Annotated in this window: 49 protein-coding genes, 2 tRNA genes and 1 pseudogene (1 of these 52 only partly in view); 33 read left to right on the top strand and 19 right to left on the bottom strand. The window is 64.6% G+C overall.

What is annotated here, in order from left to right; genetic code table 11:
• The 5 genes from VLI63_RS14005 to VLI63_RS13985 all read right to left on the bottom strand — a co-directional run.
• A partial coding sequence (locus tag VLI63_RS14005; protein ID WP_409157475.1) for a hypothetical protein occupies positions 1-225 on the bottom strand: 225 nt, incomplete at its 3' end.
• Positions 222-1,736: a sugar ABC transporter ATP-binding protein gene (locus VLI63_RS14000; protein WP_409157474.1), complete on the bottom strand. Its 1,515-nt coding sequence runs from the start codon at positions 1,734-1,736 to the stop codon at positions 222-224. The genes VLI63_RS14000 and VLI63_RS14005, both read right to left, overlap by 4 nt.
• A gap of 69 nt (positions 1,737-1,805) precedes the next feature.
• Positions 1,806-2,777 (bottom strand): sugar-binding protein, encoded by a 972-nt coding sequence (locus tag VLI63_RS13995; protein WP_409157473.1) that lies wholly within the window; start codon positions 2,775-2,777, stop codon positions 1,806-1,808.
• A gap of 83 nt (positions 2,778-2,860) precedes the next feature.
• Positions 2,861-4,339, bottom strand: coding sequence for a four-carbon acid sugar kinase family protein (locus tag VLI63_RS13990; protein WP_409157472.1), 1,479 nt, complete (start codon positions 4,337-4,339; stop codon positions 2,861-2,863).
• The gene (locus VLI63_RS13985) at positions 4,336-5,013 is read right to left on the bottom strand and encodes an aspartate/glutamate racemase family protein (RefSeq protein ID WP_409157471.1); all 678 of its coding nucleotides are present in this window, start codon (positions 5,011-5,013) and stop codon (positions 4,336-4,338) included. Before VLI63_RS13985 ends, VLI63_RS13990 begins: the two co-directional genes overlap by 4 nt.
• A 114-nt stretch (positions 5,014-5,127) precedes the next feature.
• Here VLI63_RS13985 and VLI63_RS13980 point away from each other — a divergent pair, with 114 nt between their 5' ends.
• Entirely contained in the window at positions 5,128-5,964 is an 837-nt protein-coding gene (locus VLI63_RS13980) for an aldo/keto reductase (RefSeq protein ID WP_409157470.1), read from the top strand.
• A gap of 34 nt (positions 5,965-5,998) precedes the next feature.
• Here VLI63_RS13980 and VLI63_RS13975 read toward each other — a convergent pair whose 3' ends face one another.
• Both VLI63_RS13975 and VLI63_RS13970 read right to left on the bottom strand, forming a co-directional pair.
• Positions 5,999-6,847 carry a class II fructose-bisphosphate aldolase gene (locus VLI63_RS13975; protein WP_409157469.1) on the bottom strand — a complete coding sequence of 283 codons (849 nt, stop codon included), beginning with the start codon at positions 6,845-6,847 and terminating at the stop codon, positions 5,999-6,001.
• A 7-nt stretch (positions 6,848-6,854) separates the two neighbouring features.
• A complete protein-coding gene (locus tag VLI63_RS13970) occupies positions 6,855-7,775 on the bottom strand; it encodes an NAD(P)-dependent oxidoreductase (RefSeq protein WP_409157468.1) in 921 nt (306 codons plus the stop codon).
• A 155-nt stretch (positions 7,776-7,930) separates the two neighbouring features.
• Between VLI63_RS13970 and VLI63_RS13965 the strand changes: the two genes are divergently transcribed.
• Entirely contained in the window at positions 7,931-8,632 is a 702-nt protein-coding gene (locus VLI63_RS13965; RefSeq protein ID WP_409157667.1) for a FadR/GntR family transcriptional regulator, read from the top strand.
• Here VLI63_RS13965 and VLI63_RS13960 read toward each other — a convergent pair.
• A complete protein-coding gene (locus VLI63_RS13960; RefSeq protein ID WP_409157467.1) occupies positions 8,629-9,345 on the bottom strand; it encodes an HAD family hydrolase in 717 nt (238 codons plus the stop codon). The two genes, VLI63_RS13965 and VLI63_RS13960, sit on opposite strands and share 4 nt — an antisense overlap.
• A gap of 182 nt (positions 9,346-9,527) precedes the next feature.
• Here VLI63_RS13960 and VLI63_RS13955 point away from each other — a divergent pair, with 182 nt between their 5' ends.
• From VLI63_RS13955 to VLI63_RS13930, 6 genes are all read left to right on the top strand, one after another.
• Positions 9,528-10,703: a zinc-dependent alcohol dehydrogenase gene (locus VLI63_RS13955; protein WP_409157466.1), complete on the top strand. Its 1,176-nt coding sequence runs from the start codon at positions 9,528-9,530 to the stop codon at positions 10,701-10,703.
• Complete coding sequence (locus tag VLI63_RS13950; RefSeq protein ID WP_409157465.1) at positions 10,700-11,740, top strand: acyl-CoA dehydrogenase; 1,041 nt, start codon at positions 10,700-10,702, stop codon at positions 11,738-11,740. Before VLI63_RS13955 ends, VLI63_RS13950 begins: the two co-directional genes overlap by 4 nt.
• On the top strand, positions 11,737-13,083 hold the full coding sequence (locus VLI63_RS13945) for a PIG-L family deacetylase (RefSeq protein ID WP_409157464.1): 1,347 nt from the start codon (positions 11,737-11,739) through the stop codon (positions 13,081-13,083). The genes VLI63_RS13950 and VLI63_RS13945 overlap by 4 nt, the downstream gene beginning before the upstream one ends.
• On the top strand, positions 13,080-13,811 hold the full coding sequence (locus tag VLI63_RS13940; RefSeq protein WP_409157463.1) for a glycosyltransferase: 732 nt from the start codon (positions 13,080-13,082) through the stop codon (positions 13,809-13,811). The genes VLI63_RS13945 and VLI63_RS13940 overlap by 4 nt, the downstream gene beginning before the upstream one ends.
• Positions 13,812-13,930: 119 nt before the next feature.
• Positions 13,931-14,359 (top strand): Hsp20/alpha crystallin family protein, encoded by a 429-nt coding sequence (locus VLI63_RS13935; RefSeq protein WP_409157462.1) that lies wholly within the window; start codon positions 13,931-13,933, stop codon positions 14,357-14,359.
• 55 nt (positions 14,360-14,414) lie between these two features.
• The gene (locus VLI63_RS13930) at positions 14,415-14,669 is read left to right on the top strand and encodes a hypothetical protein (RefSeq protein WP_409157461.1); all 255 of its coding nucleotides are present in this window, start codon (positions 14,415-14,417) and stop codon (positions 14,667-14,669) included.
• A gap of 38 nt (positions 14,670-14,707) precedes the next feature.
• On the opposite strand, the gene VLI63_RS13925 is transcribed toward VLI63_RS13930, so the two are convergent.
• Positions 14,708-15,556: a Ku protein gene (locus tag VLI63_RS13925; protein WP_409157460.1), complete on the bottom strand. Its 849-nt coding sequence runs from the start codon at positions 15,554-15,556 to the stop codon at positions 14,708-14,710.
• Positions 15,557-15,673: 117 nt separating this feature from the next.
• On the opposite strand from VLI63_RS13925, the gene VLI63_RS13920 reads away from it, so the two are divergent.
• The 4 genes from VLI63_RS13920 (at position 15,674) to VLI63_RS13905 (ending at position 21,271) form a co-directional block, all read left to right on the top strand.
• Positions 15,674-18,109, top strand: coding sequence for an ATP-dependent DNA ligase (locus tag VLI63_RS13920; RefSeq protein WP_409157459.1), 2,436 nt, complete (start codon positions 15,674-15,676; stop codon positions 18,107-18,109).
• Positions 18,110-18,216: 107 nt separating this feature from the next.
• Positions 18,217-19,200, top strand: a complete 984-nt coding sequence (locus VLI63_RS13915; RefSeq protein WP_409157458.1) for a cytochrome c oxidase assembly protein — start codon at positions 18,217-18,219, stop codon at positions 19,198-19,200.
• Positions 19,197-20,060 (top strand): cytochrome c biogenesis CcdA family protein, encoded by an 864-nt coding sequence (locus VLI63_RS13910; protein WP_409157457.1) that lies wholly within the window; start codon positions 19,197-19,199, stop codon positions 20,058-20,060. The genes VLI63_RS13915 and VLI63_RS13910 overlap by 4 nt, the downstream gene beginning before the upstream one ends.
• Positions 20,057-21,271 carry a redoxin domain-containing protein gene (locus VLI63_RS13905; RefSeq protein WP_409157456.1) on the top strand — a complete coding sequence of 405 codons (1,215 nt, stop codon included), beginning with the start codon at positions 20,057-20,059 and terminating at the stop codon, positions 21,269-21,271. Before VLI63_RS13910 ends, VLI63_RS13905 begins: the two co-directional genes overlap by 4 nt.
• 10 nt (positions 21,272-21,281) lie before the next feature.
• Here VLI63_RS13905 and VLI63_RS13900 read toward each other — a convergent pair whose 3' ends face one another.
• Entirely contained in the window at positions 21,282-23,078 is a 1,797-nt protein-coding gene (locus VLI63_RS13900; RefSeq protein ID WP_409157455.1) for a chloride channel protein, read from the bottom strand.
• 502 nt (positions 23,079-23,580) lie between these two features.
• Here VLI63_RS13900 and VLI63_RS13895 point away from each other — a divergent pair.
• The 5 genes from VLI63_RS13895 to VLI63_RS13875 all read left to right on the top strand — a co-directional run bounded on the left by VLI63_RS13895 (position 23,581) and on the right by VLI63_RS13875 (position 30,073).
• Positions 23,581-24,891, top strand: a complete 1,311-nt coding sequence (locus VLI63_RS13895; RefSeq protein WP_409157454.1) for a glycine betaine/L-proline ABC transporter ATP-binding protein — start codon at positions 23,581-23,583, stop codon at positions 24,889-24,891.
• Positions 24,888-25,832 (top strand): ABC transporter permease, encoded by a 945-nt coding sequence (locus VLI63_RS13890; RefSeq protein ID WP_409157453.1) that lies wholly within the window; start codon positions 24,888-24,890, stop codon positions 25,830-25,832. The genes VLI63_RS13895 and VLI63_RS13890 overlap by 4 nt, the downstream gene beginning before the upstream one ends.
• A gap of 43 nt (positions 25,833-25,875) precedes the next feature.
• A complete protein-coding gene (locus tag VLI63_RS13885) occupies positions 25,876-26,778 on the top strand; it encodes a glycine betaine ABC transporter substrate-binding protein (protein ID WP_409157452.1) in 903 nt (300 codons plus the stop codon).
• A gap of 187 nt (positions 26,779-26,965) precedes the next feature.
• Positions 26,966-29,521 carry a transglycosylase domain-containing protein gene (locus VLI63_RS13880; RefSeq protein WP_409157451.1) on the top strand — a complete coding sequence of 852 codons (2,556 nt, stop codon included), beginning with the start codon at positions 26,966-26,968 and terminating at the stop codon, positions 29,519-29,521.
• Positions 29,522-29,599: 78 nt separating this feature from the next.
• The gene (locus VLI63_RS13875) at positions 29,600-30,073 is read left to right on the top strand and encodes a MarR family winged helix-turn-helix transcriptional regulator (RefSeq protein ID WP_409157450.1); all 474 of its coding nucleotides are present in this window, start codon (positions 29,600-29,602) and stop codon (positions 30,071-30,073) included.
• A 72-nt stretch (positions 30,074-30,145) separates the two neighbouring features.
• Here VLI63_RS13875 and nhaA read toward each other — a convergent pair whose 3' ends face one another.
• On the bottom strand, positions 30,146-31,324 hold the full coding sequence (gene nhaA, locus VLI63_RS13870; protein WP_409157449.1) for a Na+/H+ antiporter NhaA: 1,179 nt from the start codon (positions 31,322-31,324) through the stop codon (positions 30,146-30,148).
• 129 nt (positions 31,325-31,453) lie between these two features.
• On the bottom strand, positions 31,454-31,861 hold the full coding sequence (locus tag VLI63_RS13865; protein WP_409157448.1) for a hypothetical protein: 408 nt from the start codon (positions 31,859-31,861) through the stop codon (positions 31,454-31,456).
• Positions 31,862-31,944: 83 nt separating this feature from the next.
• On the opposite strand from VLI63_RS13865, the pseudogene VLI63_RS13860 reads away from it, so the two are divergent.
• The 3 genes and pseudogenes from VLI63_RS13860 (at position 31,945) to VLI63_RS13850 (ending at position 33,556) form a co-directional block, all read left to right on the top strand.
• Positions 31,945-32,493, top strand: a pseudogene (locus VLI63_RS13860) (NADPH-dependent FMN reductase).
• 445 nt (positions 32,494-32,938) lie between these two features.
• Positions 32,939-33,424: a hypothetical protein gene (locus VLI63_RS13855; protein WP_409157447.1), complete on the top strand. Its 486-nt coding sequence runs from the start codon at positions 32,939-32,941 to the stop codon at positions 33,422-33,424.
• 59 nt (positions 33,425-33,483) lie between these two features.
• Positions 33,484-33,556 (top strand) — tRNA-Ala (locus tag VLI63_RS13850).
• 148 nt (positions 33,557-33,704) lie between these two features.
• On the opposite strand, the gene VLI63_RS13845 is transcribed toward VLI63_RS13850, so the two are convergent.
• The 3 genes from VLI63_RS13845 to VLI63_RS13835 are packed head-to-tail and all read right to left on the bottom strand — an operon-like array spanning position 33,705 to position 34,844.
• Positions 33,705-34,136 carry an NUDIX domain-containing protein gene (locus tag VLI63_RS13845; RefSeq protein ID WP_409157446.1) on the bottom strand — a complete coding sequence of 144 codons (432 nt, stop codon included), beginning with the start codon at positions 34,134-34,136 and terminating at the stop codon, positions 33,705-33,707.
• The gene (locus VLI63_RS13840) at positions 34,133-34,618 is read right to left on the bottom strand and encodes a low molecular weight protein-tyrosine-phosphatase (protein ID WP_409157445.1); all 486 of its coding nucleotides are present in this window, start codon (positions 34,616-34,618) and stop codon (positions 34,133-34,135) included. Before VLI63_RS13840 ends, VLI63_RS13845 begins: the two co-directional genes overlap by 4 nt.
• A gap of 4 nt (positions 34,619-34,622) precedes the next feature.
• Positions 34,623-34,844: a hypothetical protein gene (locus VLI63_RS13835; protein ID WP_409157444.1), complete on the bottom strand. Its 222-nt coding sequence runs from the start codon at positions 34,842-34,844 to the stop codon at positions 34,623-34,625.
• Between the two features lie 174 nt (positions 34,845-35,018).
• Between VLI63_RS13835 and VLI63_RS13830 the strand changes: the two genes are divergently transcribed.
• From VLI63_RS13830 to VLI63_RS13770, 13 genes are all read left to right on the top strand, one after another.
• Complete coding sequence (locus VLI63_RS13830) at positions 35,019-35,276, top strand: hypothetical protein (RefSeq protein ID WP_409157443.1); 258 nt, start codon at positions 35,019-35,021, stop codon at positions 35,274-35,276.
• 19 nt (positions 35,277-35,295) lie between these two features.
• Positions 35,296-35,526 carry a hypothetical protein gene (locus VLI63_RS13825; protein WP_409157442.1) on the top strand — a complete coding sequence of 77 codons (231 nt, stop codon included), beginning with the start codon at positions 35,296-35,298 and terminating at the stop codon, positions 35,524-35,526.
• A complete protein-coding gene (locus VLI63_RS13820) occupies positions 35,523-35,948 on the top strand; it encodes a hypothetical protein (protein ID WP_409157441.1) in 426 nt (141 codons plus the stop codon). The genes VLI63_RS13825 and VLI63_RS13820 overlap by 4 nt, the downstream gene beginning before the upstream one ends.
• A gap of 61 nt (positions 35,949-36,009) precedes the next feature.
• Positions 36,010-36,471 carry a hypothetical protein gene (locus tag VLI63_RS13815; RefSeq protein ID WP_409157440.1) on the top strand — a complete coding sequence of 154 codons (462 nt, stop codon included), beginning with the start codon at positions 36,010-36,012 and terminating at the stop codon, positions 36,469-36,471.
• Positions 36,468-37,097 carry a hypothetical protein gene (locus VLI63_RS13810; protein ID WP_409157439.1) on the top strand — a complete coding sequence of 210 codons (630 nt, stop codon included), beginning with the start codon at positions 36,468-36,470 and terminating at the stop codon, positions 37,095-37,097. The genes VLI63_RS13815 and VLI63_RS13810 overlap by 4 nt, the downstream gene beginning before the upstream one ends.
• Positions 37,094-37,708 (top strand): hypothetical protein, encoded by a 615-nt coding sequence (locus VLI63_RS13805; protein ID WP_409157438.1) that lies wholly within the window; start codon positions 37,094-37,096, stop codon positions 37,706-37,708. Before VLI63_RS13810 ends, VLI63_RS13805 begins: the two co-directional genes overlap by 4 nt.
• A gap of 373 nt (positions 37,709-38,081) precedes the next feature.
• A complete protein-coding gene (locus tag VLI63_RS13800) occupies positions 38,082-38,291 on the top strand; it encodes an excisionase family DNA-binding protein (protein ID WP_409157437.1) in 210 nt (69 codons plus the stop codon).
• 198 nt (positions 38,292-38,489) lie between these two features.
• Positions 38,490-40,448, top strand: a complete 1,959-nt coding sequence (locus VLI63_RS13795) for an AAA family ATPase (protein ID WP_409157436.1) — start codon at positions 38,490-38,492, stop codon at positions 40,446-40,448.
• A complete protein-coding gene (locus tag VLI63_RS13790; protein WP_409157435.1) occupies positions 40,445-41,119 on the top strand; it encodes a hypothetical protein in 675 nt (224 codons plus the stop codon). The genes VLI63_RS13795 and VLI63_RS13790 overlap by 4 nt, the downstream gene beginning before the upstream one ends.
• A gap of 201 nt (positions 41,120-41,320) precedes the next feature.
• Positions 41,321-41,611 carry a hypothetical protein gene (locus VLI63_RS13785; RefSeq protein WP_409157434.1) on the top strand — a complete coding sequence of 97 codons (291 nt, stop codon included), beginning with the start codon at positions 41,321-41,323 and terminating at the stop codon, positions 41,609-41,611.
• The gene (locus VLI63_RS13780; protein WP_409157433.1) at positions 41,608-42,471 is read left to right on the top strand and encodes a recombinase family protein; all 864 of its coding nucleotides are present in this window, start codon (positions 41,608-41,610) and stop codon (positions 42,469-42,471) included. Before VLI63_RS13785 ends, VLI63_RS13780 begins: the two co-directional genes overlap by 4 nt.
• A 234-nt stretch (positions 42,472-42,705) precedes the next feature.
• The gene (locus VLI63_RS13775) at positions 42,706-42,963 is read left to right on the top strand and encodes a hypothetical protein (protein ID WP_409157432.1); all 258 of its coding nucleotides are present in this window, start codon (positions 42,706-42,708) and stop codon (positions 42,961-42,963) included.
• Positions 42,960-44,225, top strand: coding sequence for a tyrosine-type recombinase/integrase (locus VLI63_RS13770; protein WP_409157431.1), 1,266 nt, complete (start codon positions 42,960-42,962; stop codon positions 44,223-44,225). Before VLI63_RS13775 ends, VLI63_RS13770 begins: the two co-directional genes overlap by 4 nt.
• On the opposite strand, the gene VLI63_RS13765 is transcribed toward VLI63_RS13770, so the two are convergent.
• The 4 genes from VLI63_RS13765 to VLI63_RS13750 all read right to left on the bottom strand — a co-directional run.
• Positions 44,108-44,800, bottom strand: a complete 693-nt coding sequence (locus VLI63_RS13765) for a DUF4145 domain-containing protein (RefSeq protein ID WP_409157430.1) — start codon at positions 44,798-44,800, stop codon at positions 44,108-44,110. The genes VLI63_RS13770 and VLI63_RS13765 overlap by 118 nt on opposite strands.
• Before the next feature lie 114 nt (positions 44,801-44,914).
• Positions 44,915-44,987, bottom strand: a tRNA-Thr gene (locus VLI63_RS13760).
• Between the two features lie 43 nt (positions 44,988-45,030).
• Positions 45,031-45,672, bottom strand: coding sequence for a TetR/AcrR family transcriptional regulator (locus VLI63_RS13755; protein ID WP_409157429.1), 642 nt, complete (start codon positions 45,670-45,672; stop codon positions 45,031-45,033).
• A 49-nt stretch (positions 45,673-45,721) separates the two neighbouring features.
• Positions 45,722-46,972 carry the 3' portion of an alpha/beta hydrolase gene (locus VLI63_RS13750; RefSeq protein ID WP_409157428.1) on the bottom strand. The gene runs 279 nt beyond the window's last position, so 1,251 of the gene's 1,530 nt are visible here — the last part of the coding sequence; its start codon lies beyond the right edge, outside the window; the stop codon is at positions 45,722-45,724.

Genomic DNA, 46,972 nt, shown 5'->3' with positions numbered 1-46,972 from the left:
CACAACGGTGAGGTTGCCCGCCGTGAGGAAGTAGGGCGACGCAAACGAGAGGTAGACGACGAGGAGCACGACCACGCCGGCGAGGGTAGCCTCGCGTGCCCCGACGATCTTCCGAACTCCGAGGCGGAATCTCTGGCCGGGCGTCATGCGTTCCGGCACCGGCAGTCCCGCACCAGGGCCAGCCGAGGCCCGGTCTTTCTTGGCGGTCACTTCGTTGATAGTCATGAAACGTCTCCTTCGACTCCTGTTGCCATCGCCATCACGCGCTTCTCTGTCGCGTCCGCGGCGTTCAATTCCCCGACCCCGTATCCCTCACGCATCACGACGATGCGGTCGGCGATGCCGAGCACCTCGGTGAGTTCAGAGGAGATCACGAGCACCGCGACTCCCTCTGCTGCGATCGTGCGGATCAGTTGGTAGATCTCTGCCTTCGCTCCGACATCGACGCCACGCGTCGGTTCGTCGAGGATCAGGATGCGCGGCTTGCGCGCGAGCCAGCGGGCCAGCACGACCTTCTGCTGGTTTCCGCCACTCAGCGTGCCGGCGGCGACGTCGATGGCCGACAGCCGAAGCCCGAGCTGGCTCGAGTGATGAGCCGCGAGATCCCGGTCGCGCCGACGCGACACGATCGACAGGCGGCTGATCGCGGGAAGGGATGCCGAAGAGATGTTCTCCCGAACGGGAAGCCCCAGAAAGAGTCCCTGGTGTTTGCGGTCCTCCGGAACGAATCCGATCCCCGCATCCATGGCCTCGGTCGGAGTGCGAAGGGCCAGGGCCTTCTGGGATACCAGGATCTCGCCGCCGCTCCGTTTCGCAGCTCCGAAGATGGCGAGGGCGGCATCGCTGCGACCCGCCCCGATGAGCCCGGCGAGCACCAGGATCTCGCCCGGACGCACGGCGAAGCTCACGTCGTGCAACAGATCTCCGGAACTGAGGCTCTTCACCTCGAGCGCGGGGGCGGCAGTCTCGTCCAGCGGCACGGACCGAACGCCGTAGAGATCGACGAGCTCTCGCCCGACCATCATCTGCACGACGTCGTTGGGAGTGGTGGTGCTGGCTTCGCACACTCCGACGACGGCCCCGTCACGCATGACGGTGATCCGGTCGGCGATCTCGTAGATCTCTCGCATGCGATGCGAGACGTAGATGACGCTGACCCCGTTGGACCGCAGTTTGCGAACCAGTTCCAGGAGCGTCTCGACCTCTTCCTCGGTGAGGGAGGAGGTGGGCTCATCCATGACGACGATGCGGGCATCGACCAGGAGCGCCTTGGCGATCTCGACCATCTGGCGCAGAGCGATGTTCAGATCGCCGACGAGTTGCCGCGGTGAGATCGTGACACCGAGGCTGTCCAACAGGGCGGCAGCGCCACGCTCCATCGCGCGGAAGTCCACGAGGCCGAAGCGGTTCTTGATCTCTCGACCGACATAGATGTTCTCGGCAACGCTGAGGTCGTTGGCGAGGTTGAGCTCCTGGTAGATGACGGCGATGCCGCACGCCTGGGAGTCGCGCGGCGCCTGGATGTCGCGCACCACTCCGGAGACCTCGATGGTGCCCTCATCGGCGCGGGCCGCACCGGCGAGGATCTTGAGCAGCGTGCTCTTGCCGGCACCGTTCTCGCCGACCAGGGCCATCACTTCGCCGGGTTGCACAGAAAGATCGACGTCGCGGAGGGCGGTCACGCCCGGATATCGCTTGACGATACCGCGCATCGAGATGAGCGCTGGCTCGGTCATGGCCACTCCTAAAACTTCGTTGTTGAAAGGGGGTGCGGGGCCGACCGTAATCGGCCCCGCCAGTCTGCGCTAGTGCGCGGTCTTCAGGAACTCGTCCAGCGTGTCCGGTGTGACGGTGACGACTCCGGTGTCCACGGTGAAGTTGTCCTTCAGCTTGGAGGTCTTGCCGTGGAAGTCGGCAAGGATCTGCAGGGCCTGGGCGGTCATGCCGAACGGCTTCTGCGAGATGAGCGCGTCGACACACTTACCCTTCATGCCGTCGATGCCCTGGGGCACCACGTCGAATCCGACAGCCTTGACCGTGCCGCACTTGTTGCCCGACTTGAGGGCGCCGGCGATTCCGGGAAGGTCGGATCCACCGATGCCCACCATGCCGGCGAGATCGGGGTTGGCCTGGAGGATCGTCTCGGATGCCGACTGGGCGGTGGCGATGGATTCGCCGGAGACCTCGGTAGCGACGAGCTTGATGTCCGGGTACTTGGCCAGAGCCTTCTTGACGCCGGTGAGGCGCTGGTTGAGGTTGACCGCGCTCAGGCTGCCGATGACCACGGCGACCTTGCCCTTCTTGTTGATGCTCTTGGCGAGGGCTTCTCCCGCCTGCTCTCCCGCCGCCACATTGTCGGTGCCGATGTAGCCCATCACCTGGCTGTTCGGCACGGGGCCGTCCCAGGCGATGACCGGGATGCCGGCCGCGCGAGCCTTCGCGATGTCGTCGATCACGCTGGCGGGGTCGTTCGGCGAGATCGCAATGCCGGCGGGCTTGGTGGCGAGGATGGAATCGAAGATGGCCACCTGTGCGGCGGCATCGTCGGTGTCCGGGCCGAGGAACTTCGCGGTGACGCCGAGCTTCTTCGCCTGATCTTCCATTCCCTTGCGCGCATCGACCCAGTACGGGTTGTTGAGCGACTTCGGGAGGAAGACGTAGACGGGCTTGGAATCGGACTTCGCCGTGGTTCCCCCGGTGGTCGCCGCGGTGCTGCATCCGGCGAGGGCGAGGGTCGAAACTGCCAGAAGGGCCGTAGCCAACAGGACTTTTCGCATTACTACTCCTTTGTAATCAGTGCAAACGATGGTGGAACTGTGTGTGTGGATGGGACTGTGATGGATTCTCGGATGCGGGGGGGCTATTCGCGTATAGGCGAGCTCCCCCGCAGGATCGACACGGCATCGGCGAGCGTGCCTTCATCGCCCACATTCCCGGCGAAGACGACGTAGGGCAGTCCTTCCAGACCGCGCTCGCCTTCCCCGTCGTTGAGCCAGACCGAGACGATTCCGTCGAAAAGTTGTCCGGCCACGAGCGCCCGCCGGATGCCGAGACCCTCGGTGGCGATATCGCTCGAGGTGATTCCGCCCTTGGCGAGCACCCACTTGAGCGGCACGTCCTTGACGACCCGACGGGTCAGGTCCACCAGTGCCCGGGACACGGTCTGGGCGATCACGAGGCTGGAATGTCCGCTGTCACCGGTGATCTGGCGACGACTCGACACCAGCAGCGCATCAGTTCTGCGCAGAGCGGCCGTGAGCGCGACCGAGCAGCGCTCCACCTCGGCTTCGGCCTGGAGCGGGTCGAGCAATCGGGGCACGTCGAGCTCGACGGTCTCGATCTCCGGGAGCCGGTCGGTGAGGCAGGCGACCTGTCTCGACGTGAGCTCCACGTGCGAGCCGACGACGACGAGGCCGTTGCCCGACCTTTCCCCGACCGCGAAGATCTCCGCGTGCGAGAGCGGCTCGCGTCCGGCCATTCCGAGCCGGGAGGCCACGAAAGAGGGGCCGGTGCGGCACAGCACCCGGGCTCCGGACTGCTCGGCCAGCAGCAGACCAAGGGTCACGACGTCGAGGTCGCTGTCGTCGAGGGCGTTGATGATCACCGGTACGGCTCCCGAGCAGGAGAGGATGATGTCCCGAACCCGCTCCGGTCCGCCGACGCGGATGTCCTCGAGACTCAGGCTCCTGACATCACCCGCTGCAATGCGTCCGTCGGTCTTCTCCTCCACATAGTCGCGGATGTCCGAGCTGTGAAAACCGAAAGTCGCGTCGCGGGCGTAGCTGGTCTGGCCGACGGGAACGAAGGCGTGACCCTCCTGCACGTAGTGCACGTCGGAGGCGGTCACCCGACCGGCGGCGATGTAGGCCGGCGCGATCAGCAGGGCGTCGTAGGGCCGACCTTCCTGCGCTCCCATGTCGAGGAGAACATCGGTTTCGAGGGGGTAGTGGCCCCGCAGGGTCGAGTCGCTGCGAGTGACGAGAGAGTACTGCAGGTCGAGATCAGCCGCGACGCGGTCGATCACCGCCGCGACCTCGCGCATTGTCGAGGTCGCCTCTGAGTCGTTCAGCCCTCGCGTGTTGGTGAGGATGAAGAATCCACTCGACGGCTGCGCGAATGCCCAGCGCAGGTCATCCGGGGTCCAACGGGTGAGCACCGGCACTCCCTGAACCGACTGGCTGCCCGTGGGATCGTCGTCGAGGAAGATCACCCGGGTACCCGACGCGACATTCGCCTCGCGGATCTTGAGCCGGGCATCGTCGATCACCAGCGGAGCGGGTGCGAGAGTGCGCAACGCCGACATCTCGGTGGGCGCGCCCGTCTCGGCAGGCAGGGTCATTTGGCGAGTTCCGCAACTCGCTCGGCGAGGTACTCGACGCCCATGCGCGGGCTGGACAGGACGGGCAGACCGGTCTTCTCCCGAAGCGTCTCGGCGAGTCGACCCATCGATGCCTGTGCGAGCACGATCGTGTCGACGTTCTTCGCCAGGTCGACGGCTTGCTCGATGACCATCGCGTCGTGCTGCGGACGATCGCCGGACATCAGCACGTCGAACGCCCCGGCGCAGAGGCGCTGCTCGATCTGCACCTCTCGGCCGAGCTCGTCCGCCTTGAGCTGGATGAGGTCGGAGGTGGGGCCAAGCGTGGTGGGAACAGTCGCGAGCACGCCGATGCGAGTGCCTCGGCTCGCTGCGAGAATCGCCATCGCCTCGTCGATCTTGACGACCGGCGTGTGCACATTGCGAGCGGCAACGTCGAGCGCCGGGCCGAGGGACGAACACGCGGAGAAGATGATGTCTGCTCCGGCCGCTTCGGCGGCCTGGGCGAGGTGCACCATCCGCTGCTCGCTGCTGGCTGAGATGCCCTGCTCTCGCACGACCGTGGCCAACACGTCGGAATCGACGAAATGCATCACTTCCGCTCCGGGAAGGAGTTCGGCGATCAGCTCGTTGATGACGGGCTCCACCGAGACGAAGACAAAGCTGGTGTGCAGAACCGCGATCTTCTGAGGCACGTTGATCTCTCCTTTGAGGTATGACGCTAGACGTCAGATGACTTATCATTCAATACAGATCGTTGATTGTCAACTCCAATCCCCAACACAGTCCCTCGAATGAAATGAGAACTCGTGCCCACCAGTCCCACCGTCGCACTGAACAACGGAATCGAGATCCCCCAGCTCGGCTACGGGGTCTACCAGATCGCTCCGGAAGACGTTCGCGGGGCGACCCTCGCGGCGTTCGAGGCCGGATACCGCCACATCGACACCGCTGCCGCCTACGGCAATGAGGCGGGCGTCGGTGCGGCCATTCGAAGCAGCGGCCTGCCCCGCGACGAGATCTTCATCACGACCAAGCTCCGCAATGCCGACCAGGGATACGAGAGCGGGCTCGCCGCGTTCGAAACGAGCCGTCGCGCTCTGGGAGTCGACGTGGTCGACCTCTACCTGATCCACTGGCCTTACGGGCTGCACGATCGCTACGTGGACACCTGGCGCGCGCTCGAGAAGCTCTACGCCGAGGGCGCCGTGCGCGCGATCGGGGTGTCCAATTTCCTCGAGCCGCACCTCGACCGCGTCCGGGACGAGGGCACAATCGTGCCGGCGGTCAACCAGTTCGAGATCCACCCGAGCTTCCAGCAGTCGGCACTCACCGCGACCTCGCTCGAGCGCGGCATCGCCGTCGAGGCCTACAGCCCCCTCGGCCAGGCGAAGGACGTGGATGACCCGACGGTGCGTGCCATCGCCACCTCACACGGGAAGACCCCGGCTCAGGCCATCCTCCGCTGGCATGTGCAGCAGGGATTCATCGTGATTCCGAAGACAGTGACGCCGCACCGCGTCCGCGAGAACATCGATATCTTCGACTTCGAACTCAGCGCGGGCGAGATGCAGCAGATATCCGGTCTCGAGGCCGGGTTGCGCACGAGTGGCGATCCGGCGACCTTCGACTTCTCGCAGTCGTAACGGGCAGGGCAAGGCGGGCGGGCTGGCGAACGGGCTAGGCCTCCCGCCCGGCGAGTGTCCCCAGCGTGGCCCGCGCGAACTCCTCTGTTGTCCGCGACCAACTCTCGATCAGTCCGGCAAGGTTCTCCCCGTCGGCGCGGAGCGGGGTGATGCTGTCCTCCAGAGTCCGCAGTATGCCGGTGCGCAGTTCCGTGTTGATGTTGATCTTGCCGATGCCGAGTCCGACCGCCCGGGTGAGGTCCTCCGCGCCCAGCCCGGATGCACCGTGCAATACGAGCGGGACCGTCGAGACGGCGGCGATGTCGCGAAGCACGTCCCAACGGATTCGCGGCTCCCCCGAATAGCGTCCGTGCACGTTTCCGACCGCGACGGCCAGCAGTTCTGCTCCACTCCGGGAGACAAACTCCGCCACGGCACCCGGTGACGTGGTGTCGCCGGCCTCCACCGCGAAGGCCCGGTCTTCATCCCCCGCGAGGCCACCGAGCTCCGCCTCGATCACCACGCCCGGGTCTGCGATGGCCGCGCGAACGGTCGCGACAAAGCGCACATTTGCGTCGAAATCTCTCGATGAGCCATCAGCGAGCACACAGTCAGCGCCAGCCTCGACGCCCGCGACGATGGCGTCCAGGTCGTGGGCGTGGTCGAGTTGCACGCACACCGGAACGGCCGCGCGATCGGCCAGCTGGCGGAGGGCGGACAAGAGTCGCGCCCCGAATGGCGCAGAGGCCGTTTTCGGGGCGACGAGCAGGATGATGCCCTCGCCGCAGTCCTCCGCCGCGGAGACGAGCGCCAACGCCGTCGTGAAGTCGTAGCAAGTGAAGGCGGGAACTGCGCCACCGCGGGCGTGGACGGCAGTGACGAGTGAATCGAGCCTGGTGCGCACGGTCGGCTCAGCTCGAGTGGCGCGTGGGCGCCATGACACGGATCACGGCTGAATCATCCGCCGTGCCGAGTCCCTGTGCCTGGGCGATGAGGTAGAGCTGCTCGGCCGCCGCCGCCAGCGGGGAGGGCAGTCCGGCCGCTCGCACCGCGTTGCCGACGATCCCCATGTCCTTGACGAAGATGTCGAGGCGGCTCAGCACCTCCGCACCCCCCTCGTCATAGGCCTCGAGCATCCGCGGACCACGGTTGGAGAGCATGAAGGATCCCGCCGCGCCCGCTTCGAGGGCGCGCAGAGCCTTGTCCGGATCCAGGCCGAGCCTGTCGGCGAGCGCGAGAGCCTCGGCGGCGGCGGCAATGTGCACGCCGCAGAGGAGCTGGTTCACGGTCTTCATCGCCTGACCGTCACCGGGCGCGTCGCCGACGATCGTGAGGGTCGATGACAGGGCTTCCAGCACCGGTCGCACACGAGCGAGCACGGCGGGTTCGGCACCCACCAGGATCAGCAGGTCGCCCTCTCGCGCCCGAACCGGACCGCCCGAGAGAGGTGCATCCACAAAACCGATGCCCATTTCGGCGAGCCGCTCCGCAGTGACGGGGATGGCACCCGTGCCGACCGTGCTCGTGAGGATCACCACCGAACCCGGAGCCATCACCGCGGCGACGCCCTCGGCGCCGAAGAGCACCTCTACGAGCTGTTCCTCGTTGCGCACAGCCAGCAGCACGATGCCGCTGCCGGTGCAGGCCGACCGCGCCGAATCGAAGCGCTCGACCCCCGCCGATGCTGCGAGATCACGGCGTCCCTCGTTGATGTCGAAGCCGCGAACCGCGAATTCGGATGACAGTCGGGCAGCCATCGGCAACCCCATCGCCCCCAGCCCGAGCACGGTGACGATGGAGTCCGCGGATGCGGCGGGAGGAGTTTGCGACATGGTTGGCAACTTTCGCATCGGGAGTTCTGACGACTCCGGAACACTTCGACTAAGATTCGAAGCTCGTCAGACATCTTATATTTCCCCATGCCGGCGTGCGATGAACCCCGTAGAATTCCGTTCAGGTATTCTCACATCGACCTCTGGAGGACACGCTGGCTCGTCAGTCACTGGTTGCCATGATCTCCGACGACCTGCTCGCCCGTATCGTGTCCGGCGAATTCGCCCCGGGATCCACCCTCCCCGGGGAGCAGGACCTCGTCGTGAGGCACGAGGTCAGCCGGATGACCGTGCGCGAAGCAGTCAAGACGCTCGAGGCGATGGGAGTCGCTCGCATCGAACGCGGCCGGGGCACTTTCGTCAACCCATTCAACCGGTGGACCTCGATGGAGGCCGTGCTCCGTGCCACGTCCACGGGCGAGAACGATGCATCCGCCTCCATCCAACTCATCGAGCTGAGGCGGATGCTCGAGACCGGCGCCGCCGAACTGGCGGCCGAACGCATCTCGGATGAAGAGCTCGACTCGCTGCGCGAACACCTCGCGGCGATGCGCGCCGCTCACGAGGCTCGGGACGTCGGCAGTTTCGTCGAAGCCGACCTGGCCTTCCACGATGTGATCCTGCACGCCTCGGGAAACGTCTTCCTCGCCGTGCTGTTCGAACCGCTGTCGCGAATTCTGGCGGCGCGCCGCACCCAGACTTCGCGGGTGCCGCAGATCCAGGTGAACGCGATCGCGGAGCACGGGCATATCGTCGAGGCGCTCGCATCGCATGACCCCGAACGGTCACGGCAGGCGATGGACAGCCACATGGCCCAGACGCTGAGGGACCTCACCACCTACGTGCTCAACGCTTAAGCGGGGCCCGTGCCCCGTTGCGCAGCCCGCTCGCTGTACGCGTGCTCCTCGTGCTCCCGCCACTCGAATGTCTCGCTGTAGTGCGCGTGGAGTTCGGCCGGGTCATCCCACACGAAGAACGCCCCCGCGTTGAAGAGCTCTAGCGCGCCCGTTCCGCCGGATCGCAAGGCGACGCACTGCACCCCCGCTCGCGCCGCGGCCTCGACATCCCAGAGGGAGTCGCCGACGAAGACGGCCTCGCACGCATCGACACCGGCGCGTTCGAGAGCGATCTGCACGATATCCGGCGCCGGCTTGGCCACGTCGACGTCTTCGGATGATGTCGTCACCGAGATGAAATCGTCGACCTTCAAGGCCTCGCGAAGGATCTCCAACTCGTCTTCCGGCGCGGATGTCGCGAGCACTGCCGTGTGCCCCCGGCGAGCCACCTCCGCGATGAGTTCGCGCGCACCGGAGAGCGGCCGCAGTTCCCGGCTCAGCTCGGAATAGAAGCGGCCGTGGAGCTCTGAGGCACGGTCTCCCCACTCCGCTGCCCGATCGGCCAGCAGTGTGCGCAGCAGCAGGGACGAATCCATTCCGATTCCCGCGTGGATCCGCCAGGAATCGACCGGCTGGCCGAGTTGCGCGAATGCGTGCGACCACGCCCGGACATGCAGGTAGTTCGAGTCAACGAGGGTGCCGTCGACATCGAACAGCACAGCGCGAGTCGTCATGCCTTCACCTCTCTCTTTTCCCTCCACACGGTAGGGGTAATCGCCTGCCCCGCACCAGCCATAGACAGCGCCCCCGAGCGGTGTACGCCCCCGGACGGCGTCGAGGTCAACCCCCCTCCTCCCGAGGAGATCGACGCGTACCTTTCAGATCAACACAGTCCGTCGACTCGGGAGAACTACTCATGAAGGCACTCACCTACCAGGGCAAGCGATCGGTGTCGGTGGAGGTAGTCCCCGACCCCACAATCCAGCAGCCCACAGACGCGATCGTGCGGATCACCTCGACGGCGATCTGCGGATCGGACCTGCACCTCTACGAACTGTTCGGACCCTACCTCGACACGGGAGACATCCTGGGCCACGAGTCGATGGGGATCGTCGAGGAGGTGGGGAGCGCGGTCACCTCGCTCAGGGTCGGCGATCGCGTGGTGGTCACCTTCAACATCGCCTGCGGTCAGTGCTTCATGTGCCAACGCGGACTCCAGTCGCAGTGCGAGACCACCCAGGTGAAGGACAAGGGCTCGGGCGCAGCGCTGTTCGGCTACACGAAGCTCTATGGACAGGTGCCCGGCGGACAGGCCGAGCTGCTGCGGGTGCCGCTGGCAGATTACAACGCGGTGAAGGTGGGCACCGAGCTTCCCGACGAACGATATCTCTTCCTCAGCGACATCCTGCCGACCGCCTGGCAGGGAGTGAAGTTCGCGGCTGTGCCGGATGGCGGCACCCTCGTCGTCTTCGGGCTCGGCCCGGTCGGGCAGTTCGCCACCCGGGTCGGCAAACACCTCGGCTACGACGTGATGGCGATCGATCCCGTTCCGGAACGCCGCGCGATGGCGGAACGGCACGGCATCGCCACCTTCGACCTCACGGACACCGTGCTTGCGGAGTTGCGTGAGCGCACAGCCGGGCGCGGGCCGGACTCGGTGGTCGATGCGGTCGGGATGGAAGCCCACGGGGCGGGGTTGACCGCGTTCGCCCAGGCCGCAACCGGCATCCTTCCGAAGGGCATCGCGCGGGCCGCCATGAACACGGTCGGAGTCGATCGCCTCTCGGCGCTGCACCCGGCGTTGGATCTGGTGCGTCGGGGCGGCACCGTCTCGCTCAGCGGCGTCTACGGCGGCGAGGCCGACCCCATGCCGATGAAGTCGATGTTCGACAAAGGCCTCACCCTTCGCATGGGTCAGTGCAACGTGCGCCGCTGGATCGACGACCTCATCCCCCTGGTGGAGGATCCGGCGGATCCCCTCGGAGTCTCCGATCTCGTCACCCACACCGTGCCCCTCGACCGTGCGCCGGAGATGTACGAGACCTTCCAGAAAAAAGAGGACGGCTGCATCAAGGTCGTGCTGAAGCCGTGAATGCGACCGACAGCGCCCTCACCCGGTGGGTCGAACTGGACGGCACCCGGCGCATCCTGCCTCTCGTTTCGCCGCTGACCGTGGTCGGTGCCCTCGAGTTCGCGCGGTCCTTCCCCTCGACATCCACTGCCGGCATGGCTGACACGCGAGAATCCTGGGAGCTGTTGGCCACCCTCGCCTGTGCGGATCTCGGCGCGGCACGAGCGATCGAACCGCATCTCGACGCGCAGTCCATTCTTCGCGACGCGAGAGCGAGCGGGTTCGAGATCCCCTCCGAGCCGGCCGGGGTCTGGGGAGTGTTCGCGGCCGAAGGCGGCCAGGATCCACTCGAAGCAACCCTGTCCGACTCGGGATGGATGCTGCGGGGCACGAAGCCGTGGTGCTCCCTCGCCGACCGAATCGACCGGGCGCTCGTGACCGCCTCGAGTCCGGATGGCGCTCGCCGCCTGTTCGCAATCGACCTCGGCCACGCGGGGGTTACGGTGCAACCGGGTGCCTGGCATGCGCGCGGACTGGCGGAGATCCCGAGCGGCCCGGTGCGGTTCACTGCGGTGCCCGCGGAGCCGGTGGGCCCTCCCGGGTGGTACCTGCAGCGGGTCGGCTTCGCGTGGGGAGGAATCGGTGTCGCGGCCTGCTGGTTCGGCGGCGCCGTCGGCATCGCCCGCTCCCTGTTCGACGCCCTGGCCCTCACGGATGCCAGCGCGCTTCAGCTCGCCCATCTGGGCGCAGTGGATGAGCTGGTCGAGAGCGCCCGCCTCTCGCTCAGCGCAGCCGCCAGCATCGTGGATGCCGAACCGGTTCCGCCCCGGGAGGCCGCGTCGATCCTGGCCAAGCGGGTGCGGGCTACGGTCGCGCGCTCCTGCGAAGACATCATCCTGCGATCCGGCCACGCTCTCGGCCCCTCCCCCCTCGCCCTCGACCCGGTTCACGCGAAGCGGGTCGCCGATCTCCAGCTGTACATCCGCCAGCATCACGCCGAGCGCGACCAGGCCTCACTCGGATCGGCCATCCTCGCCGGTGGTGGAGCTCCGTGGTGACCTTCGATGCGGCGGAAGCCGGAACCGCTGCGGAGAGCTGGAGCGACGACCCTCGCCTGCGGTCGCTCGCCCCGCTCGATCTCTCGAGCGCCTCGGCTCTGGTGATCGTCGCCGCTCATCCCGACGACGAGACTCTCGGCGCGGGGGGTCTCATCGCCATCGCCGACAACCGGGGCATCCCGCTCACGGTGATCGTCGCCACGGACGGAGCGGCATCCCACACCCACACGCCAGAGGACCACGCCACCGACCTTCGGCAGGCACGAGCGGAGGAGCTTCGATCCGCCCTGGACATCCTCAGTCCCGCCGCGCAACTGCTGCTGCTCGGCCTGCCGGACGGACGGGCCCGGGAGAAGCGCGAAGAACTCGGGGCCCTTCTCCGCACGGCGCTGGCGGAGATGCCGCCGGGAACACTGGTGGTGGCGCCCTGGCGGGGTGACGGTCATCGGGACCACCGTGTCGTCGGCGAAGTCGCGGTGGAGGTCGCGAGTGCGGCGGGGCTCGACTTTCTCGAATACCCGATCTGGATGTGGCACTGGGGCACAGCCCAAGACCCGACGATCCCCTGGCCCCGGATGGTCGGGCTCGAACTGCCCGAGGAGGTGCGGGGACGCAAGAATCGTGCGATCGCCGAGTTCCACACCCAGGTCCAGCCCGCTTTCGGGCTGCCTCCGGTGCTCCGGGCCGATTTCCTCGAGCATTTCCGTCAGCGCACGGAGGTGTATATCGACAGTCGCGGAGTCTCGCTCGATGCCTCGTACTTCGAGGATCTCTACGCCCGTCGCGCGGACCCCTGGCGTCTCGCGAGTCGATGGTACGAGACGCGCAAGCGATCCATCACCGTCGCCTCCCTTCCCTCCCCCCGGTATCGGCGCGGCCTGGAGATCGGATGCTCGATCGGCATGCTCACGCGGGATCTCGCGCCGCGCTGCGACAGCCTCCTCGCCGTGGATATCGCGGCCGGAGCGCTCGAGCGCGCCCGGGAGCGACTCCGGGAATTCCCCCAGGTCACCTTCGCCGAGCTCGATGCCAGCACCGACTTCCCGCCGGGGCGGTTCGACCTCATCGTCGTGAGCGAGGTGGGGTATTACCTGTCCCGGAGCGACCTGATCGCGCTGTTCTCCACCGCCGCATCCCGCCTCTCTCCGGGAGGGGTGATCGTGTTGTGCCACTGGCGCCATCCCGTTTCGGACTATCCACTGCGCGGCGACGAGGTACACGAGATCATGAGAGCCACCACCGCGCTCTTCCGAACCGTCCGGCACGAGGAGAGCGACTTCATCCTGGAGCTGTACGGCACCGACGCAGGCTCAGTCGCCCAGCACGAAGGGCTCGTACCGTGACGATCGAGGCACTCGCGGTGGTGATCCCGGCTCGGAACGAGTCCGCACTGATCGCCCGGTGCCTGCATTCCGTCCAGCGCGCGATCGATCACCTCCGTGCCCATTCCTCGGCCGCCGCAGTGAGGATCTCCGTGGTGGTCGTGCTCGACAGCTGCAGCGACGACACCGCCGATCTCGTGAGATCCTTCGACCGCGTCGACGTGATCGAGATCGATGCCGCGTCAGTGGGGGTGGCGCGTTCGGTGGGCGTTGCCTCCGCGCTGGCGCGCTCGGGTGTCGATCCCGATCGCGCCTGGATCGCCAACACCGACGCCGACTCCACAGTGCCTCCGCAGTGGCTCGCTGAGCAGTTGCGACTCGCGAACTCGGGAGCGGATGTCGTGGTCGGCACCGTATCCCCCGTGATGACCGACCTGTCCGAAGATCTCGTCACGGCGTGGACCCGGGTTCGCGCGAGACGGAGCGCCGCGGGTCACGTCCACGGTGCGAATCTCGGCTTTCGAGGCCGCAGCTATCTGAGCTCGGGCGGATTCCGGCCAGAGATGGTGCACGAAGACGTCGGCCTGGTCGCGCGATTCACCGCCATCTCCGCCGCCGTGCGCAGCTCGCCGGACATCGATGTCGAGACCTCTGGACGACGCGCCAACCGGGTGCCGGGCGGATACGCGTCCTACCTCCACGACGGGATCCTGCTGAGCGCCTCCCTCTCGGAGGACCTCACGAGTTGAGCGCATCCGCTTTCCCAGGAAATTTTGAGCGTATGCAATCTTGATCACGGAGATTGCCGGTGTTAAAAAATTGCTAGTGAGTCACTCGGACTCATCTTCACGAAAGGGGAATCCTCATCATGGCAATGTCTTTTGATCCTTTCAGCGAAATGGATCAACTCGCGGGAATGCTTCTCGGTGGCCGACCCGGCCCGAAATTCATGCCCGTCGATCTGTACCGCGAAGGTGACCGCTACATCCTCAGCGCGGACTTGCCGGGCATCGACCCGGGCTCGGTCGATGTGGATGTCGACGGGCAACTCCTCACCATCCGCGCACAACGCACGGCCGGCTCGGCCGAGGGCGCGAAATGGTTGGCACACGAGCGCCCCTCGGGATCGTACCTGCGCCAGTTCAGCCTTGGCGAGGGTGTCGATCCGGAGAAGATCAGCGCCCACTACGACAACGGCGTATTGAGCGTCATCCTGCCCGTGAGCGAGAAGGCGAAGCCGCGGAAGATCCAGATCGTCTCTGGAGCGAACACTGCGGAGACCCGGATCACGGCCTAGGGGCCAAGACAGGGAGCACTCCATGCCGAGTCTCGTTCGGGCGGACAAGGATTCGATGAGCGATCGATTTCTCCGCATCATCCTTGCGGACCCGGAGCTGGTCGAACTCGAGTTCGAACAAATCGTTCACGACGCGCCGCAGCCCTCCGTGAAGACTGATGTTCTTCTGCGGCATCTCCGGTCGGTGAGCTGGCACTCTCCCGAAGACCGGAAAAACGAGCACGGTTCCGAAGAGGCATCGACTCCGCTGGCGTCGGAGCGATCGCCGCCTGCGCGCCGATTGCCGAAATCGACCCCATCCCACAACTGAAGAGGTGGCTCGACGCGATGTCGAGCCACCTCTTCCCGTCAGGCGCTTCTCTTGCGCGTCGGCTTCTTCGCGACCGCCTTGTCCTCTGGGGGAGCGGAAGCCTGACGATTTTTCGCCACACTCTGCTTGAGGGCCGTCATCAGGTCGAGGACCTCACCGCCCTCATCCTCGGGGGCGGGCTCTCCGAAGGTCTCTTCGGTGCTCATCGCATCGCCCTTCTCGAGCTTTGCGGCGATCAACTCGCGAAGCTGCTCCTGGTAGTCGTCGGTGAACTTCTCGGGAGAGAAGTCGGTGGCGAAGGAATCCACCAATGCCGAGGACATGTCGAGCTCCTTCGACGAGACTCGCACCGAGCCATCCAGCGCCGGAAAGCTGGCTTCGCGCACCTCGTCATCCCACAGCAGAGACTGGAGCATGAGCACGTCGCCGCGCACCCGAAGGGCTCCGAGCCTCGTCTTCTGGCGCAGGGCGAAGTGCACGATCGCCGTGCGGTCGGTCGCCTCGAGCGTTCGCCTCAACAACACGTACGCCTTGATCGATGGGCCATCGGGCTCGAGGAAGTAGCTGCAGTCGAACATGATCGGGTCGAGCTGTTCGGAGGGCACGAACTCGACGACAGAGATCTCGCGGCTCTTCTCCTCGGGAAGTTCCTGCAGATCCTTCTCCGTCAGGATCACGGTCTTGCCATCATCATCGAATGCCTTGTCGATGTGTTCGAAGTCCACGATCTTTCCGCAGATCTCGCATCGCCTCTGGTACTTGATCCGCCCGCCGTCCTTGTCGTGCACCTGGTGGAGCCGCACGTCGTGGTCCTCGGTAGCGCTGTAGACCTTCACCGGCACATTGACCAGCCCGAAGGCGATCGCGCCCTTCCATATGGATCTCATACCGTCATGATCCCCGTCGAGACTCGAGAAGTTAAGCCCCCTCCGATGTCAACCACTGGCTGACCGCGTGCCCAGGATGCACGATGGAATCCCAGCAACTGCAGGAGGAGGGTCCCGGTGCCGCAGAAGACTGTCGTGGAGGTCGGGGGCCATCGGATCACCCTCACCAACCTCGACAAGGTGCTCTACCCGCAAACGCAGACGACCAAGCGTGATGTCCTGTCGTATTACGCGGCCGTGGCTGACGTCCTGATCGCCCATGCCGCCCAGCGCCCCGCGACCAGAAAGAGGTGGGTCGACGGGGTCGGCACTGCGGCGCATCCCGGGAAAGCGTTCTTGCAGAAGAACCTGGACGATGCGACCCCCGCCTGGGTGAAACGCCGCGCGATCGAGCACAGCAGCCACTCCAACGAGTATCCGCTCGTGAACGATCTCGCGACCCTCACCTGGCTCGGTCAGATCGCCGCTCTCGAAATCCATGTTCCGCAGTGGCGATTCGGCCGCACCGGGCATCCGCTCAATCCGGATCGCCTCGTGCTCGACCTCGATCCCGGCGAGGGGGTCGGGCTGGCCGAGTGCGCGGAGGTCGCCCGGCTGGCGAAGGCGATTCTCGACGGCATGGGGCTTCCTGCGATCCCGGTCACGAGCGGAAGTAAGGGCATCCACCTCTATACCCCGCTCGATGGGTCCCAGGATGCGGCCGGCATCAGCGCGGTGGCCCACGAACTCGCCCGTGCCCTCGAGGCAGACCACCCCGAGCTTGTCGTCAGCGACATGAAGAAGTCGACGCGCCGGGGAAGGGTCCTGGTCGACTGGAGTCAGAACAACGGGGCTAAGACCACCATCACTCCCTATTCGCTCCGCGGCAGGGACCGCCCCACCGTCGCGGCCCCGCGCACCTGGAGTGAGTTGGAGGCGGAAGACCTTCGGCAGCTCGAATACTCGGAGGTGGAGGCGCGCCTCAAGACGATCGGCGATCCGCTCGCGGCGCTCGTCGCAGGGCACCTCGAATCACTCGAGCCCACCACGGAGCACCGGTCGCGATTCGAGGCATCCGCAGCAAGTCTCGACCGGTTGGCCGAGTACCGCCGCAAGCGAGATGCCACAAAGACCCCCGAGCCGGTGGCCACTCAGCACTCCACGCCTTCTGCCGGCAACAGTTTCGTCATCCAGGAGCATCACGCTCGCCGGCTCCACTGGGATTTCCGACTCGAACACGACGGTGTGCTCGTCAGTTGGGCCCTGCCGAAGGGCGTTCCCACGAATTCCGCACAGAATCATCTCGCCGTGCAGACGGAGGACCATCCGCTCGAATACGGCACCTTCGAGGGCAGTATTCCCGCGGGGGAATATGGCGGAGGCGAGGTGACGATCTGGGACAGCGGAACCGTCGAGCTGGAGAAGTGGCGTGAGGGCAAGGAGATCATCGCCACCCTTCACGGCGAGCAACACGGATCGCACCGCTACGCACTCATCCATACCGGCGGCACGGGACGGGCTGAGAACAACTGGCTGATCCACCTGATGGCGGATGCCTCGTCCGTGGCCCCGAAGCCCGCTCGCTCCCGGAAAGTGGTCGGCTCGAAGCCCGCGGCAGTCCAGACGATTCGCCCGATGCTCGCGACACCGGGCGCTGCCGGACACCTGTCCGATGACGACGAGTGGGCCTTCGAGATGAAATGGGACGGCATCCGCGCCATCGCCTCCGTCAGTGGCGGCGTCGTCACCCTCACGAGCCGCAACGGCATCGACCTGACTGCGAGCTATCCCGAGCTCGCAGCGCTAGCCGACGCGGTGGAGGGCGACGCGGTGATCGACGGGGAGATCGTCGCCGTCTCGCGATCCGGCCGACCCGACTTCGGACTGCTGCAGCGACGGATGGGGCTGACCAAGGAGGCGGAGGTGGCCGCGGCCCGCAGATCGGTGACGGTTCAGTTCATGGCCTTCGACCTGCTCTCCGTCGCGGGGCGATCCCTCCTGAAGGAGCCCTACGACGCCCGGCGCGCCGCACTCGAGCAACACCTCTCCCCGCGAGCGTCGATCCAGCTGCCGCCGGCCTTCGAGGGGGATGAGGACGCGGCGATCGCCAGCAGCCTCGAGCTGCGCCTCGAGGGCGTTGTTGCCAAGAAGCGCGACAGCGGCTACCTGCCGGGTAAGCGATCCCGCAACTGGGTGAAGATCAAGCATCACCGCACCCAGGAGGTCATCGTGGGAGGCTGGACTTCCGGCCGGGGCAACCGTGCGGGTCGGATCGGAGCGCTCCTGCTCGGCGTGCCGAAAGATGGTCGTCTCAGCTTTGTCGGGAAGGTCGGAACCGGGTTCAGCGATGCGGATCTGGACGCCGTACTCGAGCGACTCGCTCCCCTCGCCCGCACCACCAGCCCCTTTGCAGACATCGAGACGACAGATTCCGCGGGTGCCCACTGGGTGACCCCCCAGCTCGTGGGCGAAGTCGAGTTCGCAGAATGGACCGCCACGGAGCGACTCCGCCATCCCACCTGGCGCGGGTGGCGCCCGGACAAGTCGCCCGACGACATCACCATCGAGGACTGACCCGACCTGAACCCGGCTTCTGTCCACTCAGGCAACACCCATCGCACTTGAGTGTATTCTTGCAATAGTTGTGCGGTTGCAAGAGAAACAGGGTGGACGTGGCGGGCATGGATGACATGACCGGCCCGATGTGGATGCCGCAGCTGCCGCCAACGCTCGCCAGGCTTCTGGCCTGGCATCCGCAACCGATTCCGGTCATCCCCCTTCTCATGGCGGCTCTGCTGGCGCTCTATCTTCTCGGGGTCTGGCGGCTTCAGCGCCGCGGGATCGCCTGGCCGGTGCAGCGCACCGTCTGGTGGGTGGCCGGAATCGTTTCGGTTCTGCTCGTCACCGCGACGGGCATAGACGGCTACGGCATGGAACTCTTCAGCGTGCACATGGTGCAGCACATGACGCTGAGCATGCTCTCCCCCGTCTTCCTCGTGCTCGGCGCTCCGGTCACCCTGCTGCTGCGCGCCCTCCCGGCGAAACACGGCGGCGGGATCAACTTGCGAAAGGTGATCCTGCGCGTTCTGCACTCTCGAATCGCGGGTTTCTTCACCCACCCGGTCATGACAGTCGCCCTGTTCCTGATGAGCCTCTACGGCCTGTATTTCACGCCGGCCTTCGACTTTCTGATGGGCTCGATGTGGGGCCATAACGTGATGCTCCTCCACTTCCTGCTCATCGGGGCGCTCTATTTCTGGGGCGTCATGGGCGTGGATCCGTCACCGCGACAGGCGAGCCGGGGGATGCGGCGACTCAGCGCACCCGTGCTGAGGATCTTCGAACTCGTCATCACGGTGCCCTTCCATGCCTTCTTCGGGGTGATCGTGATGATGTCCGTGGATCTTCTCGTGCGCTTCTATGCACACCCGGATCCGAGCTGGGGCATCAGCGCGCTCGCCGACCAGGCACTGGGCGGAGGCATCGCGTGGGGGTTCACCGAACTGCCGACCCTCATCGTGCTCGGAGTGCTGTTCTTCCAATGGCAGGGGCACGAGCGGCGCCACGAACGCACGGCGAACCGCAAGGCGGATGCCGACGGCGATGCCGAACGACTCGCCTACAACGAATACCTCTCGTCCCTCGCCAGCCGGGATGCCCGGTGACGGGTTCCACCGCGGTGGTCTACGCCTTCACCCTCGGCCTCATCGCGGCGGTCAACCCGTGTGGTTTCCCGCTGCTTCCCGGCTACCTGGCGCTGTTCGCCCGCAGAGATCTCCGCACGGCACCGGGGCGGCGCGCGGCAGCGGCCCTCATCGCGGGCGGGAGCGTAACCCTCGGTTTCATCGCCGTCTTCGCGACGGTCGGACTGCTCGCCTCGGTCGCAGCACAATGGATCATCGGAGCCGCGCCCTGGTTCATGATCGGGTTCGGCGCCGCACTCGCGGCGTTCGGGATAGCGGGCCTGTGTGGCAGGCAACTGCGGATCTCCCTTCCTGCCGTCCGATTTCGCCCGGGCACGGGGGTGGTGTCGATGGCCGGCTTCGGCGTCGCCTATGCCGTCGGCTCGCTGACCTGCGCGTTTCCCCTGTTCCTCGCCGGAGTCGCCGGTAGCTTCACCCGCCTGGGGCTGCTCCCCGGGATCGCTACCTTCCTGGCCTACGGGCTGGGCATGGGCACCCTCGTCACCGGTCTGAGCCTGATCACCGTGCGCGCGGGTGGGGGAATCACCCGTCGGTTGCGGCGAGCAAGCCGACTCGTTCCGGTCGTCGCGAATGTCCTCGAGGCCACCGTGGGTCTGTATCTGGTCTTCTACTGGGTCACCGACCTCGTCGATCCGCACGCAGTGACCGCTGAGACCCTGGCGGTCGGCACGATCCAGCAGGCCGTCAGCAACGCCGTATCGACTGCGCCGTTCGTGGTCGCCTGCGCCCTGGGGGCCACGGTCATCGTCGGCTTCGCCATCGCCGCCTTCTCTGCACGGCGGCATCCGCACCCCGACAGCCAGGGAGAACAGCTCAGATGAAAAACGACCAGGCGAGAGTCACGAATCCGGCCGGCGGCCCGCGCGGCCTTCTCTGGGCCACGATCGGAGGAGTGGTCGCCCTCGCTCTTGTGGTCGTGGCCGTCGTCGCACTGGTTCCCGTCGCACCGTCGACGCCCGGATCCGCCGCAGACGACCCCGCGGGAATCGGCCGGCCGGCCGCATCCCTGCTCGAACTCGCGAACCTCGGCGTGAGCCACACCCGCATGCCCGACTTCGCTCTCACCGACCAGCGAGGAAAGCCACTCAGCCTCTCCCAATTCGCCGGGCGCGCGGTGGTACTCAGCTTCGACGACGACGAGTGCGAGGATCTCTGCACCCTGCTCGCCCAGGACGTCACGGCTGCCGACCACGCTCTCGGCGCCCGTGCGAAGGATGTCGCCTTCGTATCGGTCAATGCGAATCCGTACCATCCCGCGGTCGATGCCGTGAAGGCCTGGACCGATGCCCACGGCCTCGCATCCGCGAGCAACTGGTACTTCGGCACGGCCCCCGCGGCGACCCTTGCATCGGTAGCGAAGAAGTACGGCGTGCCCATCACTCTGCATGCGAAGACCCGCACGGTGGATCACGGCGCCCAGCTGTTCTTCATCGACCCGAGGGGTGTCGAAGCCCAGGTCGGCGGGTTCGGCACCGGGGCGGCGAGCACGGCCCTGTTCGGTCACGCGATGGCCAAGCTGGCGGTCTCCCTTCTCCCTGCGGCCGAACGTGGATCGGTCGGTGGCCCGGCAGTGACGGCATCGGTAACCGGCTCTGGGCAGCTCGGTGACAGCGCGACTCCGGCGCAGCTGCCAGCCCTCGGCACATCGTCGTCCCGGATCGGTACCGCTCCGACAGCCGGAAAATACGAGGTGATCAACTTCTGGTCGAGTACGTGCACCGCCTGCGTGCAGGAACTCCCCCAGCTGCAATCCGAGTTCGTCAAGGACGGCCGAACCGTGGAATTCATCGGCGTCGACGTGTCGGACGCGGCCGGTTCCGCGGTCGCCTTCGCCGCGCACGCCGGTATCACCTACCAACTGGCGGCGGACCGGTCCGGAACACTTGCGGGCGAGTTCCAGATCACCGGGCTGCCCTACACGGTGATCCTCGATCCGGCGGGCACAGTGCTCGTGCGGCACCCCGGAGCCTTCACCGCCGAGCAACTCGACTATGTGCTCCATACCTTCGACCCCGCTCTGGGCGGCTCCTGAGCGAGCGAGGCTAACGTTCGCCGGCGAGTGCGCGCAGCACCGCGTTCTGGTCGAGCCAGCCCCGAAGTATCCCTGAATCGTCGACGACGGGCACGCCGTCTTTGTCGGCGGTGGCCAGCACCGTGTCGAGGGCACCGTCGAGGGTCGACCCGGGCAGAACGGAGTCGATGAGCTCGCTCAGTTCCCCCGCGGTGAGAGTGGACGCATCGTCGTCATTGGCCAGGGCGTCGGTGACCGCCCGCACGGTGAGCACCCCGGCATAGTCGCCACCGATCGATGTGACCGGCAGGGCAGATCTGCCCGATGCGATGAGCAGACTCGCACCGTCTCTCGCGAGAGCGCCCTCCGCAATGGTGGGCGGCGTCCCCATGACGTCTCGAACGTGCACCGCGTGAAGAGCCGTGTTGGCCGGTGCCATGCCGATATTCACCCCGCGCCGACGGAGCTTCAGGGTGTAGATCGTGTCTGTGGTGAGCAGTCGAGAGGTGCCGGTCGCCACGATGATGGCCAGCAGCAGGGGCAGGATGATGCTGTATTCGCCGGTGAGCTCGAACAGGATGATGCCGGCGGTGATCGGCGCGCGAGTCGCACCGGCGAAAACGGCGCCCATCCCGACGAGGGCGAAGGCCCCGGCCTGACCGGCGAGACTCGGGATCACCAGCCCAACGACGTCGCCGAAGGCCGCGCCGAGCATGGCGCCGATGAAGAGAGAGGGCGCGAATACACCACCGGATCCGCCGATTCCGATGGTCAGGCTCGTGGCGATGATCTTGGCCACCAGCAACAGGATGAGCATGCCGAGCGCATAGCCGCCCATGACGCTCTTCTCGAGCACCGGGTAGCCGACCCCGTACATCTGCGGTATCGCGAACAGCAGCAACCCCAGAAGCAGACCGCCCGCGAACGGACGCAGCCACTCGGGTCCGCGCCAGGCCCAGTCGCAGAAGTCCTCGACCGCGTAGAGCACCCTCGTGAAGCCGACGCCCACGAGCCCGGCGAACAGGCCAAGCACGGCGAACAGCGCGAACTGCGAGGGATTCGCGACGGTGAACGTCGGCAGAGTGAGGAACGGGTGATCGCCGAGCATCGAACGGCCGACGACGGATGCCGTGATCGAGGCCAGCATCACGGCACCGAAGGACGCGGCGGCGAAATCACGGAGGAGAAGCTCGAGAGCGAAGAAGACTCCCGCGATGGGAGCGTTGAAGGTCGCGGCGATTCCCCCGGCCGCACCGCACGCGACAAGGGTGCGCACTCGCGATTCCGGCATGCGCATGACCCGTGCGAGAGTCGACCCCATCGCCGATCCGATCTGCACGATGGGGCCCTCGCGGCCGACCGAACCACCGGACCCGATGGTGATGGCAGAGGCGAGAGCCTTGACCACCGCGACCTTGCCGGGGATCCGCCCCCCGCGTTTGCTCACGGCGTACATGACCTCCGGCACACCGTGACCTCTGGCCTCGCGGGCGAAGCGATCGACCAGGGGGCCGTAGAGGAGGCCGCCGACGGAGGGAGCGATGATGACGAAGGCGCCCCCCAGCCACGGAAGCCACGGATTCGCCGGGTGGCCAACAGACGACGAATAGTCCTGGGTCCCCGTGAACACGAAAGTCGCCGCCGTGACCAGCCAGCGGAATGCCACCGCGGCGAGGCCCGCGCCGGCACCCACGATGACCGCAGGCACGACCAGCTGGAGGGATGCCAGACCAAGGCGGTCGCCGAAAGGCTTCGCCCCCCACAACCAACGAAAAGTCCACCATCGTCGGCTGGGCTCGACCCATCGTTCCCGCACAGCTGCCGCCATCACTTCACTCTCTGTATCCGTACACAGTCTGTATTCATGCAATAGTTGCAAATATGCACTGATAACCGTAGCACGGACGCGCCAGAGCGATGTCCGTCTGTCCGATCCGCCGGGTGAAGGTAACAAAACTGCAACTCCTTGGAACGGGGCCGGATGCCTGCCAGCGCGGGGAATCCCGCCGCGGTCCGCACCGGGAACCGAGCGGTTTCGGGCACTCCGCCCGACCTCGACCGTGCGGATGTTGCTAGCCTCGTTGTGGCCCATTTGGCCCAGAGAGCCCAGTCCGCGCTCCCGTCCCACAACCCGGTGGGATGTCAACGTATGGTCTTGCGTCGTCGGTACCGCCCCAGGGCAGCACCACCGTGACACTCCGATCGCAGCGCCGGGAAACCGTCGAAATTGCTTGATGTGGGAGTTCGCGGGACGCGTCACAGACCCGGTCGTTACCAACATGAAACGCGTTCGTGATCCGACGGATCGCTGTCGCGCGTCTGGAGATCCCATGTCAGATTCCACCGCAGTAAGAGTGAAGGGCCTCTACAAGGTCTTCGGCCGCAGACCCCGCGAGGGCGTCAAGCGCCTTCAGGGCGGCGCGACCCGCGATTCCCTCGGCGACGGCACCACGGCCGCCGTCATCGACTCCTCGTTCGACGTGAAGCGCGGCGAGATCTTCGTGGTGATGGGCCTCTCCGGTTCCGGCAAGTCCACGCTCATCCGCATGCTCAATGGGCTCGTCGAGCCGACAGCCGGATCGGTGACCATCAACGACGTCGACATCACAGGCGCGTCACCAGTGCAGGTGCGGGATGTACGCCGTCGAAGCATCTCGATGGTCTTCCAGCACTTCGCCCTCCTGCCGCACCGCACCGTGCTCGACAATGCCGCGTACGCCCTCGAAGTGCAGGGAGTGCCCCTGGCCGAGCGCCGGGAACGCGCCCTCACGGTCGTGAAGCGTGTCGGCCTCGAGGGCTGGGAGAACAAGCTCCCCGGTGAACTGTCCGGCGGGATGCAGCAGCGTGTCGGTCTCGCCAGGGCGCTCGCCGCAGACACCGAGATCCTGCTGATGGACGAGGCCTTCTCGGCACTGGACCCGCTCATCCGGCGCGAGATGCAGGAGCAGCTCGTCGAGCTGCAGGCCGAGTTCGGCAAGACCATCATCTTCATCACCCACGACCTCAACGAAGCGATGTTCCTCGGCGACCGCATCGCGGTCATGCGCGACGGCCGCATCGTGCAGGTCGGGACACCGGAAGACATCCTCACGGACCCGGCCAACGACTATGTCGCCCAGTTCGTGAAGGATGTCGACCGCGCTCGCGTGCTCACCGCCGCGAGCGTCATGGAGCCCGTGCGTGCCCTCATCTCCTCGACCGCCGGCCCACGAGCCGCCCTGCGGGTGATGAGAGACCTGCAGACCTCCACGGTCTTCGTCGTCGGCGAAGGCCGCCGATTCCTCGGGGTCGTGCGTGATCGCGACGTGATGCGCCTGGTGAAGAGTTCGGAGACGGACCTGCTGCCCGTCGTGCGCAAGGTCAGCTCGGTGAGCGGGGAGACCGCGCTGTCCGAGCTGTTCGAGGCCGCCGTCGAGAGTTCCCTCGCCGTCGCCGTCGTCGACTCGAGGGACCGACTGCTCGGCGTCATCCCGCGGGTGACACTGCTCGGTGCGCTCGGCAACATCCCCACCTCGACGGGTGAGATCCGGGTGGTCGAACCACCCTCGACAATCCCCGTCGATGTCATCACCGAAACGTTGCTCGCGACCGCCCAGCGTCCCAACGGAGTGTTCGAAACCGCAGAAGGAGAATCCAAGTGAACGGCTTCCGTATCCCCGTCGGCGACTGGGTGACCACCATCGTCGACTTCATCACCCTGCATCTCGGCGGGTTCTTCGACGTCATCTCGACGGTCTTCGGCGGGCTCTACGACGCCGTCGACTTCGCCCTGTCCACTCCGCCATTCTGGGTGATCCTGCTCGTCATCGTGGCGATCTCGGTGTTCGCCAAAGGCTGGCGCTTCGGCATCGGCGTGGCAGTGGGGCTCGGCCTGATCGCCGGGCTCAACCAGTGGGGAAACGCGATGGACACCCTGGCCCTCACCCTCGTGGCGGCCTTCGTCGCTGTGGTCATCAGCATCCCGATCGGCATCTGGGCAGCCCGGTCCGATACCGTGTCAGCGGTGCTCAAGCCGGTACTCGATTTCTTGCAGACGATGCCCGTTTTCGTCTACCTCATTCCCGCCATCATCCTCTTCGGAATCGGGACGGTGCCCGGGATCGTCGCCTCAATCGCTTTCGCCATGGCCCCCGGGGTACGGTTCACCGAGCTCGGCATCCGCGGAGTCGACAAGGAAGTGATCGAAGCCGGTCACGCTTTCGGTTCTTCGCCCGGTCGCATCCTTCTCCAGATCCAGCTGCCGCTGGCTCGGCCCACGATCATGGCCGGCATCAATCAGGTCATCATGCTCTCCCTGTCGATGGTCGTCATCGCCAGCATGGTCGGAGCGGATGGGCTCGGCAAGGACATCATCCAGGCTCTCAGCCGCATCGACGTCGGCCTCGGCGCGGAAGCCGGCCTGTCCGTGGTGATCCTCGCCATCATCCTCGACCGCCTCACCGCCTCCCTCGGTGGGTCGCGGCCGGGCCTCCGGCGCCTGTTCTTCCCGAACCGGGCTCCCAAGAATTCGATCGTCGATGAGTCGATCGAACACACGCCGCGCTCGTCAGAGGCCACCCCGGCCGTCCCGAGCGCGGCATAACCCCATCTCCCGATCCACAGCTTCGGGAAGAAAAGGAACATTTATGAAGAAGCGTCTCTTTGCGTCAATCGCCATTGCAGCAGTCACACTGATCAGCGTCACCGCGTGCGCCTCCAGCGCCGATAGCGGATCGTCTTCAGGCCCATCCAACGGCGACAAAGCCGACCTCAGCATCGGCGTCTTCAACGGCTGGCCAGAGGGCGAGGCCGCCTCGTACCTCTGGAAGACCATCCTGGAGAAGAAGGGCTACTCGGTCGAGCTCAAGAATGCCGACGCGGGACCGGTGTTCGCCGGAGTGAGCACGGGTGCCTACGACCTCGCACTGGACGGCTGGCTGCCGACCACCCACGCGGCCTACATGAAGAAGTACGGCGACAAGATCACCGACCTCGGCGCCTGGAATTCCGACGCGAAGCTCACCGTCGCTGTGAACAAGGATGCGCCGATCGACTCCCTCGACCAGCTCGCGGCCAACGCCGGCAAGTTCGACAACCGAATCGTCGGAATCGAGCCGGGCGCCGGCCTCACCGCAGCGATGACCGACAAGGTCATCCCGGGCTACGGCCTCGAGAAGATGAAGTTCATCACCTCCTCCACTCCCGCGATGCTCTCGGAGCTCAAGTCCGCGACGAGCAAGAACGAGAACATCGCCGTCACTCTGTGGCGTCCGCAGTGGGCCTACGACGCCTTCCCGATCAAGGACCTCAAGGACCCGAAGGGCACCCTCGGCACCGCGGAGTCCATCCACTCACTCGGCAGCACCTCGTTCACGGCCGACTACCCGAAGCTCGCCGGCTGGATCAAGGACTTCAAACTCCCGTCCAAGCTGCTGTTCTCGCTCGAGAACGACATGTACAACGTCGACGGTTCCGTCGACGACTACACGCCGATCGTCGAGAAGTGGATCGCCAAGAACCAGGACTACGTAGACGGTCTCACGAAGTAGCCCGATTCCGCCGCGTTCCCTCTCGCGCCCGGACGGCCCTGCCATCCGGGCGCGAGGGGATCGGGACCATCAGGCTATTTATGTAACATAGCAACTGTTGTGAATATGCAGCTATTGGACCATCCGAAAGGCCGCCCGTGAATCCTGTGACGATTCCCTCGATGTCCGGACTGGCCGGGCAGGCCCGATGACCGGGACGCAGTCCGCCCGCGGTGCGGCTCTCGGCTGGCTCGGGATCGTGGGATTCAGCGTTCTCGCCGGAGTGCTCGTTGCCGCTCTCGCCCTTCCCGCGGTGCTGGTTCCGAGCCGTGCCTCGGCCGCAGCGATCTCCGTGTTCGAGAATCTGCCGGACTACATCACCATCGGTCGCCTCTCCCAACAGAACGAGATCTTCGCAACCCGGGGCGGGAAACCGGTCAGGATCGCCACCGTCTTCGACCAGGATCGCCAGATCGTCGCCTGGGACAGTGTGTCGAAGCTCGTGAAGGATGCCCTGGTCGCGGGCGAGGACCAGCGCTTCTACACGCATGGCGGGGTGGACCTCAAGTCCATAGTCCGAGCAGCCGCCGGCAACGTCGTCGACAATGCGATCACCAGCGGCAGTTCGACCATCGATATGCAGCTGGTGAAGAACATCCTCGTGCAGCGCGCCGTGAAGATCGAGGATCCGGCGGCGCGAGCGAAGGCCTACAAAGCCGCGATCACCGACACGCTCTCCCGCAAGCTGCGCGAGATCAAACTGGCCGTTGGGCTCGACAAGGCCTATTCGAAGCAGGACATCCTGCTCGGCTATCTCAACATCGTCGGGTTCGGCGGCAATACCTACGGCGTCGAGGCTGCGGCTCAAAAATACTTCAGCGTGAGCGCCAAAGACGTGACACTCGCACAGGCCGCCAGCCTCATCGCCATCGTGCAGCAGCCATCCCTGCAGAACCTCGGCGACCCCTCGATGTATGCGGCAAACAAGGTTCGTCGGGACCAGATACTCGCGGACATGCTCACGCAGGGGTACGTCGACGAAGCCGAATACCGGGCCGCCCTCGCCACCACCATCGCCGACGAGGTACACCTGAGCGCGCAACACAGCGGCTGCCTCTACGCCATCGATGCCAAATTCGCGTGCGATTACGTCACACGGCTGGTGCCCACGCTCACCGCGCTCGGCGCCGATGCTACCGAACGCGAGGCGAACTGGGCGCGTGGGGGCTACCAGATCTACACCAGTGTCGACCTCGACCAGCAGGACGTCGCGACCGCTGCACTCCGGCAGAAGGCTCCGGCCGCCACCACCCGATTCGCGCTCGGGGCGTCGGCAGTGTCCGTGCAACCCGGTACCGGACGCATCCTGGTGATGTCGCAGAACAAGGCCTTCGACAACTCCGCACTCGGGGGCGGGTCGTCGACGACCGCGGTGAACTTCAACACGGATAGGGCCTACGGGGGGTCATCCGGATTCCCCACCGGTTCGACCTACAAGATCTTCACCCTCACCGACTGGCTGCAGAACGGCCACGGACTGAGGGAATACGTGAACGGTAGCGTGCGCACCTTCCAACAGAGCTCTTTCTCGGCCTCGTGTTCGAAGCCATTCGTCGGCACTTACCGCCCGCAGAACTCCTCGCGGTACGAGGGCGGATACATGTCGGTTCTGCGGGCAACAGAGGACTCGGTGAACGTGGCCTTCATGACGATGGCCCAACAACTCGACCTCTGTGACATCCGGGATGATGCGACGGCAATGGGCGTGCATCGAGCCGACGGTAATCCACTGGTGGTGAAGCCCTCTTCTGTGCTCGGCGTCAATGAGATAGCCCCACTCACGATGGCTGGCGCGATCGCGACGATCGGCGCGGGCGGCACTTTCTGCACGCCGGTGATCGTCGACAGGATCATCGACCCCGCCGGCAGGACACTCGTGGGCCAGGGCCGCGCCTGCAGCGAAGCGATGTCACCCAAGGTCGCGAACACCGTCGCCTATGCCCTCGGCACCGTGATGACTGGCGGTACGGGCACGAACGGCAACCCCCGAGACGGGGTTCCCCTGGTCGGAAAAACGGGAACCACCGATACGGCCGACCAGAACTGGCTGATCGGCACGACGACGAAGGTCGCTCTTGCGGTGTGGGTGGGAAACATCTCGGGACATCAGGACCTGAGGCGCGTCACGGTGGCGGGCACGAACGGCTACAACACGAAATTCAATGTCTTCCGGACCACGCTCGCGTCGCTGAATACCAACCCCGAGTATCGCGGTGGCGACTTCCCCGCTCCCGATCCGGGCCTCCTTGTGGGCCAGGGGGTTCCGGTGCCTGCCAGCACAGGCAACACCCTGAGCGTCGCCGCAGCGGCGTTGTCCAGCAGAGGCTTGCGGTTCGTGGATGGAGGAACCGTCGTGTCCGGCCTCCCCGCCGGCCAGGTCGCCCGATCCGCTCCCGCGGCCGGCTCGGTCGTCAGCAAGGGCAGTGCGGTGACCCTGTACACCAGCGACGGCTCGCTCGCCGTCACCATGCCGGACGAGGTGGGCAAGCAACGGTCGGCCGCGGTCGATGACCTGGTCCATCGTGGATTCTCCCGCGGACAGATCGGGTTCGACTGGAAGGCCAGCCCGAGTGGGCGCTGCCGGATAAACGCCAGTTCCCCCCGACCCGGGGCGGCGACCAGCGTGGATTCGACCGTGACCCTGACCATTTTGAGCGGCGATCCCCAGTCGGGTACCGCGCCACCCGCCGCGGCATGCCCCTGAACCACACTGCCCGTGTAATCTTGCAATAGTTGCCCGTATGCACTCCACGAAGCGCCATACTCGCAGGACAGGAAAACTGTGAACCAAACTCCCCGTCTCCGAGCCCAGACCACAGAAGCAATCCTGACTTCGTCGCGGGCGCTGCTGGGCGTCGTCGCCCGGTCCGTGTCGCCGGCGCTCGAGTTCGTCACTCTTCCCCAGTTTCGGGTGCTCGTGGTCCTGACCAGTTCCGGGCCGCTTCGGATGGGAAGCCTCGCCGAACGAATGGGTGCGAATTCGTCGACCTTCAGTCGATCGATCGACCGCATGGTGACCGGGGGTTGGGTCGAACGGGGGCCGAGTCCCGACAGTCGACGCGAAGTGTTGATCCGGGCAACCGAATCAGGACGCGCCCTTGTGGACGAAGTCACCGCTCGGCGTCGGCATGCGGTTTCCGACATCATCTCGACCATGTCTGAAGAAGACCAGCGGTCGGTGGTCTCAGCCCTCGAGATCTTCGCGGATGCCGCGAGCGAGCCCGCCGTGGAAGAGCTTCTGATCCTCGGCCTCTAGCCGATCCCTCCACCGGCCGATCCCTCCACCGGCCGATCCCTCCAGAGCAGGGGGCGTCGCCCAGCTTCCCGGTCAGCTCTCGCGCTTCTCGATCGCGAATTCCCTCAGCTCGCGCAACCGACGGTAGTACGCCGCAAGTCGCGAGACGAGAATCGCCGAAATGACGATGGACACCAGGGATCCGAGCAGCACCGCGAGGGTTCCCGCGTCGGCGACCTCCGGATTGCGAGCAAAGGCCAGTTCATTCATCAAAAGCGAGACCGTGAAGCCGACCCCGCCGAGAGCGCCGGCCGTCACGAGCCCCTGGAAGGTCAGCTGCGGTCGCGATCCGCGCGCGACGACGAACGACGAAAGCCATGCGCCAAGGCTGATGCCGACGATCTTGCCGACGGGCAGGGCGACGAGGATGCCCCAGAATGGCGCGGGCAGCTGCGAAATAGCCACCTGGGGAATCGCGACGAGTGCCGCGGAGAACGCAAACAGCGGGAGCACCACACCGTTGCTCATCGGCTCGAGAGCATGCCGGGTGCGCATCCCGGGCTTTCGGGCCATAGCAAGCCCCAGCGCCACGCCCGCGATCGTCGCGTGGATGCCCGACAGGTAGACCAGCGACCAGGTCACCAGCGCGACGGCGACCATGCCCGTGATCACGAGCACCCGCAATCGCGACCCGAGAAAACGGCTGAGCACCCCGAAGAGTGCAACGCCGATCGCCGCGATGCCGATGAGCGCGAGGTTGGGGTCGGAGGTAAAGAACACCGCGATGATAAGGATCGCGACGATGTCGTCCAGGATCGCGAGGGCGAGGATGAAGATGCGCAGCCGGGACGGGATTCCCCGGCCGAAGACCGCGAGCACGCCGAGCGCGAAGGCGATGTCCGTGGCGGTCGGGATCGGCCATCCGCCCTGGTACTTGCTTCCCGCGGTGAAAGCGAGGTAGATCGCGGCCGGCACGATGACACCGCCGAGTGCCGCGATCGCGGGACGAATGGCCCTCGATACCGAATTGAGCTGGCCGACCATCAGCTCGTTCTTCAACTCGACGGCGACCACGAAGAAGAACACGGCGAGGAGGCCATCGCTGATCCAGTGGCCCACCGACAGGTCGAGGGGCGTACCCGGGATGGCCAGGTGCCGGTCTTGCAGCGCCATCAGCGATGGGCCGGCGGGAGTGTTGGCGAGCAGAAGGCCGAGTGCCGCGGCGACAAGCAGAAGAACGGCCGCGACGCGTTCGGAACGGATAATGCTCATGGTGCTCCTTCCCCACGGAAGTGGGTTCAGTCAGGCGGAAGAGCGATCACGCGACCGCCCACCGACCAGACTTCCCGGCACACCAGGAACAATCGTACCGTGCGCCCCCGGGGGACTCGCTGGAGCGGCCTAATGGTGGCTGAGGTGCTCGTCGTCCTTCCAGATCCCGTCGCCGGGCATGTCGAGCCGGTCGGTCAACGACTCGCGCCACTGCGGGGTATCGGTCGGTTCGCCCCAGTAGTCGGTGACCCGCACCGCACTCCCGCCCTCGAGTTCCCCGATGGTGACGTTGCGATACAGACGACCGTCGCCGTAATTGCACGTCCACTCGACCACCACGACATCGGCGAGGCGGAGGCGTCGGCCGACTTCGAGGGTCAGTTCGGGGAAGTTGCCCTCGACGCTGCCGATCAGCTGGCGAGTCCGCACGATCTCGCCCATCTGGGGCCATTGCCGCACCACATTCTCGGCCAGAGGCACGCCAAGGATGTAGGCGAGGCGAGTCTCACCGTTTGATTCTTCTTGATTCGAGTTCATTCAGATCACGTTCCTTCTGTCGTCTTTCACGGTCGTCTTTCACTGCCGATGGCGCCGCAACGGTGCCAGGAAAGCGAGGCCCTATGATCGGTTGGATCATGAGACTCCTGCTTGTTTCCGGCAGCACACGGCAATCATCGACCAACAACGCCGCGCTGGCTACAGTGCGCGATCTTGCTCCGGCCGGCTCCGCCGCGATTCTCTATGGGGGACTGTCTGCACTGCCAGCCTTCAATCCGGACGACGACCACGATCCGGTCCCGGTGGCAGTTGCCGAGCTGCGGGAGCTGATCAGCCAGGCCGATGCCGTGGTCTTCAGCACGCCAGAGTAGGCCGGCACCTTGCCCGGCAGCTTCAAGAACCTCCTGGACTGGACCGTCGGCAGCGAGGTCCTCTCCGCAAAGCCGGTGGCCTGGATCAGCGTCGCCGCCCCTGGGCGCGGCCATGGTGCGCTCGCCACTCTGGCGACCGTGCTCGGCTACATCGAGGCACGGATTCTCGACGAGGTGTGCCTCGACCTCCCCATTGCTCGAGACATGGTGGAGAGCGGGGCTGTCGTGACAACGCCCGAACGCGACGCGCTTGCCCGATGGTGGACTGCACTGCAGGTTCAGCTCGAGACATGCGAGTAGTCACGCGTGACGTGAACGGCGCTTTTCGCTACGACTCTCCGAAGGAATTCAGAGCGGAGCCATGAGCCCACGATCAGACCTCAACGCTGGAGCCGCCTGTCAGAATCGAACTGACGACCTTCTCATTACGAGAGGGACGGTCCGAGGGGTTTGAGCGGGGTAGCTCGGTCTCGGTCAGGGCCCGTATGGCGCGCGATCACGGGGAATAGCGCTCCGAAGCGAAACTAGGTGCGCCCCGAACAGACCCGAGGGGATTGCGGAGGGGTTTCCGCATTCGCGCCCTAAACATCACTTGCTCCAGTGACTGACAACTGTCAATACGTGCCATATCTGTGGACAACTTTGTAGAGTTATCCACAGCCTGTGGATGACACGCCCACAACAACTGTTGTTGGAGTTGTCGGGTGCAGTCGATAGACTGGCCACCAGATAAGGGACGGAGGACATGATGGATCGCGAAGAACTACTGCGAGAGACGAAGGACGAACTCGCCGTCGCGCAACGGCAGGTGCTGCACCTTCAGCAGGTCGTTGACGGGCTCACGGGGCTGCTCGGTGAGTCAGGCTCAACGGTCGCCACTGCTGGCATGGCGGCGTTCGGAGGATCGGGCACGCTGACGACGTCTACCGTCCCTTCTGGACGCACCTTCCTGAAACCACGCGATGCGGTCGAGCAAGTTATGCAGAGCCACCCCAATACTTCGCTGACCCCGGCACAGGTCTTCGAGTCACTCGCGAGCCGGGACCTCATCGATCCTCGAATTAAGTCCGGAGCGAACGCTTACACCACGGCTCTACGGAGACTCGCTGACGACGCGTCCTCGCACATCGTCCGGGACGGGAGCCGCTATATCTACCGTGCGCCCACCACCGTGGGCGACGCGATGATGCTCATCAGCCAAGAACCGGCCACCTACTTGGACGTCACATAAAGAAGTAGCCCCCGCCGAGATCTTCACATCTCGGCGGGGGCGAGGGTCTAACCCAACTTCCCCCTGTAGCTCAATGGATAGAGCAACTCATTTGCGATGGGACGATTCCCGGTTCAAGTCCGGGCAGGGGGACATATTTACTTGCACTATTAGCTTACTCGGCTACGGCGCCGGGAGAAAGGCTCCCACCCGAGGGACACGCCGCGCTCTCAGGAGTGATCGCTTGAAGGCCGAACGCCCCAGAAACGGGGGCGCTGCTGAGCGGCCAGTCCTCGGTCGGCTACGGGGCGCGTAGCGCTGCCCACGTTGCTCGGAAGGCCGGGAGTAACGGCAACTCGGCGACCTGTTCCCCGGCGACCCAGAGGCTTTCGCCCTCCCAGGAGTCGATAGGAGAGAACGGGGCGACGGCGTCGGCGATGACGGTTGTGTAGCTCCACCATCCGTATTCGAGCACCCGCTCCTCGACAACGCGCACCGCAGTCGAGAGCACTCCGCACTCTTCGGCGGCTTCCCGGAGTGCAGCTTCTGCAGCGGTCTCGTGGCTGTTGCGTGCGCCACCGGGGATAGACCACAAGCCGCCGTTCTGCACGAGGAAGGAGCGCCGCTGCATGAGCACGTGTCCATCGCTACGAGTGAGAAGTAGCCCTGCTGCGCCGAATCGCCCCCAGCGTTGACCTTCGGGTCCGGAGACCCAGCCGTCGCCGTCGTTCATGCGGGAACCGTCGCGAGGAGCCTGTCGGAGAGGGTGCGGCAGGCGCGGTCTATCTGCTCGTAGACGGCGGAATACACGTCCTCGCTCTGCATCCACGGGTTGGCGACATCGCCGAAAGTAGCTGGACTGTCGAACATGGTCAGGGTGCGGAGTCGTGGCCAGAGACTCATCGCAACGCGAGGTCGCAGCCGCAGAAACTCCAGCCGGTCCAGCGCCACGATCATGTCTGCGTTGTCGATGTCCTGCTGGGCGACCTGCCGAGCAACGTGCTTAGTCCCATCGAGGCCGTGCGCGGTCATCTGCGCGAGCGACCCGCGGTCCATCGGATAGCCGACGTCCGCAGCGGTGCCCGTTGACCAGACCTCGACGTGCGTAGCGCCTGCGGTGGCGAGGAGGTGCCGAGTGATGATCTCAGCGGTGGGTGAGCGGCAGATGTTCCCGGCGCACAGGAACATCACTCGGAGGGCGGGTGTCTGCGGCATCGTTCTATCTCGGACGGAAGGTGCGCTTGCCGACCTGACGCTCGCCGGTGGAGTCGTGGGTGGTCTCTCCGATCCGCTCGGTCAGTCCCTCTTGACGCATCTCCCGCGCGGCCTGACTCGCGGTCAGCGGGACGCGTCGCCCGTCTGGGGTGGTGCGGTTGTCGCTGCCTCCGCCGTACTCGGTGAACTGTTCCCGGCCGCTCTGGTTGGTGTATCGCTTACCCATTCTCTTCTCCCTTGTTGAGCCCTAAGCCTCGCTCGGAGCGTGTTCTCTCCGCTCGATCCGCAATGTGCACTCACGACTCGACATTGGCCTTTCGCTAATTGGGATTTGCCGGGGTGGGCGCTCCAGCGGGGAGGACAACTTACCGGGTAGATTTAGCTCTCCAACAGAAAGTGAGTGAAACTCATGGGACGACGAGGGCAGCAAGCCGGAGACAACTCGGTAGTGCTCGAAACCACCATCTCGCCCGACCTCGACAACGCCCTGACGCAGCTCGTTGCGCTGAGCGGGGTGAGCAAGGCGACGCTCGTGCGCAACGGATTGCACACCTTCCTGTCGGGAGTGGGGGTGCTCTATCCGGAGCTGAACGACACCCTCAGCCCGACAAAAACCTCTGGTCGCACGCGCGTCCAGAAGGCCACCTTCACCGAATAAGGAGCAACGAATCATGTCCATGGAACTACCCAAATATCCGGCGGGAGCGGGACCGGCCATCGGGCACCGGCTCCGGCAGCGGCGACAGGAGACGGCAGCAGCCCGCGCCGACCTGAGCTACGAGCTGGCGAAGCTCGAAGACCAGGCCGCGACCACCTTCGCCGACCTCGACGCTCGGGAAGCCACTCGGCAGCGGCTCACCGGGTTGGCCCGAGAGCAGCGCGAAGTAAACCGAGGGGCAAGGCGATGAAGGACAATCCGCATGTGGCTCGGCTGAACGCCCGAGCGCGCAAGTACAACAACTCCGCCGACGAGCGCGCTGCGGTCACCGCAGTAGACGAGGCCGTGTTCGACAAGGTCCGACAGGTCGAGGCGTGGACCGTCGAGAACGCAAACACCTTCTTGGCCGCGAGTCAGGGGTCGCTCTCTGAGGCTGCCCAACTTTCCGATGAGATGTCTGCCCTCCGCAACGACCTGGACTACACCGACCGGGTCGCCCCTCGCGAAGCTGGAGCGCGCTACGCGGTGTTGCAGTCACGGGTAGCGGAAGTGAACGCCAAGCTCGACCGCATCGACCGCGAGAGCGAATGGCTAGAGGAGAAGGCTGCGGACCCGTATGCCAACTACCTCGGCATGCTCGAAAAGTTCCCCGTCCTCCGACCGGACCTATAGCCCCTCAACGCAGGAAGCCCCCAGCTGACGAGGCCGGGGGCTTCCAAGGAAGGTTTCAGAAATGAGCAACGTTCAATACTCTACCCCAGCGACCACTATGGGCGCGTACTACGAGCGATCAGCATGGGTCCAGTTCAACCTTGTTGAGCTTCTCGCCCCGCTGGTCACCCCTACTCGGCACCTGACTGATACCGAAAAGTCCACGTTGCGGGTGGTCGTGCCGAATCTCGCCGACCTACCCGCAGGTAACTCGATCCTGAACGAGGCGCAATACCGGCTCTGCCTGATGGAACAGCGCGGCTGGCTCCACGGCACGAGCGGTCACGAACTGGCCTCGATCCTGCAACGTCTCGGCTGGCCGGAGCACCCGGCGAAGCTCAACCGACGCGGGTGGGAGGTGCTCCGGCAGTTAGACGAACTGGACATGGTCCAGATTTGGATCTCTGCGGAGGCCTCCCTCGCAGACCCGATGCACCGCCGCACGATGCGACTGCACGCCCGTTGCTTGGAGCTAGTGCGATGAGCTGGAACGAAACGATTGCGCGACTCTACAAGGAGCACGACTATCCGGTGGTCGCGCCGTACCGGTTGGAGCACCCGTTCAACGCCGCTCTGATCAATGCCCTGTTCCGGATGTTCCGAGACGAGACCTGGGAGTCCATCGGCGACCTTCGGTCGGCCGTGGTGTCGACGTGGGTCGAGACTGCGTCGCCTACGACGCTGATGGCTCCGGACGTGTGGAGGGAGATGTTCGCGGTGACCGGGCAGATAGAGCACGGGCGCTACCTCCCCACCGAGCCAATGGCCGTCTACCGCAGTGCAAATATCGAGTCGTCTAAGGGTTGGTCGTGGGCGGTAGACCCGTCCTGCACCTTCCACTCTCCGCTTATGCCGAAGCCAAGTCGCGTTGATTTCGATCTTGCGATGAGCCGCATGCCGGATATGTATTGGTGGAAGACAACCGTACAACCGGAGCAAATTCTCATCACGACTGCCTTCGGGCACCCGACCACCCGTAGTGGAGTCGTCCTCCGAGAGCGCACTACAGACGAGATCGTTATCGACCCTCGCACTATCGAGCACATCGAAAGAGTGCCGATAGAGGAGATTCGCGCCTACTTCGACGACCCCGAGGAGGATCGCGCATGACCTGGAACGAAACAATCGGTCGCCTCTACGCCGAGCACGGTGCAACGGACGACTTCGACCGAGCACTCATCGCGGCACTGGTCAATCTGCTCGACTCTGGGATTGACCCGCGCAGCCGAGAGGTGCACGAGGCTGTAGTCCGAACGTGGATCGGCATCATGTCCCCGATACAGGCTAAGCCGAGACCGTTCTGGAGGCAGCTATTCGCCTCCACTGGGCCAATCGAATTTCACCGCCCGATCCCCTCGGAGCCGACTGTGGCCTATCGAGTCGCGTTGCCAGATTGGGCGCGCGGGTGGTCGTGGTCTGCGGACCCCAGATCAGGGATGTACTCGGAGACGATGGGCCTCGAACAGAACTTCGACTTACAGCGCTGGTGGACGCCGAAGCAACGCTGGTATCGAACAACACTCCACCCGAGCGCGATACTCGCAGCAGTTCCGGACGGCCTACCGGTCCTCTGGCGCGGGACAATCCGCCCCTCTATAGACGAATTCGTGGTCGACCAAGATCAGCTCGGCGTCATCGAGAAAGTGCCGACCAGTGAGATGCGCGAAATGTTCTTCGCCGAAAAGGCAAAACCTCTTAATCCACTTTTGATCTCGGAATAGCGCTCCGAAGCCGCCTTTAAGCGCGCCAGATGCCATCCGAGGTAGCATTGATTTAGCCCGGTTCGCCGGAGACACGAAACACACGCGAAGCCAAGAAACTAGAGATATCCCAGCAGGGCACAACTAAATATCCACACTTATATCTGTGGTCGCACCCGTGATGTGCGAAGCGATGTGAACCTCCGGACAATGAGCAAGCCGGACTGAAGGTGCACAACGAACCCTCATCACCAGCAGATAGAACGGCATTCGCCCGGTCCTCAGGACTTCAGAGCGTACGAGACGAAGTGAAACCTCAGTTAGCACTCGCTAACGGAGCTTTCCTGCTCGTGCGCTCTTTCGCGTTTAACGAGCCTCCTTTCTAGGACAGGCCATGCCAAACGAATCATCCACTCTCCCGCCGAACAAAATCTGGTTCGACTACGACACCGCGCCCGAGTATCTCGGCATCTCGCAGCGCGCCCTAAAGCGGCTCATGGAGCAGCACCGCATCGAATACACGCGCCTTGGACGCAAAACACTGTGGAGCCAGTCTCAGCTGGACAACTTTGTCGAGTCTTGCGCCGTCAGCCCCAGTAAGTAGTCGGCTGTGAGCAACACATATCCAGCAGCCACAGCAGACGAGACGAAGCTGGCTTCCGCAACAGAGTGCACACGCTCGGGACCGTTGCAGTGGTCGGACGGACTCTGCCCGAACTGTGGTCGTCGCAAGTTCGGCTTCCGCCGTGGTGACAAGCGACCCATAGCTGCGAACTGCTTCCACTGCGCCGCCAACGGAGAAATGCGGGAAGTCCTCGACGCTATCGCCGTTATCGGTATCGACCGGACGAAGGTCATCAAGACTCGGAGCAAGGCGGAACCCGCCTTCGAGCTTCCCGAACCCCTCGAAGATCAGAATAAGCCGTTCGAGTGGCACGACCCCTTTATGCAGGGGCGATACCCCGACCAGATGGAGTGGTTGCAGGTCGCTCGCGGCCTGACCTTGGGAAGCATCGAGCAGCGACGGATCGGATACGACAGCCAGCGGTACACCTTCCCGATCCGCTACCGAGGTAAGTGGCGCAACGTGCGGCGCTATCTCCCCGGTGGTGATCCGAAGTGGCTACAGCTGCCCGGTCACGGTGCTGCGTTGCTCTATCCGACAGAGGTGTTGGCCGGCAACACAGACCCGGTCCTGCTCTGCGAAGGCGAACTCGACGCCATTCTCGCGCAACAGCAGAGCGAGGGCTTGTTCGTCGCAGTGACCGGGACAGGAGGTGCCGGGGTCGCCCCTAAGGACCTTTCTCCGCTGGCGGGTCGAGAGGTGTTCGTGGCCTACGACCTGGACGACCCCGGGAGGAAGGGCGCAGCCAAAATCCTGCCTCTCTTGATTGCGGCTGGTGCGGTAGCGCGCATCATCGATCTGGAGTCGCTAGGGCTGTCCGCAGACCCCGGCGACAAGTCGGCTCCGGACATTACCGACTTCTTCATGCTCGGTGGCACAGCCGAAATTCTCCACACCGAGATGGTCCGGCTACGTGAGGCCGTCCCCGAAGAAGTCGCGAAGAACTCCGTGCTCGCGAAAGCGACTTCTTCCGGAAACTCGGGGACTTCTTCAGGAGTGACCCGAGCGGTGTTGCGGAGGGCGTCGGAGATCAAGTCCCGGCTGCAAAAGTTCCTCTGGAGGCCACGTTTGCCTCTCGGGACTCTCAGCTTGTTTGCGGGACGCGGAGGCGTGGGTAAGTCGACCTTCGCGATCTGGGTAGCGGTGGAGGCGCAGCACGGGCGACTCCCGGGTGACCTTCTGGGCGAGAAGATGACCGTCCTCTATGTCAGCGTCGAGGACCACTGGGAGACACAGATGGTGCCGAGGCTCGTCGCTGCGGGGGCAGACCTCGACCGGTTCTACAAATTGGATATCGAGTACACCGAGGACAACGTCACTCACGAGCGCATCCCCAACCTTCCCGAAGACACACAACTCATAAAAGAGAAGATCATCGAGAGCGGCGCACGGCTCGTGATCATCGACCCGATTACATCGACAATCTCTGGCGACGATCACAAGCGCGAAGTGGTTAGAGCGGTTCTGGACCCGTTGGCGCAGATAGCTGGCGAAACCGACTCGGTAATCATCGGCATCATGCACTTCAACAAGGGCATCGGCAACGCCAGCGACAAGCTCTCCGGTTCGCATGCGTACCGAGATACGGCGCGATCGGTTCTGCTGTTCGCCCGGGATGAGGACTCGGACCAGATAGTCATGTCGCAGGACAAGACCAACTACGCCGAGGCCGACGACCAGTCCCTCGCGTACCGGCTAGTAGACACAGCAGTGGACCTGGACGACGGCAACATCGGTCGCGTAGCGCGGGTGGAGATTATCGGCAACGTCAGCACCTCCGTAAACCAGATCATCAACCGCCCACAAGGGCAGGACTCTGACGTAGTGCAGTGGCTAAACGAATTCATGGCGGAGATGGGCGCGCCGGTCGCCGCGCAAGTCGTGCTGGATACCGGAGCGGCTGAGGGGTTCACCAAGACACAGCTCACTCGCGCTCGTAAGCGCGCTCATCCAACGGTCGTCACGCGCAAGACCGGTATGGACGGGGGATGGGAGTGGTCCTACGAAGAAATCGCCCGTCCTGAAGAAATCCCCGAAATACCAGAAGAAGTCGGAATTTTGAACGGAGAGTTCTTCGCGACTTCTTCAGCCGAGGCACCAACAACAGAAACAGAAAGTGGAGATGTGGAGAAATGACGGAGAAGAAGAAGTACATACGGAGAGTGGAGCAACCTGAAGGTGGGGCAAACCTGAAGGTAGACCTGCAGAGCAAGTATCTGGCCCCGGGACGGAAGTGTTCTGCAACCAGCAAAGCCACCGGCGAGCGATGCGGCAGATGGGCGTCGCTCGGTATGGCGGTGTGTGTCGTCCATGGAGGTGCAACACGCCGTGCCAAGACCGCCGCTGCCAAGCGCATCGCTGAGGCTTCCGGTTACGCAGCAGACATGCTGGCTGAGTTCATGGCCGACCCGAAGGTGGACCTTAAGACTCGAACTCAGATCGCGCAGGACCTTCTCACTCGGGCCGGAGTCAACGGCAAGCAGGAGATTGAGGTGCAGGTCGGGATGATGCCGAAGTGGGAAGCCGACTTGCAGGAGTTGTTTGTCGTCTACCCCGACGGACCCGCAACGCCGACGAAAAATGAGGTTGTCGAGGATGCGGTGATCGTGCCGGATGAGCAGGCGGCGATTGAGGCGGCGCACGACGCCCTCAGCGAGCAACTGGAGCGGCAACGGACCTTGCGCAAGAAGCAGGGGTACTCCGGTGCCCCGGTCGCCCCGCCGACGGTGAAGGCCAGAGCCGTCGTGCGCAACCGACCTCCTCGGCAGACGCGGGACGTCTCCGGACCAGACATCGACGGACGCTGAGGCTCCCTCAGTCCCAGGCGCTCACAGCGAGGCCCAAATGCGGCTGTTTGCCTCGGATCTCAGGCAACGGTCTGACCGGATGATTTCTACCTCGGCAAACGGACGATTTTGGGCCTTGTAGTGAATCCAGCCGACCTGGCGTTCGATTCATTCCGCGTGATGACGACCGTCACCCCGCGTAAATCACCGAAGGAGAACGCCATGACCAACAACAAGATTGCCCCTCGCGCAGCACACGCCGCCAAGCCGATCAGCCCTCTCATGTCCGAGTACATCGCATGGCTGAAGGCTGAGACCGGGTACGACGTGGACCCCATGTCGGTGCAGCTTTCGGGCGTGCTGCGCGGGACGTTCCAGAAGAGCGCCGGGAACCAGAAGCGCATCGCCGCTATCGCCACCCGCAAGGCAGCCGCCGAGAAGACCCGTGCCGAGCGGAAGGCCGCAGCCGCGCAGGTCGAGAAGGCCGCGCCAGCTAAGCCGGTGACCAAATGAAAGTCGCGTCAGGTCCGGTCGCGCCGAGTTCTCAATTGGAAGATTCCGCGCATGAGCATGACCACTCCCACTCCTGTGAACGCCCAACCGAAAGGGGTACGGACGAGATAAACGAGAACCAGCCCCACCAAAAAGAGAACCGCGCTAATCGCGATAAAGACGATAAGTCCAGAGCGACTGTTCATACCTTGCACGGTACTCGCATGCTGGGGTATCTCCGAGTGTCGAAGGCCGACCGTACCAAAAGTGAACGGCTCGGTCTCGACGCTCAGCGCGCCGCGATAGTCGCTGCTGCCAGTGCCAAAGGCTGGGAGATTGTCGACTGGTACGAGGACGACGGTGTTTCCGGTAAGTCCACAGACCGACCCGGTTTGCAGGCGGCGCTGCGCCTGCTGGCGCGCCCCAGGACCCGCAACGTGGACGGTCTCGTCGCCGCCAAGCTGGACCGGCTCTCCCGTTCCGTTATCGACTTCGGCACCCTGCTCGACCTGTCCCGAAAGCAGAAGTGGTCTTTGGCCGTCCTCGACTTCGACCTCGATACCAGCACAGCGACGGGCCGCATGATCGCCGGGATTGTGGTGCAGTTTGCCCAGTTCGAGCGAGAGGTTATCGGCGAGCGCACCCGCGCAGCCCTCGCCGTCGCCAAGGCCAACGGTGCACAACTCGGTAAGCCCTCCCCGCTGTCCGACGACGTGAAGAGTCAGATCCGCACTCTGCACTCGCAGGAAAAGCTGTCGGCTTCGGCTATCGCCCGTCGGCTGAGTGCAGACGGCATCCCCACTGCACGCGGCGGTCACTGGCACCACTCGGTAATCGCGGCTTTCCTCCGCAGAGACGCGGTGCACCTTGCCGAGGTCTAGAACGGAGCGAATCCTCGCTGTCGAGTTGAAGATCGGAGACGTGTTCTTTGAGTCACCCGGCAACGCAGCCCGAGTGTTCGAACGCAATGCCACGGGTCGCGGTGTGCACCTTCGCGCTCGGTACGTGTGGACTCCGGTGACCGAGTACGCGTGGCGAATCAGCTTCAAGAACGACCACCCAGTCACCCGCGTGACTCCAATGACCACCACCAAGCACAACAGAAAGCAGAAATCATGACCACCTACACCGCAACGCCCGTCTCCGCCCTCGCCCCCGGCAACAGGGTCCGCGCCCTCGCGACGGTAGGACCTTCCGTATCGCTCCCGGGAGCCGAGGAGTACCCCTGGACCGTCGCGCGGATCGACCGGATTGACGTTCTCGGTACCTTGCAGGTCTGGGCACACCCATACGGATCGTCTATCTCCCGCGTCTCCCCGGCGCTCTACGGCACCTTCTACCCCGACGCGACAGTGCTGGTGGCGGACGCATGAGTCATATCCGCACGGTCACCCGCGCCAGCGGCCTCGCCTACGAGGTTCGCTGGAAAGAAGGTGCAGTCTTCAAGCAGCGCACCTTCCTGACCGAAGAAGCCGCTGTGGACTTCTCGCACGAGGTCCGCTTGGAGAAGCGCGACGGCGGCACTACAGCTCACCTCGCCCGCACTGGACGGAAGTTCGCTGACGTCGCGGCTGCGTCTGTGGAGGTTTCGTCCTCCCGGCTGAAGCCGAAGACAGCGGGACAGTATGAATTGGCTTACCGGCTGCACATCAACCCAACCTTCGGGCACCGCCCTATCAACGCGATCACCTCTATGGAGGTTGAGCGCTGGCTACGGGGTATGGAGACGAAGGTCTCCGAGCACACCGGCAGACCCCTCGCCCCGGCATCCGTTCTGGGGGCGTATGTCGCGCTGTCGAAGGCATTCGGCTACGCCCTGAAGCACCGACTCATCGCAACGAATCCCTGCGCTGTAGTCGACAAGCCGCGCCTCCGGCACAGCGAGCCGATCTTCCTCCAGCCCGAGCAGGTCGAAGCCATCGCCACTGAACTCGACAAGGTCGCACCGTACGGTCTGGTGGTGCGGTTCGCCGCGCAGAGCGGACTGAGGGCTGGGGAGTTGGCCGCGCTACGCATCCGCGACGTCAACTTTCTCCGTGGGCATGTGGAGGTGCGGCGGACGCTCCAGCGAGTGAAGGGCGGCTGGGCCTACGGCTCGCCTAAGTCAGTGCGGTCGACTCGGGACGTGCCGCTCCCCCGTGGGCTACTGATGGACCTTGCCGGGTTTCTGGAGGGACACCCGCAACGGGCCAATCCGGATGCGCTGGTCTGGCCGGGGCGCATCGCCGGGAACGGTCCTCGGCACGGGCGACTGGACTACGGGCTCCAGTTCGACGTGGGGAGCGTGTATCGGTACTACTTCAAGCCCGCGCTGGTGAGGCTCGGGCTACCTGCCGTGCGCTGGCACGACCTCCGCCATTACTACGCGAGCGCCTGTGCCGCAGCCGGTATCGAGATTCGCAAGGTGAGCCGCTGGATGGGGCACGCCAACATCAACACCACAGACTCGATCTACACGCACCTGTTCAACGGCGACAACACCACGGACATGGACAAGCTGGAGGCGCTTAGAGGCAATCACTCCGGAACAGCGTCCACCGCTTCCGTAGCGGCAATTACCGCTTCGGCGATGCTCTCCTCAGCTGCCAGCTCTTCCAGCTCTCCAGGTACTTCGAAGAGGTTTCGCAAAACTTGAGTGGTGAATCGAAGGGAGCGCTCTACCTCGGCCGACGTGAGCCTAATGTCTGTGTAGTGCGCTCCTGTATTTCCGATCTTCCTGATATGGCTGAGCAGACCTTTGAAGTCCTGCGTTATGTAGCCTTCGGTAAGAAGTTTATTCACGGCGTTAGCAAGATTTCGTTCGATGATCCCCTTATGTGCCGCCGCTGCCTCTAGCGTCTTACGCAACTGGACTGCCGCGGCATCGGGTACGCCTGCGTTGAGGACTCTTTGCGCGTCCTCAAAGAACGATCTGACGTCATCAGGAAGGTGTTTGACGGTAAGGCCAACGTCTGTCCCATCGGGCAGTACCGACAGCACAGCGATATCCGACTGATCATGAATCTGAGAGGACCCAGAGCTGACTTGCAAATACATGGCCATCGAAACGATGGTGACGTTGCCGCATTTGGGGCACGAGAGGGCTGCCCATGAGTGTTGTGAGCCCTTTGCGTCCGCCACTGTGAAATCCGACCAATGAACGTTCATCGCTACGGCCCGCGTGCCGCACCATCCACAGTCGCGGAATCGGACCTCAGCAAATTTAGTCATGGGACCATTGTGGCCGACAAGATCACTAACCGACAGACCCTCAGCGAGGGGTTCCGGAGGGGATGCAATCCGAGAGAGTCGAGGCGATGGGGCTTGGATCCCAACGTTTACCGGAGCCGCCTGTCAGAATCGAACTGACGACCTTCTCATTACGAGTGAGATGCTCTACCGACTGAGCTAAGGCGGCGTGCACGCGAGTTCTCGCGGGCAACGCATGAAAGCTTAGCCGATCAGACGGCGGGTGCTGGCGCGAGGATACGGCCCAGCTCCTCGAACGAATCCTTGAGCCTCTCGCTGAGTGTGCTCCCGCGTTCGTTGTCCGCCCAGCACACCCAGGCGTGCTTCATAGTTCCGAATGCCACGTTCGTGATGAGTCGGGATCTGCTGAGGAGCAGATCGGAATCCGCGGCGAGCGCCGGGTCATCCGCCACCAGGCGAAGGGCGACGATCTCGCGCAGCCGGTCCTCGTATTCGCGCATCGCCGCCATGCGCATGGCGAACAGCTGGGGATAGTCCTTCAGCAGGCTCCGGCGCTTCAGCATCAGCTCCGAGTCGGTGGATCGTCCCTCGACGGCCGCGGAGAGAAGAGCCCCCAGTCCGTCGAATACGGTGCCGCTCGAGGAGTTCACGTAGGCCGCCACAGCATCGGCCGCGGGAAGCTCGGGCGTCTCACCGACGAGCGCGGACTCCTTGGACGCGAAATAATTGAAGAAGGTGCGCGGGGAGATGTCGGCGATGCGACTGATCTCGTCGACTGTCACCTTGTCGATGCCCTTTTCGTCGACGAGGTCGAGCGCCGCCATCTCGATCGCCCGCGCCGTGGCGAGGCGCTTACGCTCGCGCAGTCCCGCATGGGCATGGTCGAGTGTCATGCCCACATTGTTGCATTCTCTGCAATTATGCACAAACTGATCAGCCCGCTCATCCGGTGCACAGCGGGTCTTTCTTGGGGACTGTTCCCGACAGGAAGTACCGATCGACGGTGTTGTCGATGCAGGGGATCCCGCGGTTGTAGGCAGTGTGCCCCTCGCCCGTTCGGGTCACGAGATGCGCGCTCTGCAGCTGCTTGGAGAGCGCGACACCCCACTGGTACGGTGTCGCCGGATCCCCCGTGGAGGAGAGGATGAGTACGGGCGCGGCGCCGGCGCCGGTCACCACGGGCGGCGCCGCGCGGTTGTGGAACGGCCAGTTCTCGCACGTCACATCGCCGATCACAGAGGGGCGCGTCAGGGTCGGAGCCGCCTGCACGAGCTGGGCGCTCTCGCTCGCGAGCACAGCCGGATCCGTCTCGGTCGGATAGTCGAGGCATCCGATCGCGATGAAGGCCTCGAGCGAGTTGTCCTTGTAGCTGCCGTCGGTATTTCGGCCGTTGTACGAGTCGGCCAGGAGGAAAGCCGTGTCTGTCGTGCCCTTCCTGATCTCGCTGAACATGTCGCTCAGATAGGGCCACGACGACTTGTCGTACAGCGCCGAATTGATCGCCGTGTCGAGCAGGTTCTGGTCGAGAACCCGCCCATCCGGGGCATCGATCGGCGTGGTGGTGAGGCGGTCGTAGAGAGCCGAGATCTTCGCGAGGCTGTCGTCGACCGAGCCCGGGAATGGACAGTTCTTCGTCGATGGGCAGTCGGCGAGGTAGGCCTTGAGCGCCTTCTCGAATCCGGTGGACTGGGTGAGGCTGATGTCGAAGATCGAGAGTGTCGAGTCGGTGGAACCGTCGAGCACGACATGACCCACCTTCTTCGCGAACCGGTCGATGTAATACATGCCGATGTCACTGCCGTAGGAGTAGCCGAGGTAGTTGAGCTTCGTATCCCCCACCACCGCACGCAGCATGTCGAGGTCGTGCACGGTGCTCTGGGTGTCGACGAACTGCAGGGCCGGGCCGGTGTTCTTGAGGCAGGATGCCGCGAAGTCCTTCGACTGGTCGGTCACTTCCGTGACCCAGGCGGGGCTGTTCACCGGGTTCTTGGCGACCCCGTAGATGAACCGGTCGAGCTTCTTGTCATCGTAGCAGGTGACGGGAGCAGACCGGCCGACTCCCCGCGGGTCCCATCCGATCACGTCGTAGCTCTTCTGCAGGGTCTTCGACACCGCGTAGTCGAGGTCGTCGTGCACCAGGTCGTAGCCGGAGGCCCCGGGGCCACCCGGATTCACGAAGAGCGAACCGAGGCG

Origin of the sequence: Lacisediminihabitans sp. H27-G8, from assembly GCF_046156175.1 — a bacterium.
Taxonomy (GTDB): domain Bacteria; phylum Actinomycetota; class Actinomycetes; order Actinomycetales; family Microbacteriaceae; genus Lacisediminihabitans.
The sequence above is the reverse complement of the archived record's forward strand: the minus strand, read 5'-3'. Positions and strand labels throughout refer to the sequence as shown.

Excerpts from the sequence above, each read along its gene's own strand:
- VLI63_RS14000 (WP_409157474.1), bottom strand. The coding sequence starts at position 1,736 with ATGACCGAGCCAGCGCTCATCTCGATGCGCGGTATCGTCAAGCGATAT.
- VLI63_RS13995 (WP_409157473.1), bottom strand. The coding sequence starts at position 2,777 with ATGCGAAAAGTCCTGTTGGCTACGGCCCTTCTGGCAGTTTCGACCCTC.
- VLI63_RS13990 (WP_409157472.1), bottom strand. The coding sequence starts at position 4,339 with ATGACCCTGCCTGCCGAGACGGGCGCGCCCACCGAGATGTCGGCGTTG.
- VLI63_RS13970 (WP_409157468.1), bottom strand. The coding sequence starts at position 7,775 with ATGTCGCAAACTCCTCCCGCCGCATCCGCGGACTCCATCGTCACCGTG.
- VLI63_RS13960 (WP_409157467.1), bottom strand. The coding sequence starts at position 9,345 with ATGACGACTCGCGCTGTGCTGTTCGATGTCGACGGCACCCTCGTTGAC.
- VLI63_RS13955 (WP_409157466.1), top strand. The coding sequence starts at position 9,528 with ATGAAGGCACTCACCTACCAGGGCAAGCGATCGGTGTCGGTGGAGGTA.
- VLI63_RS13935 (WP_409157462.1), top strand. The coding sequence starts at position 13,931 with ATGGCAATGTCTTTTGATCCTTTCAGCGAAATGGATCAACTCGCGGGA.
- VLI63_RS13930 (WP_409157461.1), top strand. The coding sequence starts at position 14,415 with ATGAGCGATCGATTTCTCCGCATCATCCTTGCGGACCCGGAGCTGGTC.
- VLI63_RS13925 (WP_409157460.1), bottom strand. The coding sequence starts at position 15,556 with ATGAGATCCATATGGAAGGGCGCGATCGCCTTCGGGCTGGTCAATGTG.
- VLI63_RS13915 (WP_409157458.1), top strand. The coding sequence starts at position 18,217 with ATGGATGACATGACCGGCCCGATGTGGATGCCGCAGCTGCCGCCAACG.
- VLI63_RS13905 (WP_409157456.1), top strand. The coding sequence starts at position 20,057 with ATGAAAAACGACCAGGCGAGAGTCACGAATCCGGCCGGCGGCCCGCGC.
- VLI63_RS13900 (WP_409157455.1), bottom strand. The coding sequence starts at position 23,078 with ATGGCGGCAGCTGTGCGGGAACGATGGGTCGAGCCCAGCCGACGATGG.
- VLI63_RS13895 (WP_409157454.1), top strand. The coding sequence starts at position 23,581 with ATGTCAGATTCCACCGCAGTAAGAGTGAAGGGCCTCTACAAGGTCTTC.
- VLI63_RS13885 (WP_409157452.1), top strand. The coding sequence starts at position 25,876 with ATGAAGAAGCGTCTCTTTGCGTCAATCGCCATTGCAGCAGTCACACTG.
- VLI63_RS13880 (WP_409157451.1), top strand. The coding sequence starts at position 26,966 with ATGACCGGGACGCAGTCCGCCCGCGGTGCGGCTCTCGGCTGGCTCGGG.
- nhaA (WP_409157449.1), bottom strand. The coding sequence starts at position 31,324 with ATGAGCATTATCCGTTCCGAACGCGTCGCGGCCGTTCTTCTGCTTGTC.
- VLI63_RS13865 (WP_409157448.1), bottom strand. The coding sequence starts at position 31,861 with ATGAACTCGAATCAAGAAGAATCAAACGGTGAGACTCGCCTCGCCTAC.
- VLI63_RS13855 (WP_409157447.1), top strand. The coding sequence starts at position 32,939 with ATGATGGATCGCGAAGAACTACTGCGAGAGACGAAGGACGAACTCGCC.
- VLI63_RS13845 (WP_409157446.1), bottom strand. The coding sequence starts at position 34,136 with ATGAACGACGGCGACGGCTGGGTCTCCGGACCCGAAGGTCAACGCTGG.
- VLI63_RS13840 (WP_409157445.1), bottom strand. The coding sequence starts at position 34,618 with ATGCCGCAGACACCCGCCCTCCGAGTGATGTTCCTGTGCGCCGGGAAC.
- VLI63_RS13835 (WP_409157444.1), bottom strand. The coding sequence starts at position 34,844 with ATGGGTAAGCGATACACCAACCAGAGCGGCCGGGAACAGTTCACCGAG.
- VLI63_RS13825 (WP_409157442.1), top strand. The coding sequence starts at position 35,296 with ATGGAACTACCCAAATATCCGGCGGGAGCGGGACCGGCCATCGGGCAC.
- VLI63_RS13820 (WP_409157441.1), top strand. The coding sequence starts at position 35,523 with ATGAAGGACAATCCGCATGTGGCTCGGCTGAACGCCCGAGCGCGCAAG.
- VLI63_RS13815 (WP_409157440.1), top strand. The coding sequence starts at position 36,010 with ATGAGCAACGTTCAATACTCTACCCCAGCGACCACTATGGGCGCGTAC.
- VLI63_RS13810 (WP_409157439.1), top strand. The coding sequence starts at position 36,468 with ATGAGCTGGAACGAAACGATTGCGCGACTCTACAAGGAGCACGACTAT.
- VLI63_RS13805 (WP_409157438.1), top strand. The coding sequence starts at position 37,094 with ATGACCTGGAACGAAACAATCGGTCGCCTCTACGCCGAGCACGGTGCA.
- VLI63_RS13800 (WP_409157437.1), top strand. The coding sequence starts at position 38,082 with ATGCCAAACGAATCATCCACTCTCCCGCCGAACAAAATCTGGTTCGAC.
- VLI63_RS13795 (WP_409157436.1), top strand. The coding sequence starts at position 38,490 with ATGCGGGAAGTCCTCGACGCTATCGCCGTTATCGGTATCGACCGGACG.
- VLI63_RS13790 (WP_409157435.1), top strand. The coding sequence starts at position 40,445 with ATGACGGAGAAGAAGAAGTACATACGGAGAGTGGAGCAACCTGAAGGT.
- VLI63_RS13785 (WP_409157434.1), top strand. The coding sequence starts at position 41,321 with ATGACCAACAACAAGATTGCCCCTCGCGCAGCACACGCCGCCAAGCCG.
- VLI63_RS13780 (WP_409157433.1), top strand. The coding sequence starts at position 41,608 with ATGAAAGTCGCGTCAGGTCCGGTCGCGCCGAGTTCTCAATTGGAAGAT.
- VLI63_RS13775 (WP_409157432.1), top strand. The coding sequence starts at position 42,706 with ATGACCACCTACACCGCAACGCCCGTCTCCGCCCTCGCCCCCGGCAAC.
- VLI63_RS13770 (WP_409157431.1), top strand. The coding sequence starts at position 42,960 with ATGAGTCATATCCGCACGGTCACCCGCGCCAGCGGCCTCGCCTACGAG.
- VLI63_RS13765 (WP_409157430.1), bottom strand. The coding sequence starts at position 44,800 with ATGACTAAATTTGCTGAGGTCCGATTCCGCGACTGTGGATGGTGCGGC.
- VLI63_RS13755 (WP_409157429.1), bottom strand. The coding sequence starts at position 45,672 with ATGACACTCGACCATGCCCATGCGGGACTGCGCGAGCGTAAGCGCCTC.